This window comes from Blastococcus sp. SYSU DS0552, from assembly GCF_054050815.1.
This window is the reverse complement of the sequence record NZ_JBJHAB010000018.1, coordinates 1-55,527: the sequence shown is the minus strand read 5'-3', so window position 1 is coordinate 55,527 and position 55,527 is coordinate 1. Positions and strand designations below refer to the sequence as shown.

Genomic DNA, 55,527 nt, shown 5'->3' with positions numbered 1-55,527 from the left:
GTGCAGATCTCGCCCGGGACAGACAACGACGCCGCCGGCGCCGGCCGCGGAGGGCCGGTCACCGACGGCGTCGGTTGGTGAGGTGCTGGAACGGCCATCCTGCAGGGGCCCGCGCCGAGCGTGCGAGGCGTGGGGGGCAGGGTGGTCCTTTCTCAGGCGGCCTGGGTGCCGGTCGCCTCGGGGTTCGCGGCGAGCGCGGCCCGCGAGCTCTCCACCAGGGCGGCGAAGGCGGCGGGCTCGTTCACGGCCAGCTCGGCGAGGACGCGGCGGTCCAGCTCGATACCGGCGAGCTTCAGCCCCTGCATGAACCGGTTGTAGGTCATGTCGTTGAGGCGGGCCGCCGCGTTGATCCGGGTGATCCACAGCTTGCGGAAGTCACCCTTGCGCGCCTTGCGGTCGCGGTAGCTGTAGGTCGCCGAGTGGAGGATCTGCTCCTTGGCCTTGCGGTACAGCCGCGACCGCTGGCCCCGGTAGCCGCTGGCCGCCTCGAGGGTCGTCCGGCGCTTCTTCTGGGCGTTGACCGCCCGCTTCACGCGTGCCACGGAAGTGCTCCTGTCTCTCTAAAGGTCGGTGGAGGGGACGCTCAGATGCCCAGGAGCTTCTTGAGGTTCTTGGCGTCGGCCGGGGAGACGACCTGGTCCTGGTCGAGCCGGCGCTTGCGGGTCCCGGACTTGTGCTCGAACTTGTGCTGGTTGTTCGCCTGCTCGCGCATGAGCTTCCCGGTGCCCGTGATGCGCACCCGCTTGGCGGTGCCCTTGTGGGTCTTCTGCTTCGGCATGTCCTCGGTCCCTGTCGTCTGGTGTCGGTGCGCGCGGCGGCACGGAGCCGCCGCGGGCACCGGCCGTCTTCGGTGGTGCTGGTGCCGGTCAGGCGCTGGGCGCCTGCTCCTCGGCCTGCTCGCCCTTCGGGCGGCGCTTCTCCTGCGCCGTCTGCGCGCCCTTGTGCGGGGCGATCACCATGACCATGTTCCGGCCGTCCTGCTTCGGGTTGGACTCGACGACGCCCAGCTCGCTGACGTCGGCGGCCAGCCGCTGCAGCAGGCGGTAGCCCATCTCCGGGCGCGACTGCTCGCGGCCTCGGAACATCACGGTGATCTTGACCTTGTCGCCGCCCTTGAGGAAGCGCTCGACGTGGCCCTTCTTGGTCTCGTAGTCGTGCGGGTCGATCTTCAGGCGCAGCCGCATCTCCTTGATGACGGTGAGCGCCTGGTTCCGCCGGGCCTCTCGGGCCTTCTGGGCGGACTCGTACTTGAACTTCCCGTAGTCCATGAGCTTGGCGACGGGCGGCCGGGCCATGGGTGCGACCTCGACCAGGTCGAGCTCGGAGTCCTGTGCCAGGCGCAGCGCCTCGCCGATCGACACGATGCCGACCTGCTCGCCCTCGGGGCCGACCAGGCGGACCTCGGGGACACGGATGCGGTCGTTGATGCGGGGCTCGGTGATGGCCTCTCCTTACGCTGCTGCGTGGGAGGAGTCGCTGGCCCATCCGGGCGCCGACGGACAGAAGGCCCCGTGAGCGTCTGCTCACGGGGCCCACTCGCCGGTGGCCCACGACCCGTGCAGGTCGTGCGCACGCGATCACCGACCGGTGGCCGGTGCTCGCGATCCGGGACCTGGGCGCCTGGAGGGCGTCAGGTGGGAGCGGGCTCCTCTTGGATCAGCGGCCCTGGGCAGGGCCGCCGGGTGGTTCGCGCGCCTCGATGTAGCGGGGAGGCACGCCCATGCTACAGCGTCCCGAGCCCCCCGGTCATTCCCCCCTACGGCGACGTGCCGGACCAGCCGGCGACGTGCTGGAACGGCCCCGTCCCGAGGCTCGCCCCGAGCGGAGCGAGGGGTGAGGAGGACGGGGCCCTCTTTCAGTCGTCGTAGAGGAGGGGTGGCGGGACCGGGTCCTGCGCCCGGGCCGCGGCGTGCAGGGCGCGCAGCCCCTCGACGGCGCGGACTGCCCGCTCCCCGTCGGCGGCCTGCAGCGCGAGCAGGGAGACCTCGTCGCCGTTCTCCAGGAGGAGCGCTCCCCACGCCGACTTCCGCTCGAACCGGACCGCCCGCACCGCCGTCCACGGCAGCTCGTGGTGGACGACGACGTTGCGGACGCGCACGCCCGCGGCATCGGCGTCGACCCGCGACCGGCCCAGGAACACGATCCCCGCACCGAGGACGAGGCCCAGTCCGGCGATGGCCACCTGGTCGTCCAGGCCGTAGTCCACCACCGTGTTCTGGGTCGAGGGCAGGCCGAGCGCGACCAGCAGGGCCACCAGGACGACCACCCCCGCGACGGCGGTCAGCAGGAGCCGCAGCCGGCGGGGGGCGACCGAGACAGCAGGCAGGGGATCCGGGGAACCGCTCACCAGCCCATGGTGTCAGCCCGGGTGCCGGCGACGGCTGGCAGAGTGCGACGTCGTGGAGATCACCGGCACCGCCCAGCGCGCGGCGTGGGACGACCGCGCCATGCCCCCGGTCGAGCGGCTGCGCGGGGACCTGTGGTCGGTCCCGGTGCCGATCCCGCACAACCCGCTGCGCTACGTGAACGTCTACGTCCTCGCCCTCGACGGGGGCGGGCTGGGCCTGGTCGACACCGGGTGGGAGAGCGAGGCCGGCTGGTCGGCGCTGACCGAGGGGCTCGCCTCCCTCGGTGGCTCGGTCGAGGACGTGCGGGGCGTGCTCGTCACCCACCTGCACTTCGACCACCTGGGGCTCGCCGCCCGCGTCCGGCAGGCCAGCGGCGCCTGGATCGCCATGCACCCCGCCGACGCCGACGCGGTCCGCCGGCTGACCGCCACCGACGCGCAGGCGGCCGTCGACGACGAGGTCGAGTTCCTCGTGCGCCTGGGCGCTCCGCGGGACGAGGCGATGGGGGACGTCGGAGGCGCGGAGAACCTCTCCGGCTTCACCCGCATGGCCGTGCCCGACCGGCTGCTGGAGGACGGCGACCGCGCCGCCTTCCCCGGCTGGTCGCTGCGTGCGGTCCACACCCCGGGTCACACCCCCGGCCACCTCTGCTTCGCCGAGGAGCGCACCGGTCTGTTCTTCTCCGGGGACCACGTCCTGCCGCGCATCAGCCCGAACATCTCCAGCACCCGAGGCGGCTCCCCGGACCCGCTGCGGGACTACCTCGGCTCGCTGGCCGCCGTGCGGGAGCTCGACCCGTCCGAGGTGCTGCCCGGTCACGAGTGGCGGTTCCGCGGCCTGGCCGACCGCACCGACGCGCTCACCGACCACCACGAGCGGCGGCTGACCGAGCTGCTCACCGCGATCGCCGAGCACCCCGGGGCCACCCCCTGGGACCTGGCCGCCCACCTGACCTGGTCCCGGCCGTGGGACCAGTACGCGCGACGGATGCGGATCTTCGCGGTGACCGAGACCGACGCCCACCTGCGGCTGCTGGCCAGCCGGGGCCTGGTCGTCGGGGACGGCGGTGCGGTGCCGACGTGGACCCTGCGCCCGCGCTGACCGCGGCCGCCCTGGCCGACCGGGTGCTCGGTACCGCCCCCCGGCTGGCCGCCACGCGGCTGGTCTGCGTGGACGGCCCGGCCGGCTCGGGCAAGACCACCCTCGCCGCTCGGCTGGCCGCCGTCCTCCCCGGGGTCGTCGTCACCGTCCACATGGACGACCTGTACGCGGGGTGGACGCTCACCGGCGCTCCGGCGCGGCTGTCCGCCGGCGTGCTGCGGCCGCTGGCCGAGGGGCGGCCGGGCAGCTACCACCGCTACGACTGGGCGGCCGGGCGCTTCGCCACCGGACCGACGCCGGTGCCCGTGCCGGCGGTGCTGGTCGTCGAGGGCTGCGGCAGCGGGGCACGGCCGGTCGACCCCTGGGCGAGCCTGCGGATCTGGGTGGAGGCCGACCCATCGATCCGGCTGGCCCGGGGCCTGGCCCGCGACGGTGCGCACCTCACGGGCGAGTGGCGGCGCTGGCAGCTGACCGAGGCGGCTCACTACGCCGCCGACGGCACGCGCGCCCGGGCCGACGTGGTGGTCGACGGCGGACGGTGACCCGGCTCACGTCCGGCCGGGCGCGCCGGGTCGCGACACACATCGGTAACGCCGGACGGCGACCATGGAGACCGACCGCACGCGAGGGGGACACGTGACCGACACCGTCCGGGAACAGCCGACCGAGCTGCCGCTGGCCGGCTACACCGTCGCGGTGACCGCCGCCCGCCGCAAGGAGGAGCTGGGGGCGCTGCTGGACCGCCGCGGCGCCCGCGTCGTCTACGCCCCGGCGATCCGCATCGTCCCGCTCTCCGACGACACGGAGCTGGTCGCGGCGACGCGCCGGGTGCTGGCGGCCCCGGTGGACCTGGTGATCGCGACCACCGGGGTCGGCTTCCGCGGCTGGCTGGAGGCCGCCGAGGCCTGGGATCTGCCCCTGGTCGCGCACCTGTCGGGCTCGCGCGTGCTGGCCCGCGGCCCCAAGGCGCGCGGAGCCATCCGCGGGGGCGGCCTGGTCGACGCCTGGTCACCGGAGTCGGAGTCGTCCGCCGAGGTGCTCGCACACCTGCTGTCCGGGGCCGAGGGTCCGCTGGCCGGGCGGCGGATCGCCGTCCAGCTGCACGGTGATCCGCTGCCCGATCTGGTCGCCGGCCTGCGGGAGAGCGGCGCGGACGTGCTCACCGTCCCGGTGTACCGCTGGGTGCCGCCCGAGGACGTCACCCCGGTCCGCCGCCTGGTCGCCGGCATCGCCGCCGGTGCGGTCGACGCCGTCACGTTCACCAGCGCGCCGGCGGCGGCGAGCCTGCTGCAGGTGGCCGACGAGACCGGCCACCGGGAAGCGCTGGTGGCGGCCTTCAACGACCGCGTGCAGGCGGTCGCCGTCGGCCCCGTCACCGCCGCGCCGCTGGACGCGGCCGGGATCCCGTCCTTCCAGCCGGCCCGCGCGCGCCTGGGGGCGCTGGCCCGCGAGGTGGTGGCCCGGCTCCCCGAGCGGGACCCGGTGCTGCAGGTCGGGCCGCACACCCTGCAGGTCCGCGGGCACGCCGCCGTCGTCGACGGGCAGCTGGTCGAGCTGCCGCCGGGACCCCTGGCGGTGCTCCGGGAGCTGACCCGCCGGCCCGGCCACGTCCTCCCCCGGGCCGACCTGGTGGCCGCGCTCCCCGGCGGCGGGGACGGGCACGCGGTCGAGATGGCGGTGACCCGGCTGCGCGCGGCGCTCGGCGCGCCGCTGGTGGAGACCGTCGTCAAGCGCGGCTACCGCCTGCGGGTGTGAGACGCCGGCGCAGGCTCAGCGCAGGTCGAGGCGCATGAGCACGCGCGGGAAGCCGTTGAGGACGGAGCCGGTGTCGGCGGCCTTTCCGAACCCGGCGCGCTCGAACAGCGCCCGCGTGCCCACGTAGGCCATGGTGAGGTCGACCCGCTGCCCGTCGTTGTCCACGGGGTACGCCTCGACCGCAGGGGCCCCGTGCGCGCGGGCGAACTCCACGGCGCCCGCGACCAGGTGGTGGGCCAGCCCCCTCCCCCGGTGGCCGGGGCGCACCCGGACGCACCACAGCGACCAGACGTCGAGGTCGTCGATCCGCGGGATCCTGCGGTTGCGGGCGAAGCTCGTGTCCGAGCGCGGGTGGATCGCCGCCCAGCCCACCACCTCGCCGTCGTCGTACGCGAGCACCCCCGGTGGCGGGTCCTCCCGCACCAGCTGCCGCACCCGCTCGCCGCGCGCGGGCCCGACCAGCTCGCGGTTCTCCTTCGACGTCGGGAGCCGGTAGCTCAGGCACCAGCACACGTTCGCGTCCGGCCGCTTCGGGCCGACCATCGTCGCCACGTCGGCGAAGCGGACGGCCGGCCGCACCTCGATCGCCATGCGGCGATGGTGGCACGGCCCACCGACCACCCGGCCGGCCGCGAGCTCACACCGCGCGATCGGCGCGGTGAGGGGGTCGTTCCCGAGAGGTCACACGAGCGCGGCCACGCGGAAACGGCCGGTTCCTAGCGTCGGACGCCACGAGGAGCCGCCCGTCGGGCGGCCGGGGAACCGAGGGATGCGCCCATGACCACCACCCCCACCGCCCGCCCCACCGGCGAGCTGGCCGCACGGGCCTCCGCCCCTCCCGCCGCGGCCCGGCGCGGCCCCCGCTGGATCGACGACTACGACCCGGAGGACCCGCGCTTCTGGGCCTCGCCGCAGGGCCGCCCGGTGGCCCGGCGCAACCTGGCGTGGTCGGTGCTCGCCGAGAACATCGGGTTCAGCGTCTGGCAGATGTTCAGCGTCGCCACCGCGGTGCTGGCCTCGATCGGCTACGGATTCACCAGCGACCAGCTGTTCTGGCTGGTCGCCACCGCCGGCCTGGTGGGCGCGATCATGCGGGTGCCCTACACCTTCATGCCGGCGCTGGTCGGCGGCCGGAACTGGACCGTGGTCAGCGCCGCCCTGCTCTTCGTCCCGGTCACCCTCCTCACGATCGCCGCGACCACCGGGCAGCCGTACTGGTTCTGGGTGCTCACGGCCATCACGTGCGGCTTCGGCGGGGGGAACTTCGCCTCGTCGATGGCGAACATCTCCTTCTTCTACCCGGACAAGGAGAAGGGCTTCGCGCTCGGGCTCAACGCCGCCGGCGGCAACATCGGCGTCGCGATCATCCAGCTCGTGGGCCCGCTGGCGGTCACCCTCGGCGCGCTCGCCGTCGTGGGCGGCAGCACCGGGACGACCGACGGCGGTGAGGCCCGGTACGTGCAGAACGTCGCGCTGATCTGGGTGCCGTTCATCCTGCTGGCGGTCGCCGGCGCGTGGTTCGGCATGAACAACCTGTCCGGCGCGAAGGCGAACGTCGCCGACCAGGCGGCGATCGCACGCCGGAAGCAGACCTGGGTGATGTCGTTCCTGTACATCGGCGCGTTCGGCTCGTTCATCGGCTTCTCCGGCGCCTTCCCCCTGGTGCTGGCCAACGAGTTCGCCGCCGACACCTACCGCTACGCCTTCCTCGGCCCGCTCGTCGGCTCGCTGTCGCGGCCGTTCGGCGGCTGGCTCGCCGACCGGGTGGGCGGGGCGCGGATCACCGTCGTCACCTTCGTCGGGCAGGCGGTGGCCATCGGCGCGGCGATCGCGTTCCTGCGCGCCGGGAGCTTCGGCGGCTTCCTCGCCAGCTTCCTCGTGCTCTTCGCCGTCGTCGGCATGACCAACGGCTCGACCTACCGGATGATCCCGATCATCTACCGGGCCGAGGCGGCCGCCGGGTACCCCGGCGACAGCCCGGCGGAGGTCCTCTACCGCGCCCGGCGCGACACCGCCGCCGCGGTCGGCATCATCTCCGCGGTGGGCGCGCTGGGCGCCGTCTTCATCCCCCGGGTGGTCTCGGAGTCCTACGGCGCCACCGGCGGCGTCGAGACGGCTCTGCTCAGCTTCTGCGGCTTCTACGTCGTGTGCGTCGCGGTGACCTGGTTCGTCTACCTCCGGCGCGGCACGCTGATGCAGCGCGCCGGCGTCTGACGAACGACCCGGCGCACCGCCGGGTCCGCCCTCCAGGGGCCGGGCCCGGCGGTGGGCCGTGGCCCCAGCGGGTGAGCCCGCCCCGTCCCGGGGTGCAGCGACACCGCCGCAGCGACGAAGATCGCCGGGTGACCGCAGCCGAGGAGACCAGCACCGGGCGCGCCCTCATCGAGGCCGGGAGCCCCGTCGCCGGGTCGATGAGCGGGGCGGCGGCGACGGTCGTCTTCGAGCCCGCGGCGGCGCGGGTGCAGGTGGACGACCGGTTCGCCGCTGTGCTGCGCACGACCGCGGAGGACGCCGCCGGCGTCTCCGGAGCGCGGGAACGGGTGCGGGCCGGTGCCGCGCTGGCGTTCGCGGTGGAGCACGCGGTGACCCTCCACCGCGCCGGCCGGGCGATGCGGACCGACGGCTTCTTCACCGCCCGCCCGGGCAACCGCCCGGTCGCCGACGAGCTGGCCGAGGCCGTCCTGCGCGCCGCCCGCTCGTCCACCGACGAGCGGCGGGTGCGCCACCTCGGCTACCTCCTGGCCGAGGTCGCCGTCTCCCCCGACATCGACGCCGAGCTCGTCGGCCGGGCGCTGCGGCTGATCGGGACGCTGGGCTGGCGGCAGCTCGCGCTGCTCGCCGCCGTCGGCCGGCGGGACCGGGTGCCGCTGCCCATGACGCCGCTGGACGACGACCCCCGGGGATGGGCGGCCTGGGGCGCGCGGGAGGACGTCGCCGACCTGCAGCGCGCCGGCCTCCTCGACCCGCCGCCCGCCCGGCCGCGTCCCGGCGGTGCGGCGCTGCCCCGGCCGCGGATGGCCGACCTGCGGCTGACCCGTCGGGGCGTGCTGGTGCACCGGCTGCTCGCGCTGGAGGTGCTGCGCGAGGACGCCGTGACCGCCGCCCTCGCCGAGCTGGGCCTGCCCCGCAGCTGACCCGCGGCGCATCGTTGCCGATTCGTTACCGGATCCGGTGGTCCGTTCCACTCCCCTGACGCGTCTACAGGGCAGAGGGACGGAAGGGAGGCCGCGATGCCCGGGAAGCACGACCAGCGACCGGAGAGCGCCGCGCTGATCGCCGCGCGCCAGCTGGCCGAGGAGGCGCGTCACCGCCGGGCGGGGGGCGATCTGCGCCGGCGGCGGCAGCCGGCAGCGGTGGCGGCGGCTGGAGCGGCATCCCGCGGACGGGCACCGGGAGCGCACTAGCCTCGCCGTCGCGCGACGAGCACCGTGTCCGGAACGGGGTTGCCGGTCCGCTGGACGGCCCCCGCGTCACGGTCCCGGACCGCGGTGACGATGTCCGCCCACTCCCCCGGGTCGAGCGCCGCCGCGACGTCCTCGGCCGTGTAGAGCACGCCGGGGTCGTGCGTGTGGGTGTGCCCGTGACCCCACCCCTGACCATGGAGGTGGCCGACGACCAGGAGGGTGCCGCCCGGCGCGACGGCGGCCGCGAGGCGTCGGAACACGCCCTCCCGGTCGGTCCAGCTCGCGTGCAGGTAGTGCGCCGTCACCAGGTCGAACCGGCGCTCCGGCGGTGCCCACCCGTCCAGGTCGGCGTGCAGCCACTCGATCCGGCCGTCCAGGCCGCGGGCGCGGGCAGCCTTACCGCCGCGCTCCAGCGCGACGGGCGAGAAGTCGACCGCCGTCACCCGCCAGCCCCGCTCGGCGAGCCAGAGGGCGTCGCCGCCCTCGCCGCTGCCGGCGTCCAGCGCGGTCCCGGGCGCCAGCCCGGCCGCCTCGACCACGAGCTGTCGGTTGGGGCGACCGCTCCACACCGCCGGCGCCGAGCGGTACAGCTCGTCGTAGGACTCCCGGTCGACGGCGCTCATGCGGCCACGCTCCGCTTCGCGGCCACCGCAGCCGCGGTGTCCTCCTCGATCAGGTCCGCGTTGATCATCGCGCCGGCCCGCAGCCCCTGCGCCGCCGCGACGATCACCTGTGCGCTCAGGTCGCCGGCGTTGCCCGCCACCCACACGCCGGGCACGTCGGTGCGCCCGGTCGGGTCGGCGGGCAGGTGGGTGCCCAGCACCGTTCCGTGCATCTCCATCGGCACCGGCACGGCCCCCAGGTCGGCGACCAGCTCGGCGTTGGCGACGAAGCGCGGCGCGACGACGACGGCGTCGCGCTCGACGACCTCCCCGGAGGCGAGCCGCACGTCCGCTGCCCCCTCCAGACCGGCGACCTCGCCCCGCACGATCCGGACGCCGCGGGCCGCCAGCCGCTCGAGCTCTTGGTCCGTCGGCTCCGCGCCGGTGTGCACGAAGAGGGTGACGTCGTCTGTCCACTGCCGCCACAGGTTCGCCGCGTAGGCGCCCATGGGGCCGGTGCCGAGGATGCCGACCGCGCGGTCGCGCACCTCCCAGCCGTGGCAGTAGGGGCAGTGCAGCACCGTGCTCCCCCACCGCTCGGCCACCCCGGGGATCTCCGGCAGGTCGTCGGTCAGCCCGGTGGCCAGCAGCACCCGCCGGGCGCGCACCCCCGCGCCGCCCTCCAGATCGAGGGCGAACCGGTCGTCCTCGCGGCGGACCGAGACGACGCGGCCGGAGACGATCTCCCCGCCGTAGCCCTCCACCTCCCCGCGACCGACCGCGTACAGCTCGGCCGGCGGGGTGCCCTCCCGGCCGAGGTAGTTGTGCACGTGCCCGGCCGGTGCGTTACGGGGCTCCCCCGCGTCCACGACCAGCACGCTGCGCCGGGCGCGGGCCAGGGTGAGCGCTCCGCTCAGCCCTGCCGCGCCGCCTCCGATGACCACCACGTCGTATCGCTCGTCCATGCCCGCCACTCTGAACCGGAGTGAGTCCCTGTGGCAACGAAGCTTGCTGCAATGGCAAACTGCACGCCATGACGGACGACGACGTGCTGCAGAACGTGGGCCCACGGCTGCGCGCGCTGCGCAGCGAGCACGGCCGGACGCTGGCCGAGGTCGCCGAGGACACCGGCATCTCGGTGAGCACGCTGTCGAGGCTGGAGTCGGGCGGCCGCCGGCCCACCCTGGAGCTGCTGCTCCCCCTGGCGCGCGCGTACGGCGTGGCCCTCGACGCCCTGGTGGACGTGCCGGCCCCGGCCGATCCGCGGGTGCACGGGCGCCCCATCCAGCACGCGGGCGCGACGATGGTGCCGTTGACCCGGCAGACCGGCGGGCTGCAGGCCTACAAGCAGGTCATGCCGCCGCGCTGGCAGGCCGACAACACCGAGCAGAAGGTGCACGACGGCTACGAGTGGCTCTACGTGCTCTCCGGCCGCATCCGGCTGCGGCTCGGCCCCCGCGACTTCGTGCTGGAGCCCGGGGAGGTCGTCGAGTTCGACACCCGCGTACCGCACGCCTTCTCCAACCCGTTCCCCGAGCCGGCCGAGGCGCTCACCCTCTTCGGCCCCCAGGGCGAACGCATGCACGTCCGCGCCCGCCCTGCGGCGTCCGCTGAGCTCACACGGTGACGACCACGTTGCCGTCCTGCTCGCGCACGGGGTGGACGCGGATCGGTGCGGCTCCCGACGTCGAGGCGCCGTCGCGCCACCGGTAGGCGAACAGGTGCAGCGGGCAGACCAGCACGTCGACGTCGGTCTGCCCGTCGGCGAGCGGTCCGCCGGCGTGCGGGCAGGCCGCCTGGGTGGCGTGCAGCGAGCCGTCGCGCAGCCGGAAGACCGCCACCTGCACACCGCCGGCGACGAACGCCCGGCCTTCGCCGAACGGGATGTCGGCCACCCGGCCCACCACGTGCTCGCGGCCCTGGATCGGCGCGGCCGGCCCGGGCGTGCTGACGCCCGTGGCAGGGCTGCCGGTCTCCGTGCCGGGCGTGGTCGGGCGGGCCGGCTCGCGCGTGTGGTCGAGCCGGGCGGCGGCGGGGCTGCTCAGGCTCATCGGACCGGCACCTTCGGCAGCGGGATCAGCGGGAGCGACGGGCGGAACTGCCCGGGCGTGGCCGGTTCCCTGCCGTCCTGCCCCCAGGGATCGGTGTAGGCGTCGACCGACTTCTGCATGTTCGCGTCGAGGTCGGCGACGATGCCCTCGCTGTCCTCGAGCAGCACGGCCTTGATCTTCTCCAGCCCGATCCTCGGCACGAAGTCGTAGGTCCGCTCGAGCCAGTTGGCGTTCTCCCGGTAGTACTGCATGAAGCGCCCGGCCAGGGTGATGACCTCCTCCGGGGAGCCGACCGTGGCCAGCAGGTCGCCCTTGCGGATGGTGGCCCCGGCGGCGCCGCCGACGTAGACCTCCCACTTCCCGTTGCCGATGGCCACGACCCCGACGTCCTTCACGTAGGCCTCGGCGCAGTTCCGCGGGCACCCGACGACGGCGAGCTTCATCTTCGCCGGGCTCTCGATGCCCTGGAAGCGGGTCTCCAGGTCGATCCCCAGTTGCGTCGAGTCGCCGAGCCCGAAGCGGCAGAAGTCGCTGCCCACGCACGTCTTGACCGTGCGGAAGCTCTTGCCGTACGCGTAGCCGCTGGGCATGCCCAGGTCGGCCCACATCGCCGGCAGGTCCTCCTTGCGGACACCGAGCAGGTCGATCCGCTGGCCGCCGGTCACCTTGACCATGGGCACCTCGTACTTCTCGGCGACGTCGGCGATCTTGCGCAGCTGCGCGGGTGTGGTGACCCCGCCCTTCATCTGCGGGACGACCGAGAAGGTGCCGTCGCGCTGGATGTTGGCGTGCACCCGGTCGTTGATGAACTCGCCGTCCTTCTCGGGGACGAAGTCGTGGCCCCAGATCATCTTCAGCAGCGAGGTGAGCCCCATCTTCGACTTCGCGTCCTCCTTCCCGCCGGGCGCGAGCGTCGCGAAGACCGCGGACACGCTGCGCAGGTCGTGCTCCCGGATGGCCCGCATCAGCTCGGGCTTGGGCATGGGGACGCCCGGCACGTACCAGGACGCCGCGGGGTCCTCGGCGAGGTCGCCGTCGGCGGCCCACTCGACGATCTGCTTCACCAGCGACTTGCACGAGCCGCAGCCCTTGCCGGCGCGGGTGCGGTCCATGACCTCGCCGACGCTGCCGCAGCCACCGCTGACCGCACCGCAGATGTCGCCCTTGGTGACGCCGTTGCAGTTGCACACCTGGCTGTCGTGCGGCATGTCGGCGACGCCCACCTCCTCCGCCCCGTCGGAGAGGTCGACCAGCAACCGGATCCGCTCCTCCGGCAGCGGGGCACCCCGGTCGAACGCCTGGGTGAGGAAGGCGACCTTGCGGGTGTCACCCAGCAGCGTCGCGCCGACCAGCTTGTCGTCGCGGATCACCACCGACAGGTGCACGCCGCGCTTGGGCTCGGAGATGACCAGGAACTCGTCGTCGTCCCGTTCGGGGGTGCTGATCCCCATCACGGCGACGTCGACGCCGGCGACCTTGAGCTTCGTGGCGGTCCGGCTGCCGTGGTACTCGGCGCCGGGGTCCGTGCCGGTGAGCACGTCGGCCAGCACCTTCGCGTGCTCCCAGGCCGGCGCGACGAGACCGTAGACCTCACCGCGGTGCTGGGCGCACTCGCCGATGGCGTAGACATCGGGGTCGTCGGTGCGCAGCTGGTCGTCGACGACGATGCCGCGCTCCACCTCCAGCCCGGAGCGCAGCGCGATGTCGGCGTGCGGCCGCACGCCCGCGGCGACCACGAGCAGGTCGCAGTCCAGCCGCCGGCCGTCCTTCAGCAGCACCCCCTCCACGCGCCCGTTCCCGAGCACCTCGGTGGCCAGGACGTCGAGGTGCACGGTGATGCCGAGGGACTCGACGCTCTTCTTGAGGATCGCGCCGGCCTCGGCGTCGAGCTGGGCGTTCATCAGCCACGGCATGGCGTGCACGAGCTCGACCTGCAGGCCGTGGCCCTGCAGCGCCCGCGCCGCCTCCAGGCCGAGCAGCCCGCCGCCCATGACCACGGCGCGCCGGCAGCGGCCGGTGGCCTCGAGCATGGCCCGGGTCTCGTCGATGGTGCGGAAGCCGTACACGCCGGGTAGCAGGGCGCCGTCGTCGGTCCGCACGCCGGCCATCGGAGGGATGAAGGAGTAGCTGCCGGTGGCCAGGACCAGGTGGTCGTAGGGCGTGACGCTGCCGTCGGCGGCGTGCACCTGCTTGGCCGCGGTGTCGATCCGCTCGATCCGGACGCCGGCGCGCAGGTCGACGCCGTTGTCGGCGTACCAGTCGTGGGAGTTGAGGACGATGTCGTCCTCGTGCGACTCCCCGGCCAGCACCGGCGAGAGCATGATCCGGTTGTAGTTGCCGTGCGGCTCGTCGCCGAAGACGGTGATGCGGAACTGCTCGCCGCCGCCGCGCTCGAGCACCTCCTCGACGAAGCGGGCACCGGCCATGCCGTTGCCCACCACGACCAGCCGGCCGCGGGGATCGGGGTCGTCGTCCAGGTGCAGCGTCGTGGCGGCGGTGAGGCGCGCGCCCAGGATCGTCGTCATCTCAGACCTCCACCAGTCCCAGGTCGACCACGATCTCGCCCGTGACGCCCTCGGGGGCCGCCGCGTGCAGCTCGACGACGGAGCCGCCCACCAGGTCCTCGACGACGCGCAGCGGCACGTGGGTGTCGGCCTTCGCCCCGATCGGGAACCAGCGCATCGGCTCGCCGTCGCGCACCAGCAGCACGTAGACCAGCTCGGTGGTCGCGTTCCCGCCGCGGAAGTACAGGGCCTGGGCGCTGCATCCGGGGGGCACGGTGTAGCGCAGCGCCGGGTCGACGGGGCCGGGCTTGGCCAGCCCCTCGCCGGTGATCGGGAAGACGCCTTGCAGGAAGCGGGGGGTGCTCTTCACGGGGGTTCTCCTGATCGTCGCGGAGCGGGACGTCGTCGAGCGGGACGGCGGGTGCGGAACGGGCGCGGGGGCGGGCCGGTGGCCGGCCGGTCGGGGCTGGGTGGCCGCGGGCGGGGGCGGGATCTGCTCCTCGGGACCGGCGACGCGGGCGACGGCGACGGCGCAGACCTTGAAGGGCGGCATCTTCGACGTCGGGTCGAGCGCACCGGCGTCGGTGAGGGCGTTCGCGCCGGCCCAGTGGAACGGCACGAAGACGACGTCCGGCCGGATCGTGTCGGTGACCTGGGCGTGGAACCGTGCGCGGCCGCGGCGGGTGGTGAGCTCCACGACGTCGTCCTGCGCGATGCCGAGCCGGCGGGCGAGGTCGGGGTGCAGCTCCGCCCGCGGGCTCGGCGCGACCAGCTGGAGGCTGCGCGTGCGGCGGGTCTGGGTGCCCGACTGGTACTGGGCCAGGACCCGGCCGGTGGTGAGCACGTAGGGGTGGTCGGCGTCGGGGAGTTCGTGGGCGTCGGCGTGCTCGACCCGGAGGAACCGGGCCCGGCCGTCGGGGGTGGCGAACCGCTCGGTGAACAGCCGTGGCGTGCCGGGGTGCTCCGGGGCGGGGCAGGGCCAGAAGACGCCGCGCTCCTCGTCGATGCGCCGGTAGCTGATGCCTGCGTAGTCGGCCGCTCCCCCGGCGCTCGCGCGGCGCAGCTCCTCGAACACCGCCTCCGGGTCGCCGCTGAACTTCTCGCCGACCCCGAGGCGGCCGGCCAGCTCGGCGAGCAGCTGGAGGTCGTCGCGGACGCCGTCGGGCGGGTCGAGTGCCCGGCGGCGCCGGATGACCCGGCCCTCGACGTTCGTCATCGTCCCGGCCTCCTCCGCCCACATGGCGCTGGGCAGGACGACGTCGGCCAGCTCCGCGGTCTCGGAGAGGAAGAAGTCGCTGACGGCGAGGAAGTCCAGGTCGCCGAGCCGGCTGATGACCCGGCGCGCGTCGGGCGCGCTGACCGCGACGTTGCTGGCCAGCACCAGCAGGGTGCGCACGCCGCCGTCGCTGCCGAGCGCGTCGAGCAGCTCGAACGCCGACCTCCCCGGCTGCGGGAGGTCGTCGGGATCGACGCCCCAGACGGCGGCGACGTGCGCGCGGGCGGCGGGGTCGGCGAGCGAGCGGTAGCCGGGCAGCTGGTCGGCCTTCTGCCCGTGCTCGCGGCCGCCCTGCCCGTTGCCCTGGCCGGTGATGGTGCCCCAGCCGCTGCCCGGCCGGCCCGGCAGGCCCAGGGCCAGGGCCAGGTTGATCCACGCCTGCGCGGTGTCGGTGCCGTTGCGGTGCTGCTCGGCACCGCGCGCGGTGAGGATCATCGCCTTCTCCGCCCGGGCGAGGGCGAAGACGGTGCGCCGCTGGTCGGGAACGGGCACGCCGGTGAGCCGCTCCACCCGGTCGGGCCAGTACGCGCCGACGCCGGCCCGCACGTCCTCGAACCCGGTGGTGCGGGCGGCGACGTACTCCTCGTCGACCAGCCCCTCGGCGAGCGCGATGTGCAGCAGCCCGTTGGCCAGCGCCAGGTCGGTGCCGGGCAGGGGCTGCAGGTGCAGGGCGGCGTTCCGGGCGGTGGCCGTCCGCCGGGGGTCGACGACGACGTGCTGCGCGCCCCGCTCGCGGCCGGCGTCGAACCACTGCATGGCCGGCGGCATGGTGTCGGCCGGGTTGCTGCCCACGAGGACGACGACGTCGGCCTCGGCGATGTCCGACAGCGGGAAGGGCAGCCCGCGGTCGATGCCGAACGCGCGGTTGGCGGCGCCCGCCGCCGAGGACATGCAGAACCGGCCGTTGTAGTCGATCGCACTGGTGCGCAGCGCGATCCGGGCGAACTTGCCGAACTGGTAGGCCTGCTCGTTGGTCAGCGACCCCCCGCCGAAGCAGCCGACGGCGTCGCGTCCGTGCTCGCCCTGGGTGCGCTCGATCGCGGCGACCACCCGGTCCAGCGCCTCGTCCCAGCCCGACTCCACCAGCGGGCTGGTGCGGTCGCCGGGCACCGCGCGGACCAGCGGGCGGGTGAGCCGCTCGGGGTGGTCGAGCAGCTCGGTCGACGACCAGCCCTTGGAGCAGAGACCACCGCGGTTCGTCGGGAAGTCCAGCGGGAGCAGCGTGGCCGGGCGGTCGCCGGCGGTGACTGCCATCCCGCACTGCAGGGAGCAGTAGGGGCAGTGCGTGTTCGTCGTACGGGAGGTGCGCATGCCCTCGATCGCGGCGGCGGGAGACACGGAGGCGGGCACGGGAGCCAGCCTCGGGGGCGGGCGTTTCCCTTCGTGGACCTCGGCGTCAACGCTGGGTTCCGTCGGCCTCACACCAGGGTGCCCGGCGCTGTGCGGCCGCCACCCAGCATGATCACCGGCAGATCTCACCGACCGAGGGAGAGACCGATGACCGAGCCGGACCCGGCCGCCGACCCCGACAGCCCCGAAGGCCGTGGTGGAGCAGCCGCGGCGGTGCCGGCCGCTCCACCCGGCGCCGGCCGCGCCGGGCTCGACCGGCGCCGCATCCTCGGCGCGGCCATCGAGTTCATCGACGCCAACGGCCTCGCCGCGCTGACCATGCGCCGGCTCGGGGCCCACCTCGGCGTGGAGGCCATGGCGCTGTACCGCTACGTGCCCGGCCGCGAGCAGTTGCTCGACGGGGTCGTGGAGTCGGTCGTGGACGAGCTCTACGGCGACCCGGACGTGCACCTGAGCGCCTCCCACGGCTGGCAGGACTACCTGCAGCGGCTGGCGCACGGGGTCCGGCGGATCGCCCTGGCCCACCCGGAGGTCTTCCCCCTGGTCGCCACGCGTCCCCCCGCCGCCCCGTGGGTCCGGCCGCCGCTGCGCAGCCTCCGCTGGGTCGAGTCCTTCCTCGACGCCCTGATCGACAGCGGCTTCACCGAGGCCGCCGCGGTCGCGGCGTACCGGGCGTACTCCAGTTTCCTGCTGGGCCACCTCCTCCTGGAGGTGTCCCAGAAGGGGGTGAGGATCAGCCCGGAGGACCAGCCCGAGGGGGTGCCCGACGCCGCGGCCGGCACGGACCTGGACGCCTACCCGACCGTCGTCCGCCTCGAGCCCCTGCTGTCGCTCGACGAGTCGGCTGCCGAGTTCGAGGAGGCGCTGGAGAACCTGCTCGGTCGCCTGGAGACCGTGCTGACCGAGGGGCGCGCCCCTCGCCGCGGGGACCCGCGCACCTGATTCCGGGAGCACCGCGCGCCGCGCCGCGAGATGCGTTTACGTCGTAAATGCACGGGCATCGGAGGGGCTGTCCCGGTCTGCGCGAGATGCGACGGACGGGGCATCCCCCTCCACCTCGCCCCCCCCCGGGAGTTCCGCGCATGATCACCGAGCACCAGCTGAGCGACGTCATCGGCAGCACCGCCGTCGGCCCCGACGGCGAGCTGGGCACCGTCGGCGAGGTCTACCTCGACGACGAGACCGGCCGCCCGGAGTGGGCCACCGTCCGCACCGGGATGTTCGGCACCAAGGAGACCTTCGTGCCCTTGGCCGACGCCGACATCTCCGGCACGGAGCTGCGCGTGCCCTACGCCAAGGACAAGGTGAAGAACGCCCCGAACGTCGACGCCGACGGGCACCTGTCCCCCGCGGAGGAGACCGAGCTGTACCGGTACTACGGCCTGGCCACCGCCGGGACCGACACCACCCGCGCCGACACCACCGGCACCGACACCGACACCGACACCGCCCGCGGGGCCGTCGGTCACGACATCTCCGGGCCCACGACCGACGACGCGATGACCCGCTCGGAGGAGCGGCTGCACGTCGGGACCCAGCGGGTGGAGGCCGGTTCCGCCCGGCTGCGCAAGTACGTCGTCTCGGAGAACGTCTCGCAGACCGTGCCGGTGTCGCGCGAGGAGATCCGCGTCGAGCGCGAGCCCATCACCGACGCCAACGTCGGCGACGCCCTCGACGGCCCGACCATCTCCGAGGAGGAGCACGAGGTCGTGCTGCACGCCGAGCGCCCGGTCGTGGCGAAGGAGGCCGTGCCGGTCGAGCGCGTGCGCCTGGACACCCAGACCGTCACCGAGCAGGAGACGGTCACCGGAGAGGTCCGCAAGGAGCAGGTGGAGCTGGACGTCGAGGACACCGACGGCACCCGCCGCTGACCCCGGCCCGCAGTCGGCGGCGTCGGCGCGGCCCCGTGCCCGCCGTCGCCGCCGGACCCCGCACCACCGGCCGGCGACCCCGCCCGCCGCCCCCCTCCTCGAGGAGTTCCCGCATGTCCACCCCAGCTTCCCCCCACGGCGACGACGCCGGCATCCGCACCGACGGAGCGCACCCCACCCGGGGCGCCGGACGCGACGCCGTGGACGCCCAGCACTCCCGCTTCGGCGGGATCAAGTGGGGCGCTGCGTTCTTCGGCTGGCTCTCCGCCAACGGGCTGGCCGTGCTGCTGATCGCGCTGATCAGCGCCGCCGGTGTCGCCGTCGGCCTCACCGAGGGCGTCCCGTCGGTCGAGGAGGCCACCGAGCAGGCGAGCACGATCGGCATCGTCGGCGGCATCGTCCTGCTGGTCGTCCTCTTCCTCGCCTACCTGGCCGGCGGCTACGTCGCCGGCCGGATGGCGCGTTTCGACGGGGCCCGCCAGGGCATCGCCGTGTGGGTCATCGGCCTGCTCGTCGTCCTCGCGCTGGCCGTGGCCGGGCTGCTCTTCGGCTCCGAGTACAACGTGCTCCAGCAGCTCAACCTGCCGCGCATCCCCATCGACGAGGGCACCGCCACGACCGGCGGCATCATCGCCCTGGTCGCGGTCTTGGTGCTGACCCTCGTCGGTGCCGTCCTCGGCGGCAAGCTCGGCGAGCGCTACCACCGCAAGGTCGACCGCGCCGGCTTCTGAGAGGACCCCCTGCCCCCCGCCACTCGCAGGCTCGCGGCGGGACCCTGCAGGGGGCCACGAGCGGGGGCCGTCCCACCGGGGCGGCCCCGTGCGCGTGCCGGGCACGTGGTGGGATTCCGGGGTGACCCCCTCTGGCCCGATCGTCCGGCGGATCGACGACCCCGACGAACCGGGGCCCGACGTCCGGGTGGCCGAGCAGCGCGACGTCCCGGCGATCGCCGCCACCCTCACCGTCGCCCTGGCCGACTCCCGCTGGACCCGCTGGGCGCTGCCCGACGACGGCCGCATGCAGCGGCTCACCCGGCTGCACGAGCTCGACGCCGCCCACCGCGGCGTCGCCACCGGCACCGCCTGGGTCACCGAGGACCGCGACGCCGTCGCCGTCTGGGAGCCGCCGGCCGGCGCGCCCGGCACCCGGCCCCTGCCGGGCGATGTGCGCGCCGCCCTGGCGCGTGAGCTCCCCTACCTCTCCGGTGACCGCGCCCGGGTGGTCGCCGAGACCGAGGCCCTGGTGACCGCCGCGCTGCCCGACCGGCCGCACTGGCGGCTGCGGCACCTCGGTGTCCGGCCCTCCGCCCGCCGGCGCGGCCTGGCCGCCGCCGTGCTGGCGCCGGTGCTGGTGCGCTGCGACGCCGAGCGGACGCCCGCCGCGGCCGCGGTGTTCGGGTGGGCGAACGTGCGGTTCTTCCGCGGGTTCGGCTTCCAGGTCACCGAGACCACCCGCACCACCGACGACGAGCTGCCGTTGTGGGTCCTCGTCCGCGAGCCGCTCTCGCTGAGCTGACCGCCGTCCGGATCCCTGGACGCCCCCGACCGGCCGACCCCGGAGGCCCCGTGCCCAGCCCTGCCAGCCGCCTGCTCCCCCCGCTGCTCCGCCTGCTCCGCTTCCGCCGGGAGTTCGAGCGCCCGGAGCTCATGCTGCGGGGCGTCCAGGAGCGCCTGCTGCGCCCGGTGCCGTACGGACCGCCACGGGGGCTCGGCCCGGTCGAGATCGTGGTGGACGTCGGCCACGCGACCGGCTGGCCGGTCTACCGCGTCCTCCCCCGGACCCGGATGCCGGACCGTGCCGCCGTCTACGTGCACGGCGGTGCCTGGGTGAACCAGATCCACCCGTTGCACTGGCGCCTGGTCGCCCGGCTCGCCGCCCGCAGCGGCGCCGCGATCACCGTGCCCGTCTACCCCCTGGCGCCGGTGGGGACGGCGGCGACGGTGGTGCCCCAGGTGGCCGACCTCGTCGGCGCGCTGGTCGACCGGTACGGCGCCGGGCAGGTCACCGCGGTGGGCGATTCGGCCGGCGGTCAGATCGCGCTGTCCGCCGCCCAGCTCCTGCGCGACCGGGGCGTGCCACCGCTGCACCGGACCGTGCTCGTCTCCCCCGCCCTGGACCTGACCCTGGCCAACCCCGAGATCGACCTCGTCGAGCCGCAGGACCCCTGGCTGGCCCGCCCCGGCACCCGGGCGGCGATCGAGCTCTGGCGCGGCGACCTCCCGCTCACCGATCCGCTGGTCAGCCCGCTGTTCGGGGAGCTGGCCGGGCTCGGTCCGCTGACCGTCTTCAGCGGTACCCGCGACATCACCAGCCCGGACACCCGGCTGCTGGTCGACCGCGCCCGCGCGGCCGGAGTGCCGGTCGACCACCACGAGGAGGAGGGCCTGGTGCACGTGCACCCGCTGCTGCCGGTGCCTGAGGGCCGACGGGCCCGGCGGGTGATGGCCGCCGTCCTCGCCGGCTGACGCGGCGGGCGCGGCGTCGGTCCTGGCCGTGCGGAGATTTCCGCGCGAAGGTGTCGATCCGGCCGGTCCCCGCTCGTACAGGGGGTGAACGACCGGCACCGGACCGGCGCCGAACCCCAGGAGGCAACCATGGCCCAGTACCTGCTGAGCATCATCCAGCCGGTCGGCGAGGTCCCCCCGCCGGAGGAGCTGGCGCCGATGATGGAGCAGCTGGCGGCGCTCAACGCGGAGATGCAGGCGGCAGGCGCCTGGGTCTTCGCCGCTGCGCTGCACCAGCCGGAGGCGTCGACCGTCGTCCGCGCCGAGGGCGCCGACGTGCTCGTCACCGAAGGCCCCTACGCCGAGGCCAAGGAGTTCATCGGCGGGTTCGACGTGATCGAGGCCGACGACCTGGACCAGGCCCTCGGCTGGGCCGGCAAGCTGGCCCGTGTCCTCGGCGGCCTGCCGGTCGAGGTCCGGCCCGTCGCGCAGACCTTCTGACGCCCGTGGACGACGCCGCCGCCGAGGTCGAGCGGGTGTTCCGCGCGCACCACGGCCGGGCGGTCGCCGTCCTGATCCGCCTCCTCGGCGACGTCGACGCCGCCGAGGAGGCTGTCCAGGAGGCCTTCCTCACCGCCCTCGCCCGGTGGCCGGTCGAGGGGATCCCGCCGAGCCCGGCCGGCTGGATCGTCACGACCGCCCGCCGCCGGGCGATCGACCGCTGGCGGCGGGAATCCGTGCGCACCGACCGGTACCTGCAGGCCGCGCTGCTCGGCGGCGCCCCGGAGCCCGTCGAGGAGGGACCCGTGCACGACGACCGGCTGCGCCTGATCTTCACCTGCTGCCACCCGGCGCTGGCCACACCGGCCCGGGTGGCGCTCACCCTCCGGCTGCTCGGCGGCCTCACCACCACCGAGATCGCGGCGGCGTTCCTCGTGCCCGAGGCCACCATGGCCCAGCGCCTCGTGCGCGCGAAGGCCAAGATCCGCACGGCCCGGATCCCGTACCGGGTGCCGCGGGAGGCGGAGCTGCCCGATCGGCTGCCGGCCGTGCTCGCCGTCGTCCACCTGGTCTTCACCGAGGGGCACACCGCCACGTCCGGGGACCAGCTCGTGCGCCCGGACCTGTGCGCGGAGGCGATCCGGCTCGGCCGCCTCCTGGCCGAGCTGATGCCGGACGAGCCCGAGGTCACCGGCCTGCTGGCGCTGATGCTGCTCACCGAGTCGCGGCGACCTGCCCGTAGCACGGCCGACGGCGACCTCGTGCCGCTGGCCGAGCAGGACCGGTCGCGGTGGGACCGGCAGCTGATCGGCGAGGGCCAGACGCTGGTGCGGCAGTGCCTGCGGCGCGATCGCCCGGGCCCGTACCAGCTGCAGGCCGCGATCGCCGCCGTCCACAGCGACGCGCCGACGGCGTCCGACACCGACTGGCGGCAGGTCCTGACGCTGTACGACCAGTTGCTGGCGTTCGCGCCGGGCCCGGTCGTCGCGCTGAACCGCGCCGTCGTCGTCGCCGAGGTCGAGGGGCCGGCCGCCGGGCTGGCGCTGGTGGACCGGCTGGAGCTCCCCCACGACCACCTCCTGCCCGCCGTCCGCGCCGAGCTCCTGCGCCGCCTCGGCCGCACCGCCGACGCGCGGGTCACCTACGACGCCGCTCTCCGGCTGGTCCGGAACGACCGCGAGCGGGCGTACCTGCTGCGGCGCCGCGATGAGTTACCGGTTCCGCTCCGGTCTACGGAGGCATGAACCCTTCCACCACGCTGGACCTCACCTTGACCGCGCCGATCGAGAAGGACGGCGCCTTCCCGACGTACCTGGTCGTGCCGGACTCCGCGGAGCTCCTGGGCACCCGTCGGGCGGTGAAGGTGACCGGCACCGCCGACGGGTACGCCTTCGCGGCCACCCTCATGCCGTCGGGCACCGGCCCGCACTGGCTGCCCCTGCGCGCGGCGATCTGCTCGGCCATCGGCAAGAGCCGGGCGGGCGAGGAGGTCACGGTGCACCTGCAGCAGCGGCTGAGCTGACCGGCCGGTGCGGGGACGTTCCCGCGGGGACGTTCCCGCGGGAACGTCCGACCGTCAGTCCCAGTTGCGGCGCTGCTTCTTCAGCTGGCCGCGCTGCTTCTTCGCCTCGATCCGCCGCTCCTTCGAGCCACGGGTGGGCTTGGTGCGCCGCCGGGCCGGAGCCGGCGGGGCCAGTGCGGCACGCAGGACGGCCGCCAGGCGCTCGCGGGCGGCCTGCCGGTTGCGCAGCTGCTGCCGGTGCTCGCTGGCGACGACCGTCAGCACGCCGTCGACCAGCCGGGTCCCGAGCCGTGACGCCAGCCGTGCCCGCTGGTGGTCGCTGAGGCCCGGGAGGTCCAGGGGCGAGACCGAGAGCTCCACCCGCGAGTCGGCGGTGTTCACGCCCTGTCCGCCGGGGCCCGATGACCGGGAGAACCGCCACGACAGGGCGGCCGCGGGCACGACGAGGGACCCGGTGACGGCGAGGTCACCGGAGGGGTCGTCGGTCAGGGGCACCGCACCAGTCTGGCCGACGGGGTCAGCGACCGGGCGGCAGCGGTCCCCGCTCCAGCTGCTCGGCGGTCCAGCCGGCCACCTGGCCGGCCCACTCGGCGCGTTCGGTCGGGTGCACGCCGCGCAGGATCCGGCGCCAGGTGAGCGCGCGCTGCAGCGGGGCGACGTGGAGCGCCAGATCGCACTGCCGCCGCAGGTCCTCGGCCGCGCCGAAGTCGAGCCACTGGTCGAGGTAGGCGTCCCGCAGCCGGCGCAGCGCCGGGTCGCCATCGGGCAACCGGAGCACGCGGCCGGCGAACCGCAGGGCGACCAGCAGGACGAGGAACGGGTGGGCCACCGAGGCGTCGCCCCAGTCGAAGAAGCGGTGGCGGCCGTCGCGGACGAACACGTTCCCGTCGTGCAGGTCGTCGTGCTGCACGGTGGCCGGGAGGCCGCCGTCGGCGAGCTCCCGGCACGCTCCCGCGTACTCGCCGAGGCGGGCCAGCACGCGGGCGCGGGCGTCGGCGGCGAGGCCGTCGGGGCGGCCGGGCCGCTGCGCCTCGTCGTCGGCCAGCAGGTCCTCCACCAGCTCGGGCAGGCGTTCCGGTCGGTGGTCGGGCACGCCCAGGCCCACCAGCTCCTCGGCGTGCTCCGCGACCTCGACCTGCAGGCGGCCGTGGTCGGCGAGCATCGCCGCCCACGCGGCGGGCTCGGTCGAGCCCGTCCCGCGGAGCGTCGGCCCGCCGTCGGGCAGGAGCACCAGCCGTCGTTCCCGATCCACCGCGATCGGCGGCAGCACCCACTGCGGCGCCCAGCGCCCGAGCGCTTCGGCCAGCACCGGCTCCTGGGCGGACCCGGGCCCGACCGCCTTCAGCCACACCGCGCCCCCGCCCCGCACCGGGATGCGGAAGGCCGTGGACCAGGCCCGCACGTGCGGCTGCTCCGGCGGGCCGTCCGGCTCGAGCCCCGCGCGTACCAGCCGAGCCGCAGCCCAGTCCAGGGCGGCGGCCCGCCACGCGGCGTCGCGCCACGTCGCGGAACCCGCCGTCGCGCCGTCCCCGGGGGTCACCGCCGCACCGTAGGCGACCACCCCTGGGGCTGACCCCGGCGAGGGGTCAGGCGGGCACCGGATCGGCACCGGCAGCCGCACCGGGGCGGCAGCGCACGAGGCGGCGGAGGGTCAGCCAGGAGCCGCGCAGCGCGCCGTGGGTCTCGAGCGCCGCGATCGCGTAGGCCGAGCACGTCGGGGTGAAGTGGCAGCACGGCCGGCGCTTCGGGCTGATCTCCCGCTGGTAGTAGCGGACGGCGGCGATCAGGTGGGCCGCCGCGCCGCTGCCCTGCCGGCCCTCCCGGATCGCCGGCAGCGAGCGCGGTGCGACCAGCAGCAGGTCCATGCCGCACCCGACGGCGTTGGCCAGGCAGCAGCCGGTGTTGAGGAACAGGAGATCGCGCAGGCACGAGTCGTTGCGCCGGCCGTAGCCGTAGCCGGGCGGCGGCCCGTACCCGCGGCGGTAGTGGCCCGCGTAGTGCCCGCGGTAACCGCCCCCGTACCGGGGACGCCGCCGACGAGGACCCCAGCCGCTGCTCCAGATGAACACCATGGACAGCCCTGTACCGCGGGATGATCGAAGGCATGCCTCCGCTGGCCGATGCGCTCGCCGCCGGACCCGTCGTCCTCGACGGGGGCCTGTCCACCGAGCTGGAGGCGCGCGGTCACGACGTCTCCTCGGCGCTGTGGTCGGCGCGGCTGCTGCGCGACGACCCGGCGGCGATCGTGGCCGCGCACGCGGCGTTCGCGGCCGCGGGTGCCCAGGTGGCCACGACGGCCAGCTACCAGGCCACCGTGGCGGGATTCGCCGCCGCCGGCGTGGGCGTGACCGAGGCGCGCCGGCTGATCGCGTCGTCGGTGGCGCTGGCCCGGGAGGGCCAGGGGCCGGGGTGGGTGGCCGGCTCGGTCGGCCCGTACGGGGCGATGCTCGCCGACGGCTCCGAGTACACCGGCGGTTACGTCTCCGAGGTGGGTGTCGAGCGGCTGCGGGAGTTCCACCGGCCGCGGATGGCGCTGCTGGCCGACGCGGGCGCGGACGTGCTGGCCTGCGAGACGGTGCCGGCCGCCGCCGAGGTGGAGGCCCTGCTGCTGGAGGCGCAGGCGCTGGGTGTGCCGATGTGGCTGTCGCTGACCACCGTGGTGGACGACGATGGCGTCGCCCGCACCCGCCGCGGCGAGCGGGCGGCCGACGTGTACGCGATGGCCGCGAGCGTCGACGAGGTGGTCGCCGTCGGCGTCAACTGCGCCGCGCCGTCGGCGCTGCCAGCGGCCCTGTGCGCCGCGGCACCGGCCGGCAAGCCACTGGTCGCCTACCCGAACAGCGGTGAGAGCTGGGACCCGGCGTCCCGGTCGTGGACCGGGACGCCGGGGATCCCCGGGCATGCCCTCGCGGAGTGGCAGGCCGCGGGCGCCCGGCTGGTCGGCGGCTGCTGCCGCGTCCGCCCGGCCGACATCGCCCGCATCGCGACGATGACGTGACGGAGCGGCCCCGGTGCAGGGCCCCACCGCGAGCCTGCGAGCGGGTGGGGGGCACCGGGGCCCTTCCTCAGAGGATGGGCTTGCCGCCGGTGACGGCGATCCGCGCGCCGGAGACGTAGGAGGCCTCGTCGCTGGCCAGCATCACGTAGACGGGCGCCAGCTCGGCCGGCTGCGCGGGGCGGCCCAGCGGCACCTGCTGGCCGAAGCTGTCGACCTTCTCCTCGGGCATCGTCGAGGGGATCAGCGGCGTCCAGACCGGGCCGGGGGCGACGCTGTTGGCCCGGATGCCCTTCTCTGCGTACAGCTGCGCGAGGCTGGCGGTGAAGTTCGCGATGCCGGCCTTGGTCATGGCGTAGGCGATGAGGTTGGGGCTCGGGTTGTCCGAGTTCACCGACGACGAGTTGATGATCGAGGCACCCGGCTGCATGTGCGGGATGGCGTCCTTGGTCAGGGTGAACATCGCCGAGAGGTTCGTGGCGACGGTGAAGTCCCACTCCTCGTCGGAGATCTCCTCCAGCGAGTCGTGGCTCATCTGGAAGGCGGCGTTGTTGACCAGGATGTCGACCCGGCCGAACTCCTCGACGGCCTTCGGGATGATCGTCTTGCAGTGCGCCCGGTCGGAGATGTCGCCGGGCACGAGCACGCACTTCCGGCCGGCCTGCTCCACGTACTTCGCGGTGTCCTGCGCGTCCTCGTGCTCGTTGAGGTAGGAGATCAGGACGTCGGCGCCCTCGCGGGCGAAGGCGATGGCGACGGCGCGGCCGATGCCGCTGTCCCCACCGGTGATGACCGCGGCCTTGCCGGTGAGCCTTCCGGAACCGTGGTAGCTCTCCTCGCCGTGGTCCGGCTTCGGGTCCATCTCCCCGAGCGTGCCCGGAACGCTCTGCTGCTGGGCGGGCTGGGTCTCGGGACGGGGTGATGACATGACGGTCCTCCGGAGCGACTGGCAGCGGGCGCGGGCCCCTGCGGCCCGCACCTCCTGCTCCGCGCGCTACCCCGGCGGAACCCCGCGGAACCGGCGGGTGTCGGCTGCACAGCACACGACCCGGGCGGTGGGAGAGGCGCACGTCGTTGTGCACCCCTCCTACCGCCCGGGTCGGGTGTCTCGCTCCGCCACGTCCCGGGGAGGACGCGGCCCTCCGTCACGCCGCGCGCGCCACCGGGGCCTGGTTGGCCGTGGCGCCGAGCGGCACCCAGCGCATCTCGAGCCGACGCCGGCCCGCGGGGTCGGTCACCACGGTCCACCGGCACTCCGGGCAGAAACGTTCACGCATGGTCCCAGCCACCTTCCGTTTACCTATTGTTCACCTTCCTCTCCGATTACGACGCACCCCACACATCGCCACACTCGTCGTTACCGGATCGTTACCGTCTCTCGGACACGAACGCCCTACCGGACCTGGCTCAGCGGAAGCAGCAGGTCGTCGGGCACGCTGGTAGCCCTGATGACCACGACCGCCGCTCCCCCGCTGCTCGACGACCCCGCCGACCTCTCCGCGCTGCGCGCGAGGGGCGGCGATCCCGACGAGCTGTTCGCGGCCTTCGCCGCCTGGGCCGAGGCCGGCGGCACGCCGCTGTACCCGGCCCAGGAGGAGGCGCTGATCGAGCTGGTGAGCGGCGCCAACGTCGTCCTCGCCACCCCGACCGGCTCCGGCAAGTCGCTGGTCGCCACCGGCGCGCAGTACGCCGCGCTGGCCGCCGGCCGGCGCAGCTACTACACCGCACCGATCAAGGCGCTGGTCAGCGAGAAGTTCTTCGCGCTCTGCGGCATCTTCGGCGCGCAGAACGTCGGCATGCTCACCGGCGACGCGGCGGTCAACCGGGATGCCCCGATCATCGCCTGCACCGCCGAGGTCCTGGCCAACATCGCGCTGCGCGAGGGCAGCGAATCGGAGCAGCTCGCGGACGCGCTCGTCGTGATGGACGAGTTCCACTTCTACGGCGACCCCGACCGCGGCTGGGCCTGGCAGGTCCCCCTGCTGGAGCTGCCGAAGGCGCAGTTCCTCCTGATGAGCGCCACCCTGGGCGACGTCACCTTCCTGCGCGAGGACCTCACCCGCCGCACCGGCCGGCCGACCGCGCTGGTCGCCAACGCCGTCCGCCCGGTGCCGCTGCACCACTACTACGCGACGACGCCGATGCACGAGACGATCCAGGAGCTGCTGGACACCCAGCAGGCGCCGGTCTACGTCGTCCACTTCACCCAGGCCTCGGCGCTGGAGCGCGCGCAGGCGCTCATGAGCGTCAACGTCTGCAGCAAGGAGGAGAAGGCGGCGATCGCCGAGATGATCGGCGGCTTCCGGTTCTCGTCGGCCTTCGGGACGACGCTGTCGCGGCTGGTCCGCCACGGCATCGGCGTCCACCACGCCGGGATGCTGCCCAAGTACCGGCGGCTGGTCGAGCAGCTCGCCCAGGCCGGGCTGCTCAAGGTCATCTGCGGCACCGACACCCTGGGCGTCGGCATCAACGTGCCGATCCGCACCGTCGTCTTCAGCGCGCTGTCGAAGTACGACGGCACCCGCACCCGGCTGCTGCAGGTGCGCGAGTTCCACCAGATCGCCGGCCGGGCCGGCCGCGCGGGCTACGACACCGCGGGCACCGTCGTCGTCCAGGCGCCCGAGCACGAGGTGGAGAACCTCAAGCAGTTCGCCAAGGTGGCCGACGACCCGAAGAAGCGCCGCAAGCTGGTGCGCAAGAAGGTCCCCGACGGCATGGTGCCGTGGAGCGAGTCGACGATGAACCGGCTGGTCGAGGGGGAACCCGAGAAGCTGACCAGCCACATGCGGGTGACGACGGCGATGATCCTCGACGTCGTCGACCGGCCGGGTGACCCGTTCACCGCGATGCGCCGGCTGCTCACCGAGAACCACGAGCCGCGCAAGAAGCAGCTGAAGCTGATCCGCGACGCGATCGGCATCGCCCGCTCCCTGCTGCAGGCCGGCGTCCTGGAGCGGCTGCCCGAGCCGGAGCCCGACGGCCGCCGCTACGACCTGACGCTGGACCTGCCGCCGGACTTCGCGCTCAACCAGCCGCTGTCCACATTCGCGCTGGCCGCCATCGACCTGCTCGACCCCGACTCGGACTCCTACGCGCTCGACGTCGTCAGCGTCATCGAGGCCACGCTCGACGACCCGCGCCAGATCCTCGCCGCCCAGCTCAACAAGGCCAAGGGCGAGGCGGTCGCGCAGATGAAGGCCGAGGGCATCGAGTACGACGAGCGGATGGAGCTGCTCGAGGAGATCAGCTATCCCAAGCCGCTGGAGGAGCTGCTCGGGCACGCCTTCGAGGTCTACCGGCAGTCCAATCCCTGGGCCGCCGACGGTGCGCTGTCGCCGAAGTCGGTGGTCCGGGAGATGTGGGAGCGGGCGTTCACCTTCCGGGAGTTCGTGAACACCTACGGGCTGACCCGCGCCGAGGGGGCGGTGCTGCGCTACCTCTCCGACGCGTTCAAGGCGCTGCGCTCGGGGGTGCCGGCCGCGGCGCGCACCGAGGAGGTCACCGACCTCGTCGAGTGGCTCGGCGAGCTTGTGCGCCAGGTCGACTCCTCGCTGCTGGACGAGTGGGAGGCGCTCACCGATGCCGACCAGGGGCCGGTGGCGGAGGTCGCCGTCCCCGCCCGGCCGCGCCCGCTGACCGGCAACGAGCGGGCGTTCACCGCGATGGTCCGCAACGCGCTGTTCCGCCGCGTCGAGCTGTGGGCCCGCCGCCGCTGGTACGACCTGGGCGAGCTGGACGCCGGCTCGGGCTGGGACGCCGAGCGCTGGGGCGAGGTGGTGCAGGCCTACTTCGCCGAGCACGGCGAGGTGAACACCGGCGCGGACGCCCGCGGTCCCGCGCTGCTGATCTGGGACAAGCGCCCGGACGTCTGGCACGTGCGGCAGATCGTCGACGACCCCGAGGGCAACCACGACTGGGGCTTCGACGTCGAGGTCGACCTCGCGGCCTCCGACGAGGAGGGCGCAGCCGTCATCCGGCTCGTGGACGCCGGCCGCAAGGACTGACCCCGGTCAGGCCGGTGCGGTGACCTCCGCCAGGGCCGTCAGCAGCTGGAGGGCCACCGCCCGCATGCATCCGTCCGGGTCGTAGGCGGGGTCGAAGGAAGCCAGGGTCCCGGAGACGACGGACAGCCGCTCGGCGGCCAGCCGGAGCACGCCGAGCACCTCCTGTGCGGTGAGCCCGTCGGGGGCGGCGTAGCCGTTCGCCGGGGCGATCGACGGGTCGTGCACGTCCAGGTCCACGTGGAAGTGCACGACCTCGACCCGAGCGGCCAGCGCGTCCAGCGCTGCCGCCACGGCTTCGGGACGGCGGGCCACCTCCGGTCGCAGCCACGTCAGACCCGACCCGGCGAGCACCTCCGTCTGCTCCGCCGTGAGGTCGCGGGCGCCGACGAGCAGCACGTCGTCCTCCGGGAGCGGGGCGAACCCCGGCAGCCGGGCAGTCGCCCCGCGCCAGCAGCGCCCCACGGCCATGGCGAGCCCCTGGCCGTCGAGGAAGCCGGAGGCGTCCTCCTCCGGGGTGTTGAAGTCCCCGTGCGCGTCGAGCCAGACCAGCCCGACCCGCCGCTGGTCCGCCCCCAGACCCGCGAGCACGCCGACCGTCTGGTTGCAGTTCCCCGACAGGAGCAGCGGCACCTCGCCCGCGGCGCGCGCGCCGGCGACCGCCTGCGCGACCAGCCGGTGCAGGGCGAACGTCGTGGTCAACTCCGCCTGCCACTCCCCCGAAGGCATCAGCACCTGCTCCCGGACGCCGTACCCGCGCTCCCGCAGCCGGTCCACCGCACCCGCACGGAGGAGCGCTGTGGGCCCGGCGCCCATGCGGACGTCGTGTCGCCCGGAATCCCACGGCACGACGAGCAGTCGCACCACCGACGGGTCACCTGCAGCCGGCATCACACGAGGCATCCGATCACCGCGCCGCGGCCGTGGCCATGCGACGGCGATGATCACGGTATGGGTGGCCTGGATCTGCGACACGTCACGACTGCCCGGCTCCACCTCGACGCCGTCACCCCCGGCGACCTGGACGAGCACTTCGCGCTCATGTCGGACCCCGGGGTCTGGGGGCACCTGCCGTCGGGCCGGCACGCCGACCCCGGGCGGACGGCGGGGGGGCATCAGCCACTCGCTCGGGCACTGGGCGCGCGACGGTCTCGGCTACTGGACCGCCCGGCTGCGCGAGGACCTGCCCGGGTCGGGGCTGCTCGCCGGGCACGTGGTCGGCACCGGCGGCTGCGCCGTCCGGGTGGGGACGGCGTGGTGGAACCTCTACTACCGCTTCGCCGCGCCCGCCTGGGGCCGCGGACTGGCGGCGGAGATGGTCGACGCCGCGCTCGACGCCGCGCGCGCCGTCCGACCGGAGCTGCCGGTGGTCGCCTACCTGCTCGAGCACAACGTGCAGTCGAGGGCGCGGGCCGAGCGGGCCGGGCTGGAGCTGGTCTGGCGCGGGCCGGACGCCGGCAACCCCGATCCCGCCGCCGTCCGGCTCGTCTACGCCGATCGCGCGCTCGACGACGTCCTGCTCGCTCGCGTCACCGCGCACGACTGATCGGCGGCGACCCGCTCAGCCCCGGGGCAGCTGCAGCTTCCCGTCGACCCGCCGCGGGATGCCCTGGTAGCCGTCCGTCAGCTCCTCCGGCAGCACCTCGGCGGGAGCGCCCTGCCAGGTGACCGGCCGCAGGAACCGGCGGATCGCCGTCGTCCCCACCGAGGTGTGCTGGGAGTTCGTCGACGGCCACGGCCCGCCGTGGTGTTGGGCCCAGGAGACGGCGACGCCGGTCGGGTAGGCGTCGTAGACGATCCGGCCGGCCAGCGTGCGCAGCTGCTGCGAGACGGCGAGCGGCAGTTCGGTCTCGCCGTCACCGCGCAGCACCGTGGCGGTCAGGGACGAGGGAAGAGCGGCGAAGGCGGCGAACAGCTCGTCCTCGCCGTCGTAGCGGGCGACGACGCTCACCGGTCCGAAGCACTCCTCGGTGACCTCCTCCGGCAGGTCGGCGGCGGCGGTGGTGAGCAGCCGGGGGACGGCGCGGAAACCCTCGTCCGGGGTCTGCTCGCCCCGGGCCACCTCCTCGACGCCCGGTGCGGCGGCCAGGCCGTCGGAGATGCGGCCGTATGCGGCGGCGATGCCCTCGTTGAGCAGCACCGGTGCCGGCGCCGAGCGGACCGCCTCGGCCATCGCGTCGACGACCCGGTCGCCCTCGGGGCCGGCCGGCACGAAGGCCAGCCCGGGCTTGGTGCAGAACTGGCCGCCGCCGAGCGTGAAGGAGCCGACCAGCTCGCGGCCGATGGTCTCGCCGCGCTCGACGGCGGCCTGCGGGGTGACGACCAGCGGGTTGAGGCTGGACAGCTCGCCGAAGAACGGCACCGGGTCGGGACGCCGCTCGATGATCTCCAGCAGCGCGCGCCCGCCGTTGACCGAGCCGGTGAAGCCGACCGCGCGGATCGCCGGGTGGGCGACGAGGTCGGCCCCGGCCTGCAGCCCGTGCACGATGCCGAGGGTGCCCTCGGGCGCTCCGGCCTTGCCGGCGGCCTCGGCGAGCACCTCGAACACCAGCTGCGACGTCGCCGGGTGGGAGCCGTGCGCCTTGACGACGACGGGGCAGCCGGCGGCCAGCGCCGACGCGGTGTCACCGCCGGGCACCGAGAAGGCGAGCGGGAAGTTGCTCGCGCCGAACACGGCCACCGGACCGATCGGCACGAGCATCCGGCGGAGGTCCGGCCGCGGGCCCATGGGGGTGTCACCCGCGTGGTCGATGGCCGCCTCGAGGTAGCTGCCCTCCTCGAGCACCTCGGCGAACAGCCGGAGCTGGTAGCAGGTCCGGGTCAGCTCGCCGTTCAGCCGGGTGGTGCCCAGCGCCGTCTCGCGGTCGGCGACGGCCACGACGTCCTCCCGGCGCCCCTCCAGGGCGTCGGCGAGGGTGCGCAGCAGGGCGGCACGGCCTGCCCGGCCGAGCTCGTCGAGGGCGGGCGCGGCGGCCAGCGCCGCGGCGCAGAGGCGGTCGACCTCCTCGGTGGTGGTCTCCTGGGCGACGACCTCGGCGGCCTCGCCGGTTCGGGGGTCGATGCTGACGACGTCCATGGGGTGCTCCTCAGGGGTGCGGGGTTCAGCGGGGCGCGTCGAGGCAGGTGCGGGCTCAGGAGACCTTGGAGACCAGGGCCGTCAGCTCGGCCAGCTCCGCCTCGGTCAGGTCGGTCAGGGGCGGGCGCACCCGGCCGCCGTTCCGGCCGACGGCGGTCAGCCCGGCCTTCACGATCGAGACCGCATAGCCCTTGGCCCGGTCGCGGATCTCGGTGTAGGGCAGCACGAAGTCGTTGAGCATGCCGTACACGGCGCCCCTGTCCTGCGCGCGCACGGCGGCGTAGAACCTGAGCGCGAACTCCGGGAGGAAGTTGTAGAGCGCCGAGGAGTACGTGGTCACGCCCAGCTGGAGGAGCGGCAGCGCGAACGTCTCGGCGGTGGGCAGCCCGCCGATGTAGATCAGCCGGTCACCGACGCGCGCGTAGGTGCGCGTCATCTGCTCGATGTCCCCGACGCCGTCCTTGAGCCCGATCAGGTTGGGGTTGCGTTCGGCCACCTCGGCCACCGTGGTGTCGCTGAGCACCGCGTTGGCCCGGCTGTAGACGATGACGCCCAGGTCGGTGGACCGGCACACCGCGCTGATGTGCTCGACCAGGCCACGCTGGCTGGCCTCGGTCAGATAGGGCGGGAACAGCAGCAGCCCGGATGCCCCGGCTGCCTCGGCCGCGCGTGCCTGCGCCGCGGACACCGCCGTCCCGCCGGTCGCCGGGGCGATGACGGGGACCCGCCCGGCGACCTCGTCGACGGCGACACGCACGACCCGGTCCAGCTCCGCGGAGGTCAGCGAGAAGCCCTCGCCGGTGCCGCCGGCCGCGAACAGGCCGGCCACGTCGAAGCTCGCCTGCCAGGCCAGGTGCTCCCGGTACCGGGGCTCGTCGAACTGCAGGTCGGCGTCGAAGTGGGTCACCGGGAAGGAGAGCAGGCCGGACTTCAGCCGGTCGGCGAGAGCATCCGGGGCAAGCAGCGTCACGGGTGGGTCCTCGGGTCCGGCGGGTCCGCTCCGGGGGGCGCTACGGCGCACCGGGTGGCGGCGGTCGGCATCACGGTAGGAAGGCGGATGGATGCCTGTCCAAGAGCGATTGCGTATCGCGCGATGCCCTCAGGGCATGGTCAGGCCGACACCGTCACCCGGTGGTTCGCCGTTCGAGGACCTCCAGCACCCGCTGGAGCGCCGGGTTCTTGGCCTGCTTCGCCCACAGCAGGTGCAGCTCCACCGGCTCGGGCACCGCCGTCTCCAGCCGCACGAACCCGACGCCGTCGATCGGCAACCGGGCGGCCGAGCCGGGGACGAAGGCGATGCCGCGACGGGCCGCCACGAGCCACAGCATCGTGAGCACCTGACCCACCACGTGCACGGCGTTCTCCGAGGCAACCGGGACGACGCCCACCACGAGGTCGTAGAAGTACCGGGCCCGGGTCGGCGAGTGCATGACCACCGGCTCGGTGGCGAGGTCGGCGGCGGCGACCGGCCGTCCGAGCTCCAGCAGCCGATGTCCGGCGGGGGCGGCCACGAGCATCGGCTCGCGATGCAGCAGGCGGGACTGGAAGGTCTCGGCGTCGAACGGCGGGCGGGCCAGGCCGAGGTCGATCTCCTCGTCGAGCAGCGCGGCCACCTGCTCGCGCGTCACCATCTCGGCCAGGTCGACGTCGACGTCGGGCAGCTCGCGCGCCAGTTCGTTGAGCAGACCGCCCAGGACGCCGTAGGTCGAGGCGGCCGTGAACCCGATCCGGACGACGCCACTGGACCCCGACGACACCCGGCGGGCCAGCTCGGGCGCCGAGTCCGCCAGCGCCAGCAGGCGCCGCGCCTCGGTCAGGAACACCTGCCCCGCCGCAGTCAGGGCGACTCGCCGGTTGTCGCGCTCCAGCAGCTGTGCGCCGACCGCGCGCTCGAGCTTCTGGATCTGCCGGCTCAGCGGAGGCTGCGTCATCGCGAGCCGGGCCGCGGCCCGGCCGAAGTGCAGCTCCTCAGCGACGGCCACGAAACCGCGGAGCTGCTCCAACGTGAAACCCATGCACGCAAGGTATCGATCCCCGGGGCTTCCCTGCAGCACTGGAATGGAGGACGCCGTCGCCGGGGCTCTCCACGGTTTCCTCACCCGGGCTCTCGGGGACACTGCTCCTCGTCCCCCGCCCGTCCCGCCAAGGAGCCCGCATGACCGTCCTCGTCGGATTCGTCCCCACCCCGGAGGGGCGCGCTGCGCTCGACGCAGGGATCGCCGAGGCGGCCCGCCGCGGCGAGGGAGTGCTGGTGCTCAACTCCGCGCGCGGCGGCGCCCCGGTCAGCGTGGAGGTCGCCGACGAGGACACCGTCCGCGACATCACCGAGCGGGCCGAGCGCGCCGGTGTCGCACTCGAGCTCCGGCAGGGGATGCGCGACGGCGAGGCGGCCGACGAGGTGCTGCGCGTGGCGCGGGAGGTGGACGCGTCGGTGATCGTGATCGGGCTGCGCAAGCGCTCCCCCGTCGGCAAGCTGCTCATGGGCAGCAGCGCGCAGCGGATCCTCCTCGACGCCGACCGCCCGGTCCTCGCCGTCAAGCCGTGAGCCGGCCCGCGGCGGTCAGATCCCGAGGACCGCGCGGGCGATGAGGAAGTAGACGATCAGGCCGGTCGCGTCCACGAACGTGGTGATGAACGGCGCACTGACGACTGCGGGGTCCACGCCCACCCGCCGGGCGAGCATCGGGGTCAACGCCCCGGCGGTGGTGGCGAGCGTGCAGACCACCAGCAGCGCGGAGCACAGCACCACGGCGATCTCCACCCCCACCAGCCAGGCGGCCGGCGCGAAGCCCACGAGCCCGAGCAGCGCCCCCAGCAGCGCGCCGGTGGCCATCTCGCGGCCCACCACGCGCGGCAGGTCCCCGAACCGCACGTCGCCGACGGCCATGGCCCGGATGACCGTGGTCGCTGCCTGCGCACCGGTGTTCCCCCCGGTGCCGATCAGCAGCGGGACGAACAGCGCCAGCGCCACCACCTCGGCGAGGACGTCCTCGAAGTAGTCGAGCACGTTGACCGTCAGCGTGGCCGCGGCGATGAGCACCAGCAGCCAGCCCACCCGGCTGCGCGCCAGGCCCACGACGCCCGCCGTGAGGTAGGGGCGGTCGAGCGGTTCGGCACCGCCGGCCCGGGCGATGTCCTCGCTCTCCTCCGCCTCGAGCACGCGCATGGCGTCGTCGACGGTGAAGAGGCCGACCAGCCGCCCCTCCCGGTCGACCACGGGCACCGCGACCAGCCCGTGGTCGCGCAGCACCCGCGCGGCCACCTCCTGGTCGTCCTCGGTGCGCACCACCACGGGCTCGCTCATCACGTCGTCGACCGGCACATCGGGGTCGCTGACGAACAGCCGGCGCAGGGACACCACCCCGACGACGCACCGTCCCGCCCCGACCACCGGCAGGGTGTAGATCGTCTCGGCGTGCGGCTCCTCGCTGCGGGCGATCGCCAGCGCGTCGGCGACCGTGCTGCCCACCGGGACGGAGACCACCTCCGGGGTCATGCGCCGGCCCGCGGACTCCTGGGGGTACCCGAGCAGCTCCGTGGTCATCGCGCTCTCCCGGGCATCGAGCCCGGAGAGCAGCCGTGCGGCGACGGTGGCGGGCAGCTCGTCGAAGAGGTTCGCCCGGTCGTCGGGGTCCAGCCCCGTGATCAGCTCCCGGGTCGGCTCCTCCCGCAGCGTGTCCAGCAGTTCCCGCTGGAGCGCGGGGTCGAGGTCCTCGAACACCGCCAGGGAGCGGTCCTTGGGCAGCAGGCGGAAGACCACCGCCCGCGTCGTGGGGTCGACCCGTTCCAGCTCGTCGACCGTGCCGGGGACGTCGAGCTCGGCGAGCACCCCGTGCAGCGCGCGCAGATCGCCGGCCCGGGCGAGCTCGGCGAGATCGGCGGTGGTGTCCATGGCCCCTGTCTACCGGCCCCTGCCGGGGTCCTGCCCCCAGGAGCCGACGGGACCGGTAGCGCGGCGCGGCGCGGCGACGATCACACCCACCTGCCCGCCCGGGCGGCGTCCTGGCGTGCCAGGCTCGTCGGCGATGACCGCATGACCGCGTGGGAGATGGTGGCCGTCGCGGTGGCGGGCGTCGCGGCCGGCGGCATCAACGCCGTCATCGGTTCCGGGACGCTGGTTTCCTTCCCGGTGCTCGTCGGGGTGGGCATCCCCCCGGTCCCGGCCACGATCAGCAACTCGCTGGGCCTGATCGCCGGCAACCTGACCGGCTCGATCGGCTACCGGCGTGAGCTGCGCGGGCAGTGGCCCCTGCTGCTGCGACTGATCCCCGCCTCCGTCCTCGGCGGCCTGACCGGCGCCTTCCTCCTGCTGCACCTGCCCGCCGCGACCTTCGAGGCGGTGGTGCCGGTGCTGATCACCCTCGCCGTCGTCCTGGTGGCCGCGCACCCGCTGGTCCGGCGCCGGCTGGCCCGGCGGGGGGCGGACGAGCGACGCACTCCCCGCATCGGCCCGGGACGGCACGCGGCCCTCGTCGGCACCGCCTACCTGACCGGCACCTACGGCGGCTACTTCGCCGCCAGCCAGGGCGTGATCCAGATCGGCGTCTTCGGCTTCCTGCTGCGGGAGCCCCTGCAGCGGCTCAACGCGATCAAGAACGTGCTGACCCTGACGGTGAACTCGGTGGCGGCCGGCGCCTACGTGGTGGTCGCCACCGACCGGGTGGTCTGGTCGGCGGCCGGGCTGCTGGCCGTCGGCTCGCTGGCCGGCGGGCACGTCGGCGCCCGCTACGGACGGCGGCTGCCCGAGCCGGTGCTGCGGACGGCGATCGTCGTGCTGGGCGTGGTGGCGATCGGGGTGCTCGTCTCCCGATGAGCGTCCTCGAGTTCCTCTTCCTCGTCGCCGCCGGCGTGGGGGCCGGGCTGACCGGCAGCATCGCCGGGCTCGCCTCGCTGGTGAGCTACCCCGCGCTGCTGGCCACCGGCCTCCCCCCGGTCGCCGCCAACGTCACCAACACCGTGGCGCTCGTGCTGAACAGCGCCGGGTCGGTCAGCGCCTCCGGGCCGGAGCTGCGCGGCCAGGGACGACGGGTGGGGCGGCTGGCCGTGGGGGCGGTGCTGGGCGGCGCCGCCGGCGCCACGCTGCTCCTGCTCACCCCGTCCGCGGCGTTCGAACGGATCGTCCCCTGGCTGGTCGCCGGGGCGTCCCTCGTCCTCCTCCTGCAGCGCCCGCCGCGCGAGCTCGCCGTCGAGGGGATGGCCGCGCAGGCGGCGACCCCCGACCCGCGGTGGCTGCCCGTGGCCACCTTCGCCGTCGCCGTGTACGGCGGGTACTTCGGCGCCGCCGCCGGCGTCATGCTGCTCGCGCTGTTCCTGCTCGGCACCGGCGAGGGGCTGGCCCGCAGCAACGCGCTGAAGAACGTCATGCTCGGCATGGCCAACGCGGTGGCCGCCGTCGCGTTCGTGGTGCTGGCCCCGGTCGCCTGGACCGCGGCGCTACCACTGGCGATCGGGCTGTTCGCCGGCGGGCGCCTGGGGCCGCGCGTCGTGCGCCGGGCCCCGCAGACGCTGCTGCGCCGGCTCATCGCGCTGGCCGGCCTGGGGCTCGCCGTCCACCTGGGCGTGCAGGCCTACCTCTGAGCCCTCCCGGCGGGTGTCCGCCGGTCGTGGTCCGGCCGCGCCATGACCACGACCGGCGCCCGCCGGGCTCGGTCAGCGGGCGACGTAGGCCGAGAGGAACAGCACGAAGGCGCTGACCAGCAGCAGCAGCCGGGCGGGGGTCAGCCCGTTCACCAGCCCCGCCGTCGCCTCCATCCACTGCGGCCGCACCCCGGCCTCCCGGGAGCGCTGGCGCACGATCCGCACCTCGTCGGCGAGCAGGACGCCGGCGGCGCCGAGCAGGCCGAGGCCGACGACGGCGAACGCCAGCGCCAGCCGGTCGTCGAAGGCGTCCGCCGAGCCGGCGAGCAGCAGCACGACGACCAGGCCGAGGAACAGTCCGAGCAGGCCGCCGGCGACCGGGGCCCAGGGACCCATGACGGTCATCGGACCGCGCCGTGGCTTGCGGGGGGCCGGTCGCACGCTCACCGGTGCGGTGGCGTGCCCGACCGTCGGCGTGCCCCCCGGGTCGTCGACCGGTGTCGGGTCGGGCAGCGGCGGGACGGGCCCGGCGGCTCCCGCTGCGGTGGCACCGGCGCCGGCGCCGTCGGCGCTCGGCTCGGGCAGGGACATGGTCTGGTCTCGTTCGCTCATCGCACTCACCTCACGGGCCACGCTAGGCACAGGTGCACCGCGAACGCCGCAGGACACCCCGCCGCCGCGGCGTGGGTCATCCCTCACCCTCCCCGGGCGCGGGAACGCAGGTCAGCGCGTGACCGGCCGGGTGCAGCCGGCCACCGCCGCGCTCAGAGCAGCCGGCGGCTCCCCTGCCGCACCACCCGCAGCCAGCGGTGCCCGTAGCCGTCCAGCGCCAGCTCCACCGCGCCGTCGTCGGCCACCGGGGTGGCGCCCTCCTGCAACAGGTCGTGCAGCCCCGCACCGCCGAGGTCGGGCAACCGCAGCGGGACCGTGCACGGCTCGGCGCCCAGGTTGTGGACGGCGATCAGCGCGCCGTCGTCCCAGGCGCAGCGGTGCGCCAGCACGGCCGCGTGCGGCTGGTCCAGCAGCTCGAAGCTCCCCCAGCCCAGCTCCGGCGACTCCCGGTACCGGCGCATCAGCAGCTTCATGAACGACAGCAGCGAATCCGGGTCGCGCCGCTGGTCGGCGACGTTGACGAACTCGGGAGCGAACCCGCCGCGGACCACGGGGCCGGGCAGCCGGTCGGGCTCGGCCGTCGAGAAGCCGCCGTTGACCCCGTCGTCCCACTGCATCGGCGTCCGCACCGACTGCCGCCCGTCGGCGGAGAGCTCCTCCCCCATGCCGACCTCCTCCCCGTAGAAGAGCACCGGGGTGCCGGGCAAGGAGAACATGAGGCTGTAGACCAGCCGGATCCGGCGCGGGTCACCGGCCAGCATCGGCGGCAGCCGCCGGCGCAGCCCGCGGCCGTAGAGCTGCATCCGCGGGTCCGGGCCGAAGGCGGCGAAGACCTCCGCGCGCTCGTCCTCGGAGAGCTTGTCGAGGGTCAGCTCGTCGTGGTTGCGCACGAACGTGGCCCACTGGGTGTCCGAGGCGATCGACGGCCGCGCCCGCAGGGCCTCGGTGAGCGGGCCGGCGTCACAGCGCGCCAGGGACAGGTACATCGCCTGCATGCCGACGAAGTCGAACTGCATGGTCAGCTCGTCGCCGTCCGGGCCACCGAAGAACGTCACCTGCTCCTCGTAGGGCAGGTTCACCTCGCCGAGCAGGATCGCCGGCCCCGACCGCCGGGTGAGGAACCGGCGCAGCGCCCGCAGGTACTCGTGCGGCTGCGGCAGGTCGTCGGCGGCGGCGTGCTGGGTCTCCAGGAAGTACGGCACCGCGTCCACGCGGAACCCCGAGAGCCCCAGCTGGAGCCAGAAGCCCATGATCTTGGCGATCCCGTCCCGGACCCGCGGGTTGGTCACGTCCAGGTCGGGCTGCTCCTTGTAGAAGCGGTGCAGGTACCACTCCCCCGTCTCCTCCGAGAGCGTCCAGATGCTGTCCTCCTGGTCGGGGAAGACCACCTGGTCGCTGGTGTCCGGCGGCTCGTCCGCGCGCCACACGTAGAAGTCGCGGAACGGGGCGTCGGTGCTCCGGCGCGCCGACTCGAACCACGGGTGGTGGATGGAGGTGTGGTTCACCACCAGATCGGCGATCACCCGGATGCCGCGGTCGTTCGCCGTCCGGATCACCTCGACCAGGTCGCCGTGGGTGCCCAGCCGCGGGTCGACGCCGTAGAAGTCGGTGATGTCGTAGCCGTCGTCGCGCTCGGCGGTGGGGTAGAAGGGCATCAGCCACAGGCAGGTGACGCCGAGGTCGGCCAGGTGGTCGATCCGCTGGGCGAGGCCCGCGAAGTCGCCGCAGCCGTCGCCGTCCCAGTCCAGGTAGGTCTCGACGTCGAGGCAGTAGACGACGGCGTTCTTCCACCACAGGTCGCTGGTGTCGCTGATCCTCACGCCTGCACCGCCTCGACGGGGCCGGGGGCGGTGACCCCGAGCTGCGGCAGCACGTGCTCGCCGAACGCGTCCAGGAACGGCCGCTGCTCCTTGCCGACGTGGTGCAGGTACACCGCGTCGAAACCGAGCTCCAGGTACTCCTGCAGCCAGGCGGTGTGCTGCCCCAGGTCGGCCGATACCCGGACCGGTCCGATGACGTCGCCCGGCCGCACGTGCGCGCTGGCCTGCTCGAAGGCCTCCGGGCTGTCGAGGTCCCAGCACAGCGGCGGCGGGAAGACGTTGCTGCGCCACTGGTCGTGCGCGATCGCCAGGGCCCGGTCGGGGTCGGGGGCCCAGGACAGGTGCACCTGCAGGGCCAGCGTGCCGCGCCCGCCGGCGTCGCGGTAGGCGGCCACCACCTCGCGCAGCTTGTCGTGCGGCTGGTTGATGGTCACCAGCCCATCGGCCCATGCCGCGCCGTTGCGCGCGGTGGCCACGCTGACGGCCGGGGCGATCAGCGCCGGAGACTGCTCGGGCAGCGTGTGGATCCTGGCCCGGTCGACGGTGACCAGCCCGTCGTGGCTGACCTCCTCCCCCGCGAGCAGCGCCCGGATGACCGCCACGCACTCCAGCAGCCGGGCGTCCCGCACCGACTTGCGCGGCCAGGCGTCGCCGGTGACGTGCTCGTTCATCGCCTCGCCGCTGCCCAGGGCGACCCAGAAGCGCCCCGGGAACATCGCGCCCAGGGTGGCGATCGCCTGGGCCACGATCACCGGGTGGTAGCGCTGCCCGGGCGCGTTCACGGCGCCGAACGGCAGCGACGTCGTCACCATCGCCGCCCCCAGCCACGACCACGCGAACCCCGACTCGCCCTGCCGCGGGTTCCAGGGGGTGAGGTGGTCCGAGCACATCGCGGCGGTGAACCCGACCTCCTCGGCGTGCCGGACGGCGTCAAGCAACGCGGCGGGGTGCACCTGCTCGTGGGAATTGTGGAACCCGATCACCGGCATGGCCCGATGCCTACCCGAGTCCCGACGGCGCGGCCACGTGGGACGCGTCGGGGTCGATCGCGGGCCGGCGCCGGACGAGAGCGGCGCCACGCCGGTCCGGACTGCGAGCCGGGGCGCACCCGGCGAGGATCGCGGGGTGACGACGAAGCCGACCACAGACGACTGGGGCATCGATGCGAGCTGGCTGGACGCGCTGGACGAGGAGCACCAGGTAGCCCAGGAGACGATCGAGCAGCTGCGCGCCGTCATCGGCGAGCCGCCGGCCGACCTGGAGGACCGGGCGCCGATCGTCGCCCGGCCCGGGGATGCGCTCGAGGTGGACGAGGCCGACGTCGTCTGCGAGGACGGCGAGGTCCGGCACATCGACGGCGAGCTGCCGGAGGACTTCCCGCTGGGCTACCACTGGCTGCAGTCCCCGGAGGGCCGCCGGCGCCGGCTGATCGTGTCGCCCGGACGCTGCTGGCTGCCCGAGGACCGCGCGTGGGGCTGGGCGGTGCAGCTGTACGCCGCCCGCGGCCGGGACAGCTGGGGCATCGGCGACCTCGGCGACCTGCGGGCCCTCCGGCAGATGGCCGACGAGCAGGGGGCGGGGTTCCTGCTGATCAACCCGCTGCACGCCGTCGCCCCGATCGCGCAGCAGGAGGCCAGCCCCTACCTGCCGGCCACCCGCCGGTTCCGCAACCCGATCTACCTGCGGGTGGACGAGGTGCCCGGGGCCGACGCGGTCGACCTCGAGGCCGATGCCGGCCGCGCGCTGTCCGAGGGGCCGCTGATCGACCGCGACGCGATCTGGGCGCGCAAGCGCGAGGTGCTCATGCGGATCTTCTTCGCCCACGGCGGCGGGGAGGCCTTCGCCCGCTGGCGGGAGGAGCGCGGGCGGACGCTGCAGGACTGGGCGACGTGGGCGGCGATCACCGAGGAGCACGGCGCCGACTGGCACGCCTGGCCCGAGGAGCTGCGGCGCCCGGACGGCCCGGCCGTCGCGGCCTACGCCGAGCGGCACGGCGCCGTCGTGGCCTTCCACGCCTGGCTGCAGTGGGCGCTGGAGCTGCAGTTCACCGCCGCCGCCGAGGGCATGACCGTCATCCAGGACCTGCCGATCGGCTTCGCCGGCGGCGGCGCGGACGCGTGGACGTGGCAGGAGGTGCTGGCCGACGGGGTCAGCGTCGGCGCGCCGCCGGACGCGTTCAACTCGGCCGGCCAGGACTGGGGCTCCCCGCCGCTGATCCCCTGGCGGCTCCGCGACGCCGACTACGAACCGTTCATCCAGTCGATCCGGGCCACCATGGCCGGTGCCGGTGGCCTGCGGATCGACCACGTCATGGGCCTGTTCCGGCTGTGGTGGGTGCCGGCCGACGGGAGCGCGGCGGACGGCGCCTACGTCCGCTATCCGGCCGAGGATCTGCTGAACATCGTCGCCCTCGAGAGCCACCGCGCCCAGGCGCTGGTGGTGGGTGAGGATCTCGGCACCGTCGAGGACGGGGTCCGCGAGGCGATGGCCGAGCACGGGGTGCTGTCCTACCGGCTGCTGTGGTTCGAGGACGACGCCCCCGCGGAATGGCCGGCCGAGGCCATGGCGGCGATCACCACCCACGACCTGCCCACCGTGGCGGGGCTGTGGACCGAGGCCGACGTCGACGAGCAGCGGGAGCACGGCACGGGCACCGAGGAGGAGCTGGAGCGCGGCCGGCAGTCGCTGCTGGCGCACCTCCCGGGTCTCTCCGACGACGCCACGGTCGAGCAGGCGGTAGAGCAGGCGCACGCACTGCTGGCGACGGCGCCGTCGTTGCTGCTGTCGGCGACGCTGGACGACGCCGTCGGGGAGCAGCGCCGGCCGAACATGCCCGGCGCCGACGACCGGCCCAACTGGTCGCTGCCGCTGCCCGTGCTCGTCGAGGACCTGCCGGGCCACCCGCTGCTGCAGACGGTCGCCCGCACCCTCGCCGAGGGCCTCGCCGGCGACTGACTCCGCCGGACGCAACCGGCGCGGCACCTCGTGGAGGTGCCGCGCCGGCGCGCGTCAGGGACCGGTCAGGTCAGGACTCGACGCCGTCCTGCGTGTGGCTCCCGGTTCCGCGGCCCTGGTCGAGCCGGTCGGTGCCCGGGCCGCCGATGAGCACGTCGTCGCCGTTGCCCCCGTTGAGCCAGTCGTCGCCGAAGCCGCCGGACAGCACGTCGTCACCGTTCTCCCCGGCGATCCGGTCGTTCCCGGCGCCGCCGCAGATGACGTCGTCGCCGTTGCGACCCCGGATCTCGTCGTCCCCGCCGAGGCCCATGATCACGTCGCGGCCGTTCGTGCCGCTGAGCACGTCCCTCCCCGCCGTGCCGCGGATGGTGGGGAGCAGGCCCTGGCAGCGCTCCTCCAGGTCGATCCCGAGCACCAGCGGGTCGTGGTCGCTGGAGCGGTACGGGTCCGCCGCGTAGAGGGCCGGGTCGCCGGTGTACTGGTAGGCGAAGGACTCGACCGCGTTGATGTTCCAGTGCGTCACGTCGGTGACCTTCGCGGTCAGCTCGGGCGTGGCCAGCGCGTGGTCCAGGGAGCCCGACATGTCGTCGTACACGTAGCTGTACGAGCCCTCGTCGAATCGCAGCCCCAGGTCGGTCCAGCCGGCGTCCTCGAGGAGCTGGATCGGGTCCTCCTGGGTGTAGGCGTTCAGGTCACCCATCAGCAGGACGTCCCGGTCGCCGGTGGCCTTCGCCAGGTCCGCCGCGAACTGCGCCAGTGACGCCGCCTGCCGGACGCGGTCGCCGTTCCACGCGCCCTGGCCGTCACCGGAGTCCACGTTGTCCCCCTCGGGCTGGCCCGGGCTCTTGGACTTGAAGTGGTTGGCGACGACGGTGAATGCGTCACCGTCCTTGACGAAGGTCTGGGCGATCGGCTCGCGGGCGTTGTCCCAGACGTCCTCGTCGACGAGGCCGGCCGGGTCGCCCACCGGCAGCACGACGTCGTGCCGGTAGATGATCCCGTTGCGGATCACGTCGCGGTCGACGGCGTAGAGCTCCGCCGGCAGCGGGACGTAGCTCCACACGTCGCGGCCGGCCGCCTCGTTCAGCCGGCGGACCAGGTCGGCCAGCGCGGTGTCGGCGTCGCCGGGCGTGAGACCGGTGGAGTCCGTGTCCTCGATCTCCATCAGGGTGACGACCTCGGCGTCGAGGGCCTCGATGGCCGGCACGATCTTGCCCGCCTGCTGCTCGAACTGCTCGGCGCTCCGCGCACCGCGGCCGACGCCCCCGAAGGTCAGGAAGTAGTTCAGCACGTTGAAGGCGCCGACCTGGACGTCCCCACCGACCTCCTCGGGAGCGGTCGGCCGCGTGTTCTGCGGCGCGAAGACACCGTCCGCGGTGCCGTCGGCCGGCTGCAGCCGCCACTGGTCGAAGCCGTAGCCGAGGACGAGCGGCTCGGTGAACGTCAGCTCGTCCCCGACCCGGACCGGCGTCCCGGGCGACAGGTAGGGGCGCGTGGTCGCGCTGACCCGCGCGCTCGTGCCGTCGTCCAGGACGATGCGGCGCAGGGCGTTCTGCGCCGCGATCGCCTCCGCCTCGGCGGTGCCGGGCCGGGCGAGCTCGGTGGGCTGCACCAGGACCCCGCCCTCGGCGAGGGTCAGCTCGCCGTAGCTGGTCAGGTCGTAGACCTCGCTCACGGTGAGGGTGTCGACCGGCGCGACCCGCATGCCCTCGAGCCGCTCACGGGCGGCGTCGTCGGCCGGCAGGTCCAGCGGCGCGGCGTCGGGCAGGTCGTCCGCCGTGCCCTCGGCGCAGACCGCGACGTCCTCGCGGGAGCTGATCTGGGTCTGGCCGAAGTACTCCTGGGCCTGACCGGTCACGGCGACCGTGTCGCCGAGGTCGACCGCGACGGGACTGAACACGAAGATGCCGTCGGAGGTGGCGGCGTCGCCGTCGCCGTCGGCGTCCTGGAGGTAGAAGCCGGAGAGCCCCTCGAGGTCGCCGACGACGGTGCCGCGGACCGTCACCTGCTGCCCGGCCAGCGGCGTCTCCGCGCCCGCGCCCTGGACCGCCCCGATCTCGTGCGTCGGCGTGGTCTCGCAGACGTCGACCGGCTCCTCGGGCTCCGGGTCGGTGGTGCCCCCGCCGTTGACGACGCCCTTCGTGGCGGTCGCCGGGCCGCTCCACACGAGGGCGTCGGCCGCCTCGTCGTACGTCCGGGACAGCGACTGCCCCTCCAGCTCGTTCCCGGCCTCGGACACCCCGATGTCCGTGCTGGTCTGCCCGGCCGCGGGGCCGCCCGCTGCCGTCATCTCCCCCTCGTAGGAGAGGAACTCGAGCACCTCGCCACCGCGGACCAGCGCGAGCCCGTCGGGCGCGCCGTTCTGGATGCCGTTCGACGGGTACTCGACCACCGCGACCGCCGGCGCGTCGGCCGGCGCGGTGACGGCGGGCAGCGCGTCGGTGTCGTCGACGGTCCCGTTGTTCCCGTTGTAGAGGACCACCGACAGCCCCGCGGAGCTCGTGCCCGCCGGGAGCTGCACCTCGACGAACTCGCCGGCGTCGGTGCCGGCGTTGTCGTAGTGGATCTCGGAGACGAACGGGTCGGTGGGCGGCGCGGCCTGCGCCAGGGCCGGGAGCCCCAGGGTGGTGAGGGAGACGGCGACGACGCCGAGGGTGCTGCAGCGCGCGAGGCGTGCGCCGCGGGGGTGAGCGAGCACGGGGGTCCTTCCGGAGGGAACGGGACCCGGCGACCGTAGCGGTGTCGGGTGACGTCCCGGCCGACGCTAGGTGACCGGGCCGTGACGGCAAGTCGGGAGACCACACGAGGCCCGCCCCGGCCGGGGACCTCGCCCCCGCGCCGCGCCGAGTCGAACGCCTGTTCGATCTCGTGGCAGACTGCCGGCATGGCCGGCGGCATGCACCCAGGACGTTCCGGTCGCCGCACGCTGGGCGAGCGCGCGCTCGGGTCCGGGGTCCGGCCGGAGGTCCGGGAGCAGGCCCCGCGCCCGGCGGCGGACCCGGCCGAGGGGCGGCACTGCTGGGTGCACGACCCCCCGGAGGCGCCCGGCACGTGGCCCGGGCTGCTGGTGGAGTGGCAGCAGCGTGCCGGCGCCTGGCACGGCCGGGTGACCTACGCCGTTGCCGGTCCGCACGGGCCCGCACTGGTCGAGGCGTGGCTGCCGGCCGCCCGACTCGAGCCGCGGTGAGCTCCGTCCCGGTTAGCGGGCGCGGGTGGGGGCTATGGCTCCTGCCGACCGCATCCCGACAGACCGGAGGACGTCACGATGACCGACCCCCATGACCGCCCCACCCTCGACGACGTCATCACGCCGGAGGAGCACCCGACCCGGGACCGCACGCAGCACGCGAAGGACCCGCACCCGGCCGACGAGGTGCTGGAGTACCGCACCGAGAAGGAGCGGCAGGCCGTCGGCTCCGACGACGCCGACCCCGCGGGCGCCGACGTCCACTCGGCCACCGACTGACCGAGCGGTCGGCCCGGCCGGCGACGCCGGCGCGGCTGCGCGCCGGCGACGTCGCCTGCTGGCTGCTCAAGAGCACCCGACCGCCGGCGTCCGTCGACGCGGCCTGGCTGCCCGGTACCACCCGCGACCTGGCGCGCTGCGTGCGCCGGAGCTACCGCCTCGACCTCGTCGCGGCCGGGCAGCCGGTGGTCCTGTGGGTGAGCGGGCGCGCCGCGGCCGGCGTCCACGCCGTCGGCCGGGTCACCGCTCCGGTCCACGAGACCGCGGACGGGCCGGTGCTGCCGGTCCGCCTGCTCCGCCTCGACACGCCGGTGGACCGCGCCGGGCTGCGGGCCGATCCGGCCTTCGCGGACGCCGAGGTGCTGCGCATGCCGGCCGGCAGCAACCCGTCGTGGCTGTCGAGCGCGCAGCTGTCCGCCGTCCTCGACCGGGTTCCCCGCGACCAGCTGGGATCATGGCTGCCGTGACTGCCCACCGCCTCCGCTGGGGCGCCCTCGCGTGGGTGCTGACCCTGCAGTTCTTCCTGGCGGAGGCGGTGGCCCAGGCCCGCTACGCCGGGCCCTACTCCCGCACGGACGACGTGATCAGCGCCCTGGGCGCCGCCGACTCCGCCGGCCGGCAGCTGATGAACGCCTCGTTCGTCGTGCAGGCCGCCCTCATCCTGGGCGGGGCCCTGCTGCTGCTCCCCGCGCTGCGGGGCGGGGCCGCCCGTGCGGTGGCCGTGCTGCTCGGCGTCTCCGCCGCCGGTGTGCTGCTCGTGGGCGTCTTCCCCACCGACGGCAACGGCACGCTGCACGCGCTCGGGGCGGTCCTGCACCTGGTCGGCGGCGCCCTCGGGCTGATCGCGCTGGCCTACGCCGTGCGCCCCCTGTCGGAGGCACTCGGCACGACCGTGGTGCTGCTGGGCATCCTGGCCACCGCCGCGACCGCCTTCTTCCTGACCGGTGTCACCCGGTACCTCGGGGAAGGGGGCGTCGAGCGCGCCGCGGCGTATCCGCTGCCGATCGCCCTGGCGCTCACCGGACTGTGGCTGTGGTGGCTCGGCCGGCGCGGCGACGTCGCGCCCGCGGAGTCGTCCCTGGACGCGGCACGGGCGCAGGAGCAGGCGCGGCGGGCGGAGCAGGCGCGGGCACGCGACGAGGCCCTGGAGGCCGCCGCCGGCCGCGACCGGCGGACCGGCGCGACGCGCGGCGCCGACGGGGAGACGTCCGGCGACGGAGACGACGCTGACCCGGAGGACCCGTGGGCGCCTCCCCGCCGGCGCGGCTGAGCGGGGGTTCAGCCGGCCGGCTCGAACCAGACGAACCGCCACGGCTGCGTGTTGTGGATCGACGGCGCCCGCGTGGCAGCCGCCACCACCTGCGCCCGGCCCTGCTCCTCCACCACGAACCCTCCCGACCGGTCTCCACGGAGGACCACCGGCGGTGGCCCCGGTGCGTGCCTACCCCATGGCCGCAGTCGTCCGCACACCCGGTCGTCGATCGGTCCGCCTACCGCTGACCGGCCGCTCCGGCCGGTGCCGGCGGAGCGCCGGCCGCGGGGGCCAGCGCGGGCCGGGTCCGCCGCCGGGACACCGCCACGCCGGCCAGGCACACCGCACCGCCGGCCACCGCCAGCAGCGGGGGCGCCTCCCCCAGCAGCAGCCAGCTGAGCAGGACGACCAGCGGGGGCACCAGGTACGTGGTGACGCCGAGGCGACCGGCGTCCATCCGCGACAGCGCGTAGGCCCAGGTGCTGAAGGCCAGCGCCGTCGGGACGACACCGAGGTACACCAGCCCGGCGACCGAGCCCGCGGGCGCGCGGCCGACATCGGTCACCAGGGCGCCGGCCCAGGGCAGGCAGGCGACCGCGCCGATCGCGCACGCCGTGAACGTGACCTGCAGCCCGGGCAGCCGCCGCAGCAGCGGCTTCTGGGCCACCACGCCCACCGCGTAGGTGACCGCCGCGACCACGCACAGCGCGACGCCGACCAGATCGGCGTCCGCGCCGCGGGTCCCGACGCCGATCAGCACCACGCCACCGAAGGCGACGGTGATGCCGACGACCAGCCAGCGCGGGAAGCCCTCCCCGAGCCAGAAGCCGGCGAGCACGGCGATGAGGATCGGCCCGATGTTGACCAGCATCGCCGTCGTGCCGGCGTCCAGGTGCCGCTCGGCGGCGTTCAGCGCCAGGTTGTAGACGGCGAACCAGCCGATCCCGCAGACGGCCAGCAAACGCCACTCACCGGGCGTGGGGCGCACCCAGCCGCGGCGGGCGACGAGCAGGCCCAGCACCAGCCCGCCGATCAGCAGCCGGCCGAGGGCCAGCGCGCCGGGCGACAGGTCCTGGCCGACCGCGCGGATGCCCACGAAGGCCGATGCCCAGGCGAGCACGGTGACGACGACGGCGAGCAGCGTGCGCCCGTCCGGAGCAGCGGGAGTGGTCACGTCCGCAGAACCTAGGGCCGGCTGCCGACCCGGTCCGGCGGTTTCCGGCCGCGGCACGCGACTGGCACCCGGCCGCCGGGAACTGGCAGGAACGCTGCGGTCCTCAGCCCCGCAGGTGCTCGGCCCACGTGCGCCGGCCACGAGCACCGCGGGTGGGCAGCGCCGCGCCGTCGCGCAGCGCCGTGCCGAGCCGGCCCGGAACGGGGGTCGCGATGACCCGCGCCCCCGGAGCGCGCACCTCTGCCCAGGTCCGCGCGAGGTCGGCCACCGAGTGCTCCTCGGGTCCGCCGAGCTCCACCACGCCGCCGGACGGCGGGGCGCTCACGCGCTCCACCAGGTGCGCCGCGGCGTCGGTGACGTCCACCGGCTGCACCCGCCAGCCCATGGGCACCGGCAGCAGCGGCCCGCGGCGCGCCGTGCCCAGCAGTTCGTCGACGAAGCCGTGGAACTGGGTGATGCGGACCAGCGTGACCGGCAGGCCCGAGGCCAGCAGCACCTGCTCGGCGGCGTACTTGGCCCGGTAGTAGCTCAGGGGAACCCGGTCCACCCCGACGATGGAGACGTACACGAGGTGCGGCGGCCGGGACCGGTCGACCGCCTCGACCAGCCGTCGGGTGCCGGCGACGTCGACCTCCCAGGGGTCGCCCCGGGGGGCGCTCGCCGCGTGCACCACCACCTCCGCCCGCGCCACCGCGTGCGCCAGGTCCCGCCCGGTGGCGAGGTCACCCCGCACCCCTCCCGGGCCGGCGCCCCGGCGCGACATCTGCCGCACCTGGTGCCCGGCGTCCCGCAGCTGCGGCACCAGGTGCCGCCCCAGGCGGCCCGTGCCGCCGGTGACCAGTACGTCCACGGGTGCAGTCTCCCCGGAGGCGCCACGTCTGCGCACGGAGCGGCCGGCATCTCAGATACGAGATATCGTGTCCCGGTGACGCTCACCGACCTGCCTGCCGACGAAGCCATGCGGCGCATCGGGGCGCTCGTCCGCGATGCCCGCCGCCACCGGGGCCTCACCCAGCAACAGCTGGCCGAACGGCTCGGCACCAGCCAGAGCGCGGTCGCCCGCATCGAGCAGGGCAGCCAGAACCTCACGCTGGAGTTCCTGGGCCGCCTCTCCGCCGCGCTCGACAGCGAGCTCATCCGGCTGGGTCCCGCCGGGCCGGCACACCTGCGGGTGACCGGTGGGCGCCCCCTCCGCGGCCGGGTGGCGGTGAAATCCTCCAAGAACGCCGCCGTCGCCCTGCTCTGCGCGGCGCTGCTGAACCGGGGCCGCACGACCCTGCGCAACGTGTCCCGCATCGTGGAGGTCGAGCGCATCCTCGACGTGCTGCGGTCCATCGGCGTCTCCGCGACCTGGGACGAGCACGGGCACGACCTCACCCTCGTCGTCCCCGACGAGCTCGACCTCGACGGCATCGACGCCGACGCGGCCCGGCGGACCCGCAGCATCATCATGTTCCTGGGCCCGCTGCTGCACCGGGCCGGCGCGTTCCGGCTGCCCTACGCCGGCGGCTGCGACCTGGGGACGCGGACCGTGCAGCCGCACATGATCGCCCTCCGGCCGTTCGGGCTGGCCGTCGAGGCGCACGCCGGTGAGTACCAGGCCACGGTGGAGGGACCGGCCGCCGCGGATCGGACGATCGTGCTCACCGAGCGCGGGGACACCGTCACCGAGAACGCGCTCTTGGCCGCGGCCCGCACCGACGGCACCACCACCATCCGCAACGCGAGCTCCAACTACATGGTCCAGGACCTGTGCCTCTACCTGCAGCTGCTCGGCGTCGAGGTGACGGGCCTGGGGACGACGACGCTGGTGGTGCGCGGACGCCCCGTGCTCGACGCCGACGTCGACTACACGATCAGCGAGGACCCGGTGGAGGCGATGAGCCTGCTGACCGCCGGGATCGTCACGGGCTCGGAGCTGACCGTCACCCGGGCCCCGGTGGACTTCCTCGAGGTGGAGCTCGCGGTGCTCGCCGAGATGGGGCTGCGCTACGAGCTCTCCGCCGAGTACCTCGCCGACAACGGGCACACCCGGCTGGCCGACATCACCATCCACCCGTCGGAGCTGCGGGCGCCGCTGGACAAGGTGCACCCGATGCCGTTCCCGGGGCTCAACATCGACAACCTGCCGTTCTTCGCGGTGATCGCCGCCCAGGCGCAGGGGTCGACGCTGATCCACGACTGGGTCTACGACAACCGGGCGATCCACCTCTCCGACCTCACCCGGCTCGGCGCCGACGTCCGCCTGCTGGACCCGCATCGGGTGCTGGTCACCGGCCCGACCCGCTGGCGGGCCGCGGAGGTCGTCTGCCCGCCCGCGCTGCGCCCGGCGGTCTGCATACTGCTGGCGATGCTGGCGGCCAAGGGCACGTCGGTGCTGCGCAACGTCGACATCATCGCCCGCGGGTACGAGCAGCTCTACGAGCGGCTGGTCGAGATGGGCGCCGACATCGAGGTCTTCCGCGACTAACGGCCCCGTCCAGGGCACCGCCGCGAGCCTGCGAGCGGTGGGGAGGACGGGGTCCTTTCTCACCTCTCCTGGTCGGTGGGGCGGACGAGCACCTCGTTGACCGCGACGTGCGGCGGCTGGGTCACCAGGTAGAGGACGGCGCGGGCGATGTCCTCGGCGTGCAGCGCCCGCATGCTCGAGTACATCTGCACCGAGGCGGCCTTCGCCGCGGGCTGGGTGATGTGGTCGGTGAGCTCGGTGCTGACCGCGCCGGGCTCGACCAGGCCGATCCGCACCCCGCGGCCGGTGACCTCCTGGCGCAGCGACTCGCTGAAGGCGTTCACCGCCCACTTGCTGGCGTTGTACACCCCGGCGCCCTTGCGGGCCTGCCGCCCGGCGACGCTGGAGATGTTCACGATGTCGCCCGACCCCTGCTCGAGCATCCCGTCGAGGGCCGCGTGGGTCATGTAGAGCACGCCCATGACGTTGGTGTCGATCATCCGGCGCCAGTCCTCGGTGTCCGCCCCGGCGATGGTGCCCAGGAGCATGACGCCGGCGTTGTTCACCAGGACGTCGAGGCCGCCCAGTTCCGACCGGGTGCGCGCGACGGCATCGGCGCACGCCCGCTCGTCGGTGACGTCCAGGGCCAGCGGCAGCACCGCCGTCCCGCCGTCGCGCAGCCGACCGGCGAGCGCCTCGACCCGGTCGCTCCGCCGCGCTCCGAGGGCGACGGCAGCCCCGGCCCCGGCCAGGGCGACCGCCGTGGCCTCGCCGATCCCCGAGGACGCCCCCGTCACGAGGGCCACCGTGCCGGCGAGGGGGCGATCGACCTGGGTCATGCGGACATCCTTCCCACGCAGCACCCGGCGGCGCACGTCGGCCGCGCAGGGCGGTCCTCAGAGGAGGGCGTCGAACCCGTCGTCGAGCGGGCCGAGGCCGCCGTCCAGCGGCGGGCGCGCCGGCTGGTCCAGGCCGCGCATGCGGGCGGCGTGCAGCGCCAGCAGGAGGTTCAGCCGCAGCGTCGGGTCGGTGGTGAACGGCCCGAGCATCCGTTCCAGCTTCCCGATCCGGTAGCGCATCGTGTTGTAGTGGAAGTGCAGCCGCCGGGCGGACTCCGCGACGTTCAGGTTCGTCTCCAGCAGCACCCGCAGGGTCTCCCGGAGGTCGGCGGCATCGGCGTCGACGGCGTCGGCCAGCGGGCCGAGCACCTCGTCGACGTAGGAACGCAGCTCGGTGCTGTCGGGGATCAGCGACAGCAGCCGGAACACCCCGAGCTGGTCGAAGTGGACGACCGACGACGCGCCGTGGATCTCCTGCCCGACACCGAGCGCGCGCTGCGCCTGCCGGTGCACCTCGGCCAGCTCCGAGAGCGATCCGGCCGGCCGGCCGATGCCGGTGCCCAGCAACCGGCCCACCCGGCGCAGCCGCCCGTTGACCCGAGAGGTCACGGCGGAGACCAGGGCCGACAGCTCCTCCGGCGTGCGCCCGTCCAGGGGCAGCAGCGTCACGATCTCCGTGGCCAGCCCCGCGACGGCCGCGCCGGCCACCTCCGACTCCAACGCGGCGCGCCAGCCGTCGGCCAGCCGGTCCAGGACGTCGAGGGCGCGGGTGGGGTCGGCCGCCGCGTCGGCCACGGTCTCGGTGGCGGTCACCAGCACCGCGACCGGGCCGTCCAGCCGCCAGCCGAACGAGCGGGTGTAGGCCAGCGTCCGCTCGGTGTGGCCCACCGCGCCCCCCACCAGCCGGCGGACCAGGTCCCCCTGGAAACGCAGCTCCACCGAGTGGACCGCCTGCAGCCGGATCACCGACAGCGCGGCGATGACCGCGGCCCGCTCCAGCACGCCGCCGGCGCCCAGCATCATCGCGCCGGTCCGGTGGACGGCGACGAGCCAGCCGTGCCGCTGGTCGCCCGCCATGATCGGCGCCACCGCGTACTCGCCGATCCCGCCGGGCAGCTCGTGGTGCCCGGGCACGAGCAGGATGCCGTCGGCGGGTGAGAGGTCCGCGTTCAGGTCGGCCGGCGTGACCACCGTCTGGTCCGCGCGGACCCCGGAGAGCCGCAGCGACGGCGCCATGGCGGCCAGCTCGTCGTCGGCGGCCGCGTCGAGGAGCCACAGCCAGTCGCTGATCTCGGCGACGTCGTCGGCGGGGCCGGCGCTGGTGACGACCTCCCGGTCCGGGCCGAGGCCCAGCACCGCGGCGCCCTCGAGCATCACGGCGAGGCGCAGGGTCACCTCGGCCAGGCCGCCACCGGTGAGCGCCACCTCGGTGAACTCGTCGTCCATGCGGGAGGACAGGGCGAGGGCCTGCCCCTGCTTGGCGACGACGGCGCCCAGCACGCCGGAGACGACCTCGTCGAGCCGTGCCGTCGGCGGGAGCGCGAGCACCGGGAGACCGCGGCGCTCCGACTCGGCCAGGACCTCGGCGGGCAGCGGCGGTGGCCCGTCGACGCGCCGGTAGGCCAGCGCCGCGGTGCCGGCGGCCTCGAGCCGCTCGACCAGCGCCCGGCAGCTGGCCGGGTCGGCGGGAGGGAGGCGGGCGCCGAGGACGACGAGCACGTCGGGGCCCGCGGCGGCCAGCGGCTCCGCAGGGTCGTCGACGACCATGTGGCGGATGACCCGGCCGAGCCCGGCCGAGCCGCTGGTCACGGTGCTCCCCGCGAGGACGGGGAGGTCCAGCGCCTCCTCCACGGTCAGGCCCATCCGCTGCTGCCAGCTCGCGCGCTCGCCGCGCCGCTCGGCCCGGGGCGACTCGTCGACCGACCAGTTGCGACGGAACGGGGTGGTTCCACTACCGCGAGTAGACGCCAGGAGTGACGAATCACTCTGTGTCACAAGGCATCCCCTTCCAGTCGTCGTCCAGGGTGCCACACGGCAGCGGCCTGTCAGGTGTCCCCGGACGCCGCCATCCATTCTTGGCGACATCCGCCATAAGAGGGCGTGCGACGCGCCGCTTAGGTTCGACCTCGTTCCACCTGCTCGCTGGATCGTAGGCGCTCCGTGCAGGGGCGTGTGCACCCTCCTCGCGGCCGGTGGACCGAGGGGCGGAGCGCCGATCCACCGGCCTCCGTCGTCCCGAGGGGTGGAGGGCGGCCCATGCGCGCGATCGACGACACCGAGGTCCGGAGCGGCTCGAGCGGACACCTCGCCGGGCGGGGTCGCGCCGGCGTCCCGACGATCCCCCTGCCCCGGGAGTCGGCGCGAGCCGCCCGCACCCTGCCGACGGCGCCGTGGGGGGGGGGGGGGGGGGGGGGGGGGGGGGGGGGGGGGGGGGGGGGGGGGGGGCGGGGGGGGCGGGGGGGGGGGGGGGGGGGGGGGGGGGGGGGGGGGGGGGGGGGGGGGGGGGGGGGGGGGGGGGGGGGGGGGGGGGGGGGGGGGGGGGGGGGGGGGGGGGGGGGGGGGCGGGGGGGGGGGGGGGGGGG

General features: G+C 74.8%; 56 protein-coding genes. 27 read left to right on the top strand and 29 right to left on the bottom strand.

Features of this window, described 5'->3' with window-relative positions; translation table 11 throughout:
* Positions 1–152 precede the first annotated feature (152 nt).
* From rplT to ACI8AG_RS16865, 4 genes are all read right to left on the bottom strand, one after another.
* Positions 153–542, bottom strand: a complete 390-nt coding sequence (rplT, locus tag ACI8AG_RS16880; protein ID WP_135097047.1) for a 50S ribosomal protein L20 — start codon at positions 540–542, stop codon at positions 153–155.
* A 41-nt stretch (positions 543–583) separates the two neighbouring features.
* The gene (gene rpmI / locus ACI8AG_RS16875) at positions 584–778 is read right to left on the bottom strand and encodes a 50S ribosomal protein L35 (RefSeq protein WP_456591040.1); all 195 of its coding nucleotides are present in this window, start codon (positions 776–778) and stop codon (positions 584–586) included.
* Positions 779–866: 88 nt separating this feature from the next.
* Positions 867–1,427 (bottom strand): translation initiation factor IF-3, encoded by a 561-nt coding sequence (infC, locus tag ACI8AG_RS16870; RefSeq protein ID WP_456597954.1) that lies wholly within the window; start codon positions 1,425–1,427, stop codon positions 867–869.
* Between the two features lie 428 nt (positions 1,428–1,855).
* Positions 1,856–2,347, bottom strand: a complete 492-nt coding sequence (locus tag ACI8AG_RS16865) for a PH domain-containing protein (RefSeq protein ID WP_456597934.1) — start codon at positions 2,345–2,347, stop codon at positions 1,856–1,858.
* 52 nt (positions 2,348–2,399) lie between these two features.
* Here ACI8AG_RS16865 and ACI8AG_RS16860 point away from each other — a divergent pair, with 52 nt between their 5' ends.
* From ACI8AG_RS16860 to ACI8AG_RS16850, 3 genes are all read left to right on the top strand, one after another.
* Positions 2,400–3,449, top strand: coding sequence for an MBL fold metallo-hydrolase (locus ACI8AG_RS16860; protein ID WP_456597933.1), 1,050 nt, complete (start codon positions 2,400–2,402; stop codon positions 3,447–3,449).
* Complete coding sequence (locus ACI8AG_RS16855) at positions 3,428–3,991, top strand: uridine kinase family protein (RefSeq protein WP_456597932.1); 564 nt, start codon at positions 3,428–3,430, stop codon at positions 3,989–3,991. The genes ACI8AG_RS16860 and ACI8AG_RS16855 overlap by 22 nt, the downstream gene beginning before the upstream one ends.
* 94 nt (positions 3,992–4,085) lie before the next feature.
* The gene (locus ACI8AG_RS16850; protein ID WP_456591044.1) at positions 4,086–5,204 is read left to right on the top strand and encodes a uroporphyrinogen-III synthase; all 1,119 of its coding nucleotides are present in this window, start codon (positions 4,086–4,088) and stop codon (positions 5,202–5,204) included.
* A 15-nt stretch (positions 5,205–5,219) separates the two neighbouring features.
* Here ACI8AG_RS16850 and ACI8AG_RS16845 read toward each other — a convergent pair whose 3' ends face one another.
* On the bottom strand, positions 5,220–5,795 hold the full coding sequence (locus tag ACI8AG_RS16845) for a GNAT family N-acetyltransferase (protein WP_456597931.1): 576 nt from the start codon (positions 5,793–5,795) through the stop codon (positions 5,220–5,222).
* A 186-nt stretch (positions 5,796–5,981) separates the two neighbouring features.
* On the opposite strand from ACI8AG_RS16845, the gene ACI8AG_RS16840 reads away from it, so the two are divergent.
* From ACI8AG_RS16840 to ACI8AG_RS16830, 3 genes are all read left to right on the top strand, one after another.
* Entirely contained in the window at positions 5,982–7,418 is a 1,437-nt protein-coding gene (locus ACI8AG_RS16840; protein WP_456597930.1) for an MFS transporter, read from the top strand.
* Positions 7,419–7,546: 128 nt separating this feature from the next.
* Complete coding sequence (locus ACI8AG_RS16835) at positions 7,547–8,338, top strand: hypothetical protein (protein WP_456597929.1); 792 nt, start codon at positions 7,547–7,549, stop codon at positions 8,336–8,338.
* A gap of 96 nt (positions 8,339–8,434) precedes the next feature.
* Complete coding sequence (locus ACI8AG_RS16830) at positions 8,435–8,608, top strand: hypothetical protein (RefSeq protein ID WP_456591048.1); 174 nt, start codon at positions 8,435–8,437, stop codon at positions 8,606–8,608.
* Here the strand turns inward: ACI8AG_RS16830 and ACI8AG_RS16825 are convergent.
* Both ACI8AG_RS16825 and ACI8AG_RS16820 read right to left on the bottom strand, forming a co-directional pair.
* Positions 8,605–9,231 (bottom strand): class I SAM-dependent methyltransferase, encoded by a 627-nt coding sequence (locus tag ACI8AG_RS16825; protein WP_456597928.1) that lies wholly within the window; start codon positions 9,229–9,231, stop codon positions 8,605–8,607. The genes ACI8AG_RS16830 and ACI8AG_RS16825 overlap by 4 nt on opposite strands.
* Positions 9,228–10,175 carry an NAD(P)/FAD-dependent oxidoreductase gene (locus ACI8AG_RS16820; protein ID WP_456597927.1) on the bottom strand — a complete coding sequence of 316 codons (948 nt, stop codon included), beginning with the start codon at positions 10,173–10,175 and terminating at the stop codon, positions 9,228–9,230. Before ACI8AG_RS16820 ends, ACI8AG_RS16825 begins: the two co-directional genes overlap by 4 nt.
* A gap of 68 nt (positions 10,176–10,243) precedes the next feature.
* Here ACI8AG_RS16820 and ACI8AG_RS16815 point away from each other — a divergent pair, with 68 nt between their 5' ends.
* On the top strand, positions 10,244–10,837 hold the full coding sequence (locus tag ACI8AG_RS16815) for a helix-turn-helix domain-containing protein (protein ID WP_456597926.1): 594 nt from the start codon (positions 10,244–10,246) through the stop codon (positions 10,835–10,837).
* Here the strand turns inward: ACI8AG_RS16815 and ACI8AG_RS16810 are convergent.
* From ACI8AG_RS16810 to ACI8AG_RS16800, 3 genes are read right to left on the bottom strand one after another with little or no spacing between them, the layout of a single operon-like run.
* The gene (locus tag ACI8AG_RS16810; protein WP_456597925.1) at positions 10,827–11,261 is read right to left on the bottom strand and encodes a Rieske (2Fe-2S) protein; all 435 of its coding nucleotides are present in this window, start codon (positions 11,259–11,261) and stop codon (positions 10,827–10,829) included. The genes ACI8AG_RS16815 and ACI8AG_RS16810 overlap by 11 nt on opposite strands.
* Positions 11,258–13,786, bottom strand: a complete 2,529-nt coding sequence (nirB, locus tag ACI8AG_RS16805; protein WP_456597924.1) for a nitrite reductase large subunit NirB — start codon at positions 13,784–13,786, stop codon at positions 11,258–11,260. Before nirB ends, ACI8AG_RS16810 begins: the two co-directional genes overlap by 4 nt.
* 1 nt (position 13,787) lies before the next feature.
* Entirely contained in the window at positions 13,788–16,391 is a 2,604-nt protein-coding gene (locus tag ACI8AG_RS16800) for a molybdopterin oxidoreductase family protein (protein WP_456597923.1), read from the bottom strand.
* Positions 16,392–16,538: 147 nt separating this feature from the next.
* Here ACI8AG_RS16800 and ACI8AG_RS16795 point away from each other — a divergent pair, with 147 nt between their 5' ends.
* The 8 genes from ACI8AG_RS16795 (at position 16,539) to ACI8AG_RS16760 (ending at position 22,729) form a co-directional block, all read left to right on the top strand.
* Positions 16,539–17,333, top strand: a complete 795-nt coding sequence (locus ACI8AG_RS16795; protein WP_456597922.1) for a TetR/AcrR family transcriptional regulator — start codon at positions 16,539–16,541, stop codon at positions 17,331–17,333.
* 140 nt (positions 17,334–17,473) lie between these two features.
* Positions 17,474–18,262, top strand: coding sequence for a DUF2382 domain-containing protein (locus ACI8AG_RS16790; RefSeq protein WP_456597921.1), 789 nt, complete (start codon positions 17,474–17,476; stop codon positions 18,260–18,262).
* A gap of 113 nt (positions 18,263–18,375) precedes the next feature.
* Positions 18,376–18,993 (top strand): hypothetical protein, encoded by a 618-nt coding sequence (locus tag ACI8AG_RS16785; protein ID WP_456597920.1) that lies wholly within the window; start codon positions 18,376–18,378, stop codon positions 18,991–18,993.
* 121 nt (positions 18,994–19,114) lie between these two features.
* On the top strand, positions 19,115–19,777 hold the full coding sequence (locus ACI8AG_RS16780) for an N-acetyltransferase (protein WP_456597919.1): 663 nt from the start codon (positions 19,115–19,117) through the stop codon (positions 19,775–19,777).
* Between the two features lie 50 nt (positions 19,778–19,827).
* Positions 19,828–20,727, top strand: coding sequence for an alpha/beta hydrolase fold domain-containing protein (locus tag ACI8AG_RS16775; protein ID WP_456597918.1), 900 nt, complete (start codon positions 19,828–19,830; stop codon positions 20,725–20,727).
* 129 nt (positions 20,728–20,856) lie between these two features.
* A complete protein-coding gene (locus ACI8AG_RS16770) occupies positions 20,857–21,207 on the top strand; it encodes a YciI family protein (protein ID WP_456597917.1) in 351 nt (116 codons plus the stop codon).
* Between the two features lie 5 nt (positions 21,208–21,212).
* On the top strand, positions 21,213–22,451 hold the full coding sequence (locus tag ACI8AG_RS16765; protein ID WP_456597916.1) for an RNA polymerase sigma factor: 1,239 nt from the start codon (positions 21,213–21,215) through the stop codon (positions 22,449–22,451).
* Positions 22,448–22,729 (top strand): DUF1905 domain-containing protein, encoded by a 282-nt coding sequence (locus ACI8AG_RS16760; protein ID WP_456597915.1) that lies wholly within the window; start codon positions 22,448–22,450, stop codon positions 22,727–22,729. Before ACI8AG_RS16765 ends, ACI8AG_RS16760 begins: the two co-directional genes overlap by 4 nt.
* 54 nt (positions 22,730–22,783) lie before the next feature.
* Here ACI8AG_RS16760 and arfB read toward each other — a convergent pair whose 3' ends face one another.
* The 3 genes from arfB to yidD are packed head-to-tail and all read right to left on the bottom strand — an operon-like array spanning position 22,784 to position 24,801.
* Entirely contained in the window at positions 22,784–23,224 is a 441-nt protein-coding gene (gene arfB, locus ACI8AG_RS16755) for an alternative ribosome rescue aminoacyl-tRNA hydrolase ArfB (protein WP_456597914.1), read from the bottom strand.
* A 22-nt stretch (positions 23,225–23,246) separates the two neighbouring features.
* Positions 23,247–24,269: a phosphotransferase gene (locus ACI8AG_RS16750; RefSeq protein WP_456597913.1), complete on the bottom strand. Its 1,023-nt coding sequence runs from the start codon at positions 24,267–24,269 to the stop codon at positions 23,247–23,249.
* 46 nt (positions 24,270–24,315) lie between these two features.
* Positions 24,316–24,801, bottom strand: coding sequence for a membrane protein insertion efficiency factor YidD (yidD, locus tag ACI8AG_RS16745; RefSeq protein WP_456591288.1), 486 nt, complete (start codon positions 24,799–24,801; stop codon positions 24,316–24,318).
* Between the two features lie 32 nt (positions 24,802–24,833).
* On the opposite strand from yidD, the gene mmuM reads away from it, so the two are divergent.
* A complete protein-coding gene (mmuM, locus tag ACI8AG_RS16740) occupies positions 24,834–25,727 on the top strand; it encodes a homocysteine S-methyltransferase (RefSeq protein WP_456597912.1) in 894 nt (297 codons plus the stop codon).
* A 67-nt stretch (positions 25,728–25,794) separates the two neighbouring features.
* On the opposite strand, the gene ACI8AG_RS16735 is transcribed toward mmuM, so the two are convergent.
* Positions 25,795–26,652, bottom strand: a complete 858-nt coding sequence (locus tag ACI8AG_RS16735; protein ID WP_456597911.1) for an SDR family oxidoreductase — start codon at positions 26,650–26,652, stop codon at positions 25,795–25,797.
* A gap of 217 nt (positions 26,653–26,869) precedes the next feature.
* On the bottom strand, positions 26,870–27,001 hold the full coding sequence (locus tag ACI8AG_RS16730) for a hypothetical protein (RefSeq protein WP_456588719.1): 132 nt from the start codon (positions 26,999–27,001) through the stop codon (positions 26,870–26,872).
* Between the two features lie 171 nt (positions 27,002–27,172).
* Between ACI8AG_RS16730 and ACI8AG_RS16725 the strand changes: the two genes are divergently transcribed.
* Positions 27,173–29,728, top strand: coding sequence for a DEAD/DEAH box helicase (locus ACI8AG_RS16725; RefSeq protein WP_456597910.1), 2,556 nt, complete (start codon positions 27,173–27,175; stop codon positions 29,726–29,728).
* 6 nt (positions 29,729–29,734) lie between these two features.
* Here ACI8AG_RS16725 and ACI8AG_RS16720 read toward each other — a convergent pair whose 3' ends face one another.
* On the bottom strand, positions 29,735–30,592 hold the full coding sequence (locus ACI8AG_RS16720) for an arginase family protein (protein WP_456597909.1): 858 nt from the start codon (positions 30,590–30,592) through the stop codon (positions 29,735–29,737).
* Positions 30,593–30,665: 73 nt separating this feature from the next.
* Between ACI8AG_RS16720 and ACI8AG_RS16715 the strand changes: the two genes are divergently transcribed.
* Positions 30,666–31,271 carry a GNAT family N-acetyltransferase gene (locus ACI8AG_RS16715; protein ID WP_456597908.1) on the top strand — a complete coding sequence of 202 codons (606 nt, stop codon included), beginning with the start codon at positions 30,666–30,668 and terminating at the stop codon, positions 31,269–31,271.
* Between the two features lie 15 nt (positions 31,272–31,286).
* Here the strand turns inward: ACI8AG_RS16715 and ACI8AG_RS16710 are convergent, their stop codons facing one another.
* The 3 genes from ACI8AG_RS16710 to ACI8AG_RS16700 all read right to left on the bottom strand — a co-directional run bounded on the left by ACI8AG_RS16710 (position 31,287) and on the right by ACI8AG_RS16700 (position 34,816).
* Positions 31,287–32,801: an aldehyde dehydrogenase (NADP(+)) gene (locus tag ACI8AG_RS16710; protein WP_456597907.1), complete on the bottom strand. Its 1,515-nt coding sequence runs from the start codon at positions 32,799–32,801 to the stop codon at positions 31,287–31,289.
* Between the two features lie 55 nt (positions 32,802–32,856).
* Positions 32,857–33,771 (bottom strand): 5-dehydro-4-deoxyglucarate dehydratase, encoded by a 915-nt coding sequence (gene kdgD, locus ACI8AG_RS16705; RefSeq protein ID WP_456597906.1) that lies wholly within the window; start codon positions 33,769–33,771, stop codon positions 32,857–32,859.
* A gap of 154 nt (positions 33,772–33,925) precedes the next feature.
* Complete coding sequence (locus tag ACI8AG_RS16700) at positions 33,926–34,816, bottom strand: LysR substrate-binding domain-containing protein (protein WP_456597905.1); 891 nt, start codon at positions 34,814–34,816, stop codon at positions 33,926–33,928.
* A gap of 140 nt (positions 34,817–34,956) precedes the next feature.
* Between ACI8AG_RS16700 and ACI8AG_RS16695 the strand changes: the two genes are divergently transcribed.
* Complete coding sequence (locus tag ACI8AG_RS16695; RefSeq protein ID WP_456588714.1) at positions 34,957–35,346, top strand: universal stress protein; 390 nt, start codon at positions 34,957–34,959, stop codon at positions 35,344–35,346.
* A 15-nt stretch (positions 35,347–35,361) separates the two neighbouring features.
* Here the strand turns inward: ACI8AG_RS16695 and mgtE are convergent, their stop codons facing one another.
* A complete protein-coding gene (gene mgtE, locus ACI8AG_RS16690) occupies positions 35,362–36,693 on the bottom strand; it encodes a magnesium transporter (protein WP_456597904.1) in 1,332 nt (443 codons plus the stop codon).
* A gap of 141 nt (positions 36,694–36,834) precedes the next feature.
* Here mgtE and ACI8AG_RS16685 point away from each other — a divergent pair, with 141 nt between their 5' ends.
* Positions 36,835–37,614, top strand: coding sequence for a sulfite exporter TauE/SafE family protein (locus ACI8AG_RS16685; RefSeq protein WP_456597903.1), 780 nt, complete (start codon positions 36,835–36,837; stop codon positions 37,612–37,614).
* Positions 37,611–38,378, top strand: coding sequence for a sulfite exporter TauE/SafE family protein (locus tag ACI8AG_RS16680; RefSeq protein WP_456597902.1), 768 nt, complete (start codon positions 37,611–37,613; stop codon positions 38,376–38,378). Before ACI8AG_RS16685 ends, ACI8AG_RS16680 begins: the two co-directional genes overlap by 4 nt.
* Positions 38,379–38,450: 72 nt before the next feature.
* Here ACI8AG_RS16680 and ACI8AG_RS16675 read toward each other — a convergent pair whose 3' ends face one another.
* The 3 genes from ACI8AG_RS16675 to ACI8AG_RS16665 all read right to left on the bottom strand — a co-directional run bounded on the left by ACI8AG_RS16675 (position 38,451) and on the right by ACI8AG_RS16665 (position 41,799).
* Positions 38,451–38,990: a hypothetical protein gene (locus tag ACI8AG_RS16675; protein WP_456597901.1), complete on the bottom strand. Its 540-nt coding sequence runs from the start codon at positions 38,988–38,990 to the stop codon at positions 38,451–38,453.
* Between the two features lie 152 nt (positions 38,991–39,142).
* Positions 39,143–40,810, bottom strand: coding sequence for an alpha-amylase family protein (locus ACI8AG_RS16670; protein ID WP_456597900.1), 1,668 nt, complete (start codon positions 40,808–40,810; stop codon positions 39,143–39,145).
* Positions 40,807–41,799, bottom strand: coding sequence for a TIGR03885 family FMN-dependent LLM class oxidoreductase (locus ACI8AG_RS16665; RefSeq protein WP_456597899.1), 993 nt, complete (start codon positions 41,797–41,799; stop codon positions 40,807–40,809). Before ACI8AG_RS16665 ends, ACI8AG_RS16670 begins: the two co-directional genes overlap by 4 nt.
* Positions 41,800–41,935: 136 nt before the next feature.
* Between ACI8AG_RS16665 and malQ the strand changes: the two genes are divergently transcribed.
* On the top strand, positions 41,936–43,765 hold the full coding sequence (gene malQ, locus ACI8AG_RS16660; RefSeq protein ID WP_456597898.1) for a 4-alpha-glucanotransferase: 1,830 nt from the start codon (positions 41,936–41,938) through the stop codon (positions 43,763–43,765).
* Positions 43,766–43,835: 70 nt separating this feature from the next.
* On the opposite strand, the gene ACI8AG_RS16655 is transcribed toward malQ, so the two are convergent.
* On the bottom strand, positions 43,836–46,463 hold the full coding sequence (locus ACI8AG_RS16655; RefSeq protein ID WP_456597897.1) for an ExeM/NucH family extracellular endonuclease: 2,628 nt from the start codon (positions 46,461–46,463) through the stop codon (positions 43,836–43,838).
* Between the two features lie 186 nt (positions 46,464–46,649).
* On the opposite strand from ACI8AG_RS16655, the gene ACI8AG_RS16650 reads away from it, so the two are divergent.
* From ACI8AG_RS16650 to ACI8AG_RS16635, 4 genes are all read left to right on the top strand, one after another.
* On the top strand, positions 46,650–46,952 hold the full coding sequence (locus tag ACI8AG_RS16650) for a hypothetical protein (RefSeq protein WP_456597896.1): 303 nt from the start codon (positions 46,650–46,652) through the stop codon (positions 46,950–46,952).
* Between the two features lie 78 nt (positions 46,953–47,030).
* Positions 47,031–47,231 carry a hypothetical protein gene (locus ACI8AG_RS16645; RefSeq protein WP_456588704.1) on the top strand — a complete coding sequence of 67 codons (201 nt, stop codon included), beginning with the start codon at positions 47,031–47,033 and terminating at the stop codon, positions 47,229–47,231.
* A gap of 140 nt (positions 47,232–47,371) precedes the next feature.
* Positions 47,372–47,698, top strand: coding sequence for a hypothetical protein (locus ACI8AG_RS16640; RefSeq protein ID WP_456588703.1), 327 nt, complete (start codon positions 47,372–47,374; stop codon positions 47,696–47,698).
* A complete protein-coding gene (locus ACI8AG_RS16635; protein ID WP_456597895.1) occupies positions 47,686–48,501 on the top strand; it encodes a DUF998 domain-containing protein in 816 nt (271 codons plus the stop codon). The genes ACI8AG_RS16640 and ACI8AG_RS16635 overlap by 13 nt, the downstream gene beginning before the upstream one ends.
* Positions 48,502–48,509: 8 nt before the next feature.
* Here the strand turns inward: ACI8AG_RS16635 and ACI8AG_RS16630 are convergent, their stop codons facing one another.
* From ACI8AG_RS16630 to ACI8AG_RS16620, 3 genes are all read right to left on the bottom strand, one after another.
* Positions 48,510–48,617, bottom strand: coding sequence for a nitroreductase family protein (locus ACI8AG_RS16630; protein WP_456597894.1), 108 nt, complete (start codon positions 48,615–48,617; stop codon positions 48,510–48,512).
* 104 nt (positions 48,618–48,721) lie between these two features.
* Entirely contained in the window at positions 48,722–49,657 is a 936-nt protein-coding gene (locus ACI8AG_RS16625) for a DMT family transporter (RefSeq protein ID WP_456597893.1), read from the bottom strand.
* 103 nt (positions 49,658–49,760) lie between these two features.
* On the bottom strand, positions 49,761–50,507 hold the full coding sequence (locus tag ACI8AG_RS16620) for an SDR family oxidoreductase (RefSeq protein WP_456588699.1): 747 nt from the start codon (positions 50,505–50,507) through the stop codon (positions 49,761–49,763).
* A gap of 75 nt (positions 50,508–50,582) precedes the next feature.
* Here ACI8AG_RS16620 and ACI8AG_RS16615 point away from each other — a divergent pair, with 75 nt between their 5' ends.
* A complete protein-coding gene (locus ACI8AG_RS16615) occupies positions 50,583–52,127 on the top strand; it encodes a helix-turn-helix domain-containing protein (RefSeq protein ID WP_456597892.1) in 1,545 nt (514 codons plus the stop codon).
* 59 nt (positions 52,128–52,186) lie between these two features.
* Here ACI8AG_RS16615 and ACI8AG_RS16610 read toward each other — a convergent pair whose 3' ends face one another.
* Entirely contained in the window at positions 52,187–52,945 is a 759-nt protein-coding gene (locus tag ACI8AG_RS16610) for an SDR family NAD(P)-dependent oxidoreductase (RefSeq protein ID WP_456597891.1), read from the bottom strand.
* Between the two features lie 57 nt (positions 52,946–53,002).
* Positions 53,003–54,808, bottom strand: coding sequence for a PucR family transcriptional regulator (locus tag ACI8AG_RS16605; RefSeq protein ID WP_456597890.1), 1,806 nt, complete (start codon positions 54,806–54,808; stop codon positions 53,003–53,005).
* Between the last annotated feature and the right edge of the window lie 719 nt (positions 54,809–55,527).

Coding starts and splice junctions, on each gene's coding strand:
- rpmI (WP_456591040.1), bottom strand. CDS start 778: ATGCCGAAGCAGAAGACCCACAAGGGCACCGCCAAGCGGGTGCGCATC.
- ACI8AG_RS16845 (WP_456597931.1), bottom strand. CDS start 5,795: ATGGCGATCGAGGTGCGGCCGGCCGTCCGCTTCGCCGACGTGGCGACG.
- ACI8AG_RS16840 (WP_456597930.1), top strand. CDS start 5,982: ATGACCACCACCCCCACCGCCCGCCCCACCGGCGAGCTGGCCGCACGG.
- ACI8AG_RS16830 (WP_456591048.1), top strand. CDS start 8,435: ATGCCCGGGAAGCACGACCAGCGACCGGAGAGCGCCGCGCTGATCGCC.
- ACI8AG_RS16825 (WP_456597928.1), bottom strand. CDS start 9,231: ATGAGCGCCGTCGACCGGGAGTCCTACGACGAGCTGTACCGCTCGGCG.
- ACI8AG_RS16820 (WP_456597927.1), bottom strand. CDS start 10,175: ATGGACGAGCGATACGACGTGGTGGTCATCGGAGGCGGCGCGGCAGGG.
- ACI8AG_RS16815 (WP_456597926.1), top strand. CDS start 10,244: ATGACGGACGACGACGTGCTGCAGAACGTGGGCCCACGGCTGCGCGCG.
- ACI8AG_RS16810 (WP_456597925.1), bottom strand. CDS start 11,261: ATGAGCCTGAGCAGCCCCGCCGCCGCCCGGCTCGACCACACGCGCGAG.
- nirB (WP_456597924.1), bottom strand. CDS start 13,786: ATGACGACGATCCTGGGCGCGCGCCTCACCGCCGCCACGACGCTGCAC.
- ACI8AG_RS16795 (WP_456597922.1), top strand. CDS start 16,539: ATGACCGAGCCGGACCCGGCCGCCGACCCCGACAGCCCCGAAGGCCGT.
- ACI8AG_RS16790 (WP_456597921.1), top strand. CDS start 17,474: ATGATCACCGAGCACCAGCTGAGCGACGTCATCGGCAGCACCGCCGTC.
- ACI8AG_RS16785 (WP_456597920.1), top strand. CDS start 18,376: ATGTCCACCCCAGCTTCCCCCCACGGCGACGACGCCGGCATCCGCACC.
- ACI8AG_RS16770 (WP_456597917.1), top strand. CDS start 20,857: ATGGCCCAGTACCTGCTGAGCATCATCCAGCCGGTCGGCGAGGTCCCC.
- ACI8AG_RS16760 (WP_456597915.1), top strand. CDS start 22,448: ATGAACCCTTCCACCACGCTGGACCTCACCTTGACCGCGCCGATCGAG.
- yidD (WP_456591288.1), bottom strand. CDS start 24,801: ATGGTGTTCATCTGGAGCAGCGGCTGGGGTCCTCGTCGGCGGCGTCCC.
- mmuM (WP_456597912.1), top strand. CDS start 24,834: ATGCCTCCGCTGGCCGATGCGCTCGCCGCCGGACCCGTCGTCCTCGAC.
- ACI8AG_RS16735 (WP_456597911.1), bottom strand. CDS start 26,652: ATGTCATCACCCCGTCCCGAGACCCAGCCCGCCCAGCAGCAGAGCGTT.
- ACI8AG_RS16730 (WP_456588719.1), bottom strand. CDS start 27,001: ATGCGTGAACGTTTCTGCCCGGAGTGCCGGTGGACCGTGGTGACCGAC.
- ACI8AG_RS16725 (WP_456597910.1), top strand. CDS start 27,173: ATGACCACGACCGCCGCTCCCCCGCTGCTCGACGACCCCGCCGACCTC.
- ACI8AG_RS16715 (WP_456597908.1), top strand. CDS start 30,666: ATGATCACGGTATGGGTGGCCTGGATCTGCGACACGTCACGACTGCCC.
- ACI8AG_RS16710 (WP_456597907.1), bottom strand. CDS start 32,801: ATGGACGTCGTCAGCATCGACCCCCGAACCGGCGAGGCCGCCGAGGTC.
- ACI8AG_RS16700 (WP_456597905.1), bottom strand. CDS start 34,816: ATGGGTTTCACGTTGGAGCAGCTCCGCGGTTTCGTGGCCGTCGCTGAG.
- ACI8AG_RS16695 (WP_456588714.1), top strand. CDS start 34,957: ATGACCGTCCTCGTCGGATTCGTCCCCACCCCGGAGGGGCGCGCTGCG.
- mgtE (WP_456597904.1), bottom strand. CDS start 36,693: ATGGACACCACCGCCGATCTCGCCGAGCTCGCCCGGGCCGGCGATCTG.
- ACI8AG_RS16685 (WP_456597903.1), top strand. CDS start 36,835: ATGACCGCGTGGGAGATGGTGGCCGTCGCGGTGGCGGGCGTCGCGGCC.
- ACI8AG_RS16680 (WP_456597902.1), top strand. CDS start 37,611: ATGAGCGTCCTCGAGTTCCTCTTCCTCGTCGCCGCCGGCGTGGGGGCC.
- ACI8AG_RS16675 (WP_456597901.1), bottom strand. CDS start 38,990: ATGAGCGAACGAGACCAGACCATGTCCCTGCCCGAGCCGAGCGCCGAC.
- ACI8AG_RS16665 (WP_456597899.1), bottom strand. CDS start 41,799: ATGCCGGTGATCGGGTTCCACAATTCCCACGAGCAGGTGCACCCCGCC.
- ACI8AG_RS16650 (WP_456597896.1), top strand. CDS start 46,650: ATGGCCGGCGGCATGCACCCAGGACGTTCCGGTCGCCGCACGCTGGGC.
- ACI8AG_RS16645 (WP_456588704.1), top strand. CDS start 47,031: ATGACCGACCCCCATGACCGCCCCACCCTCGACGACGTCATCACGCCG.
- ACI8AG_RS16635 (WP_456597895.1), top strand. CDS start 47,686: ATGGCTGCCGTGACTGCCCACCGCCTCCGCTGGGGCGCCCTCGCGTGG.
- ACI8AG_RS16610 (WP_456597891.1), bottom strand. CDS start 52,945: ATGACCCAGGTCGATCGCCCCCTCGCCGGCACGGTGGCCCTCGTGACG.
- ACI8AG_RS16605 (WP_456597890.1), bottom strand. CDS start 54,808: ATGGGCCTGACCGTGGAGGAGGCGCTGGACCTCCCCGTCCTCGCGGGG.